This is a genomic window from Rhodoferax sp. GW821-FHT10B06, assembly GCF_059415605.1.
The window spans coordinates 57,672-112,212 of record NZ_JBWKNO010000012.1; the positions used below are offsets into that span (position 1 = coordinate 57,672).

58 protein-coding genes (2 of these 58 only partly in view) are annotated in these 54,541 nt (G+C 62.4%); 35 read left to right on the forward strand and 23 right to left on the reverse strand.

Annotated elements, in window-relative coordinates:
• Positions 1-165 carry the 5' portion of a DNA mismatch repair protein MutS gene (gene mutS, locus AC07O2_RS17925; RefSeq protein WP_495077103.1) on the reverse strand. 2,475 nt of this gene lie to the left of the window's left edge, so 165 of the gene's 2,640 nt are visible here — the first part of the coding sequence; it begins with the start codon at positions 163-165; the stop codon falls past the left edge of the window.
• Positions 166-340: 175 nt separating this feature from the next.
• Between mutS and AC07O2_RS17930 the strand changes: the two genes are divergently transcribed.
• Positions 341-799, forward strand: a complete 459-nt coding sequence (locus AC07O2_RS17930; RefSeq protein ID WP_495077104.1) for a hypothetical protein — start codon at positions 341-343, stop codon at positions 797-799.
• Positions 800-814: 15 nt separating this feature from the next.
• On the opposite strand, the gene AC07O2_RS17935 is transcribed toward AC07O2_RS17930, so the two are convergent.
• From AC07O2_RS17935 to AC07O2_RS17945, 3 genes are read right to left on the reverse strand one after another with little or no spacing between them, the layout of a single operon-like run.
• On the reverse strand, positions 815-1,228 hold the full coding sequence (locus tag AC07O2_RS17935; protein ID WP_495077105.1) for an RNA-binding S4 domain-containing protein: 414 nt from the start codon (positions 1,226-1,228) through the stop codon (positions 815-817).
• Positions 1,229-1,238: 10 nt separating this feature from the next.
• On the reverse strand, positions 1,239-2,639 hold the full coding sequence (locus AC07O2_RS17940; protein ID WP_495077106.1) for a sensor histidine kinase: 1,401 nt from the start codon (positions 2,637-2,639) through the stop codon (positions 1,239-1,241).
• On the reverse strand, positions 2,636-3,328 hold the full coding sequence (locus tag AC07O2_RS17945; RefSeq protein WP_495077107.1) for a response regulator: 693 nt from the start codon (positions 3,326-3,328) through the stop codon (positions 2,636-2,638). The genes AC07O2_RS17940 and AC07O2_RS17945 overlap by 4 nt, the downstream gene beginning before the upstream one ends.
• A gap of 116 nt (positions 3,329-3,444) precedes the next feature.
• On the opposite strand from AC07O2_RS17945, the gene AC07O2_RS17950 reads away from it, so the two are divergent.
• From AC07O2_RS17950 to AC07O2_RS17965, 4 genes are all read left to right on the forward strand, one after another.
• Positions 3,445-4,404: a tripartite tricarboxylate transporter substrate binding protein gene (locus AC07O2_RS17950; RefSeq protein ID WP_495077108.1), complete on the forward strand. Its 960-nt coding sequence runs from the start codon at positions 3,445-3,447 to the stop codon at positions 4,402-4,404.
• A gap of 4 nt (positions 4,405-4,408) precedes the next feature.
• Positions 4,409-4,915, forward strand: a complete 507-nt coding sequence (locus AC07O2_RS17955; RefSeq protein WP_495077109.1) for a tripartite tricarboxylate transporter TctB family protein — start codon at positions 4,409-4,411, stop codon at positions 4,913-4,915.
• Positions 4,915-6,417: a tripartite tricarboxylate transporter permease gene (locus AC07O2_RS17960; protein WP_495077110.1), complete on the forward strand. Its 1,503-nt coding sequence runs from the start codon at positions 4,915-4,917 to the stop codon at positions 6,415-6,417. The genes AC07O2_RS17955 and AC07O2_RS17960 overlap by 1 nt, the downstream gene beginning before the upstream one ends.
• Positions 6,418-6,498: 81 nt before the next feature.
• The gene (locus tag AC07O2_RS17965; RefSeq protein WP_495077111.1) at positions 6,499-7,437 is read left to right on the forward strand and encodes a patatin-like phospholipase family protein; all 939 of its coding nucleotides are present in this window, start codon (positions 6,499-6,501) and stop codon (positions 7,435-7,437) included.
• Positions 7,438-7,615: 178 nt separating this feature from the next.
• On the opposite strand, the gene AC07O2_RS17970 is transcribed toward AC07O2_RS17965, so the two are convergent.
• Entirely contained in the window at positions 7,616-8,170 is a 555-nt protein-coding gene (locus AC07O2_RS17970; protein ID WP_495077112.1) for a phasin family protein, read from the reverse strand.
• Between the two features lie 214 nt (positions 8,171-8,384).
• Between AC07O2_RS17970 and AC07O2_RS17975 the strand changes: the two genes are divergently transcribed.
• Positions 8,385-9,326 (forward strand): histone deacetylase family protein, encoded by a 942-nt coding sequence (locus AC07O2_RS17975; protein WP_495077113.1) that lies wholly within the window; start codon positions 8,385-8,387, stop codon positions 9,324-9,326.
• Positions 9,327-9,461: 135 nt separating this feature from the next.
• On the opposite strand, the gene AC07O2_RS17980 is transcribed toward AC07O2_RS17975, so the two are convergent.
• The 5 genes from AC07O2_RS17980 to AC07O2_RS18000 form a co-directional block, all read right to left on the reverse strand.
• Positions 9,462-10,670, reverse strand: a complete 1,209-nt coding sequence (locus tag AC07O2_RS17980) for an ROK family transcriptional regulator (RefSeq protein WP_495077114.1) — start codon at positions 10,668-10,670, stop codon at positions 9,462-9,464.
• On the reverse strand, positions 10,667-11,119 hold the full coding sequence (locus AC07O2_RS17985) for an RbsD/FucU family protein (RefSeq protein WP_495077115.1): 453 nt from the start codon (positions 11,117-11,119) through the stop codon (positions 10,667-10,669). The genes AC07O2_RS17980 and AC07O2_RS17985 overlap by 4 nt, the downstream gene beginning before the upstream one ends.
• Before the next feature lie 11 nt (positions 11,120-11,130).
• Complete coding sequence (locus AC07O2_RS17990; protein ID WP_495077116.1) at positions 11,131-11,925, reverse strand: ATP-binding cassette domain-containing protein; 795 nt, start codon at positions 11,923-11,925, stop codon at positions 11,131-11,133.
• Positions 11,926-11,927: 2 nt separating this feature from the next.
• Positions 11,928-12,887 (reverse strand): ABC transporter permease, encoded by a 960-nt coding sequence (locus AC07O2_RS17995; protein ID WP_495077117.1) that lies wholly within the window; start codon positions 12,885-12,887, stop codon positions 11,928-11,930.
• A gap of 75 nt (positions 12,888-12,962) precedes the next feature.
• Complete coding sequence (locus AC07O2_RS18000) at positions 12,963-13,961, reverse strand: sugar ABC transporter substrate-binding protein (RefSeq protein ID WP_495077118.1); 999 nt, start codon at positions 13,959-13,961, stop codon at positions 12,963-12,965.
• A gap of 436 nt (positions 13,962-14,397) precedes the next feature.
• On the opposite strand from AC07O2_RS18000, the gene AC07O2_RS18005 reads away from it, so the two are divergent.
• The 5 genes from AC07O2_RS18005 (at position 14,398) to AC07O2_RS18025 (ending at position 20,810) form a co-directional block, all read left to right on the forward strand.
• Positions 14,398-15,990, forward strand: coding sequence for a methyl-accepting chemotaxis protein (locus AC07O2_RS18005; RefSeq protein WP_495077119.1), 1,593 nt, complete (start codon positions 14,398-14,400; stop codon positions 15,988-15,990).
• A 127-nt stretch (positions 15,991-16,117) separates the two neighbouring features.
• On the forward strand, positions 16,118-17,314 hold the full coding sequence (pncB, locus tag AC07O2_RS18010) for a nicotinate phosphoribosyltransferase (protein WP_495077120.1): 1,197 nt from the start codon (positions 16,118-16,120) through the stop codon (positions 17,312-17,314).
• Entirely contained in the window at positions 17,311-18,297 is a 987-nt protein-coding gene (locus AC07O2_RS18015; protein ID WP_495077121.1) for a 2-hydroxyacid dehydrogenase, read from the forward strand. The genes pncB and AC07O2_RS18015 overlap by 4 nt, the downstream gene beginning before the upstream one ends.
• A 9-nt stretch (positions 18,298-18,306) precedes the next feature.
• Positions 18,307-19,635 (forward strand): DNA recombination protein RmuC, encoded by a 1,329-nt coding sequence (locus tag AC07O2_RS18020; protein WP_495077122.1) that lies wholly within the window; start codon positions 18,307-18,309, stop codon positions 19,633-19,635.
• Positions 19,632-20,810: an MFS transporter gene (locus AC07O2_RS18025; protein ID WP_495077123.1), complete on the forward strand. Its 1,179-nt coding sequence runs from the start codon at positions 19,632-19,634 to the stop codon at positions 20,808-20,810. The genes AC07O2_RS18020 and AC07O2_RS18025 overlap by 4 nt, the downstream gene beginning before the upstream one ends.
• Before the next feature lie 24 nt (positions 20,811-20,834).
• Here AC07O2_RS18025 and AC07O2_RS18030 read toward each other — a convergent pair whose 3' ends face one another.
• Positions 20,835-21,698 (reverse strand): LOG family protein, encoded by an 864-nt coding sequence (locus AC07O2_RS18030; RefSeq protein ID WP_495077124.1) that lies wholly within the window; start codon positions 21,696-21,698, stop codon positions 20,835-20,837.
• 184 nt (positions 21,699-21,882) lie between these two features.
• Here AC07O2_RS18030 and AC07O2_RS18035 point away from each other — a divergent pair, with 184 nt between their 5' ends.
• Both AC07O2_RS18035 and AC07O2_RS18040 read left to right on the forward strand, forming a co-directional pair.
• Positions 21,883-23,220 carry a dicarboxylate/amino acid:cation symporter gene (locus AC07O2_RS18035; RefSeq protein WP_495077125.1) on the forward strand — a complete coding sequence of 446 codons (1,338 nt, stop codon included), beginning with the start codon at positions 21,883-21,885 and terminating at the stop codon, positions 23,218-23,220.
• A 143-nt stretch (positions 23,221-23,363) separates the two neighbouring features.
• On the forward strand, positions 23,364-25,028 hold the full coding sequence (locus AC07O2_RS18040; protein ID WP_495077126.1) for an AMP-binding protein: 1,665 nt from the start codon (positions 23,364-23,366) through the stop codon (positions 25,026-25,028).
• Positions 25,029-25,109: 81 nt separating this feature from the next.
• Here the strand turns inward: AC07O2_RS18040 and AC07O2_RS18045 are convergent, their stop codons facing one another.
• The 3 genes from AC07O2_RS18045 to dinB all read right to left on the reverse strand — a co-directional run bounded on the left by AC07O2_RS18045 (position 25,110) and on the right by dinB (position 27,817).
• A complete protein-coding gene (locus AC07O2_RS18045) occupies positions 25,110-25,541 on the reverse strand; it encodes a group I truncated hemoglobin (RefSeq protein ID WP_495077127.1) in 432 nt (143 codons plus the stop codon).
• 11 nt (positions 25,542-25,552) lie between these two features.
• Positions 25,553-26,485, reverse strand: coding sequence for a DUF3034 family protein (locus AC07O2_RS18050; protein ID WP_495077128.1), 933 nt, complete (start codon positions 26,483-26,485; stop codon positions 25,553-25,555).
• A gap of 93 nt (positions 26,486-26,578) precedes the next feature.
• Positions 26,579-27,817 carry a DNA polymerase IV gene (dinB, locus tag AC07O2_RS18055; RefSeq protein WP_495077129.1) on the reverse strand — a complete coding sequence of 413 codons (1,239 nt, stop codon included), beginning with the start codon at positions 27,815-27,817 and terminating at the stop codon, positions 26,579-26,581.
• A gap of 392 nt (positions 27,818-28,209) precedes the next feature.
• Here dinB and AC07O2_RS18060 point away from each other — a divergent pair, with 392 nt between their 5' ends.
• The 5 genes from AC07O2_RS18060 (at position 28,210) to AC07O2_RS18080 (ending at position 31,381) form a co-directional block, all read left to right on the forward strand.
• Complete coding sequence (locus tag AC07O2_RS18060) at positions 28,210-28,686, forward strand: hypothetical protein (protein WP_495077130.1); 477 nt, start codon at positions 28,210-28,212, stop codon at positions 28,684-28,686.
• Positions 28,687-28,742: 56 nt separating this feature from the next.
• Entirely contained in the window at positions 28,743-28,991 is a 249-nt protein-coding gene (locus AC07O2_RS18065; RefSeq protein ID WP_495077131.1) for a hypothetical protein, read from the forward strand.
• Between the two features lie 265 nt (positions 28,992-29,256).
• Positions 29,257-29,829, forward strand: coding sequence for an Lcl domain-containing protein (locus tag AC07O2_RS18070; RefSeq protein WP_495077132.1), 573 nt, complete (start codon positions 29,257-29,259; stop codon positions 29,827-29,829).
• Positions 29,830-29,963: 134 nt separating this feature from the next.
• Complete coding sequence (locus tag AC07O2_RS18075) at positions 29,964-30,419, forward strand: hypothetical protein (protein ID WP_495077133.1); 456 nt, start codon at positions 29,964-29,966, stop codon at positions 30,417-30,419.
• 8 nt (positions 30,420-30,427) lie between these two features.
• Positions 30,428-31,381 (forward strand): alpha/beta hydrolase, encoded by a 954-nt coding sequence (locus AC07O2_RS18080; RefSeq protein WP_495077134.1) that lies wholly within the window; start codon positions 30,428-30,430, stop codon positions 31,379-31,381.
• Here the strand turns inward: AC07O2_RS18080 and AC07O2_RS18085 are convergent.
• Positions 31,364-32,272, reverse strand: a complete 909-nt coding sequence (locus tag AC07O2_RS18085) for a YihY/virulence factor BrkB family protein (RefSeq protein WP_495077135.1) — start codon at positions 32,270-32,272, stop codon at positions 31,364-31,366. The two genes, AC07O2_RS18080 and AC07O2_RS18085, sit on opposite strands and share 18 nt — an antisense overlap.
• 211 nt (positions 32,273-32,483) lie before the next feature.
• Between AC07O2_RS18085 and AC07O2_RS18090 the strand changes: the two genes are divergently transcribed.
• The 4 genes from AC07O2_RS18090 (at position 32,484) to AC07O2_RS18105 (ending at position 35,591) form a co-directional block, all read left to right on the forward strand.
• On the forward strand, positions 32,484-33,059 hold the full coding sequence (locus AC07O2_RS18090) for a BON domain-containing protein (RefSeq protein WP_495077136.1): 576 nt from the start codon (positions 32,484-32,486) through the stop codon (positions 33,057-33,059).
• A 292-nt stretch (positions 33,060-33,351) separates the two neighbouring features.
• A complete protein-coding gene (locus AC07O2_RS18095; RefSeq protein ID WP_495077137.1) occupies positions 33,352-34,263 on the forward strand; it encodes a transglutaminase-like domain-containing protein in 912 nt (303 codons plus the stop codon).
• Between the two features lie 26 nt (positions 34,264-34,289).
• Positions 34,290-34,661 carry a DUF4398 domain-containing protein gene (locus AC07O2_RS18100; RefSeq protein ID WP_495077138.1) on the forward strand — a complete coding sequence of 124 codons (372 nt, stop codon included), beginning with the start codon at positions 34,290-34,292 and terminating at the stop codon, positions 34,659-34,661.
• An 18-nt stretch (positions 34,662-34,679) separates the two neighbouring features.
• Positions 34,680-35,591, forward strand: coding sequence for an OmpA family protein (locus AC07O2_RS18105; protein ID WP_495077139.1), 912 nt, complete (start codon positions 34,680-34,682; stop codon positions 35,589-35,591).
• 70 nt (positions 35,592-35,661) lie between these two features.
• Here AC07O2_RS18105 and AC07O2_RS18110 read toward each other — a convergent pair whose 3' ends face one another.
• The 4 genes from AC07O2_RS18110 to AC07O2_RS18125 are packed head-to-tail and all read right to left on the reverse strand — an operon-like array spanning position 35,662 to position 38,918.
• On the reverse strand, positions 35,662-36,192 hold the full coding sequence (locus AC07O2_RS18110) for a dihydrofolate reductase (RefSeq protein ID WP_495077140.1): 531 nt from the start codon (positions 36,190-36,192) through the stop codon (positions 35,662-35,664).
• Entirely contained in the window at positions 36,156-36,995 is an 840-nt protein-coding gene (locus tag AC07O2_RS18115) for a thymidylate synthase (protein WP_495077141.1), read from the reverse strand. The genes AC07O2_RS18110 and AC07O2_RS18115 overlap by 37 nt, the downstream gene beginning before the upstream one ends.
• A gap of 32 nt (positions 36,996-37,027) precedes the next feature.
• Positions 37,028-38,524, reverse strand: coding sequence for an FAD-binding oxidoreductase (locus AC07O2_RS18120; protein WP_495077142.1), 1,497 nt, complete (start codon positions 38,522-38,524; stop codon positions 37,028-37,030).
• Positions 38,525-38,537: 13 nt separating this feature from the next.
• Complete coding sequence (locus tag AC07O2_RS18125; RefSeq protein WP_495077143.1) at positions 38,538-38,918, reverse strand: DUF2069 domain-containing protein; 381 nt, start codon at positions 38,916-38,918, stop codon at positions 38,538-38,540.
• Positions 38,919-38,939: 21 nt separating this feature from the next.
• On the opposite strand from AC07O2_RS18125, the gene AC07O2_RS18130 reads away from it, so the two are divergent.
• Positions 38,940-40,217, forward strand: a complete 1,278-nt coding sequence (locus tag AC07O2_RS18130; RefSeq protein WP_495077144.1) for a YihY family inner membrane protein — start codon at positions 38,940-38,942, stop codon at positions 40,215-40,217.
• A 251-nt stretch (positions 40,218-40,468) separates the two neighbouring features.
• On the opposite strand, the gene AC07O2_RS18135 is transcribed toward AC07O2_RS18130, so the two are convergent.
• On the reverse strand, positions 40,469-41,107 hold the full coding sequence (locus tag AC07O2_RS18135; protein ID WP_495077145.1) for a LysE family translocator: 639 nt from the start codon (positions 41,105-41,107) through the stop codon (positions 40,469-40,471).
• Positions 41,108-41,554: 447 nt separating this feature from the next.
• On the opposite strand from AC07O2_RS18135, the gene AC07O2_RS18140 reads away from it, so the two are divergent.
• Complete coding sequence (locus AC07O2_RS18140) at positions 41,555-41,971, forward strand: DUF3052 domain-containing protein (protein ID WP_495077146.1); 417 nt, start codon at positions 41,555-41,557, stop codon at positions 41,969-41,971.
• 320 nt (positions 41,972-42,291) lie between these two features.
• Here AC07O2_RS18140 and AC07O2_RS18145 read toward each other — a convergent pair whose 3' ends face one another.
• Complete coding sequence (locus tag AC07O2_RS18145) at positions 42,292-43,365, reverse strand: IS110 family RNA-guided transposase (protein WP_495077147.1); 1,074 nt, start codon at positions 43,363-43,365, stop codon at positions 42,292-42,294.
• A gap of 150 nt (positions 43,366-43,515) precedes the next feature.
• On the opposite strand from AC07O2_RS18145, the gene yidD reads away from it, so the two are divergent.
• From yidD to AC07O2_RS18160, 3 genes are all read left to right on the forward strand, one after another.
• Entirely contained in the window at positions 43,516-43,989 is a 474-nt protein-coding gene (gene yidD, locus AC07O2_RS18150) for a membrane protein insertion efficiency factor YidD (protein ID WP_495077148.1), read from the forward strand.
• 16 nt (positions 43,990-44,005) lie between these two features.
• A complete protein-coding gene (locus AC07O2_RS18155; protein ID WP_495077149.1) occupies positions 44,006-44,377 on the forward strand; it encodes a hypothetical protein in 372 nt (123 codons plus the stop codon).
• Between the two features lie 242 nt (positions 44,378-44,619).
• Positions 44,620-45,003: a transposase gene (locus AC07O2_RS18160; RefSeq protein ID WP_495077150.1), complete on the forward strand. Its 384-nt coding sequence runs from the start codon at positions 44,620-44,622 to the stop codon at positions 45,001-45,003.
• Positions 45,004-45,206: 203 nt separating this feature from the next.
• Here the strand turns inward: AC07O2_RS18160 and AC07O2_RS18165 are convergent, their stop codons facing one another.
• Positions 45,207-46,727, reverse strand: a complete 1,521-nt coding sequence (locus AC07O2_RS18165) for a CoA-acylating methylmalonate-semialdehyde dehydrogenase (protein WP_495077151.1) — start codon at positions 46,725-46,727, stop codon at positions 45,207-45,209.
• A 107-nt stretch (positions 46,728-46,834) separates the two neighbouring features.
• On the opposite strand from AC07O2_RS18165, the gene AC07O2_RS18170 reads away from it, so the two are divergent.
• Complete coding sequence (locus AC07O2_RS18170) at positions 46,835-47,773, forward strand: LysR substrate-binding domain-containing protein (RefSeq protein WP_315231119.1); 939 nt, start codon at positions 46,835-46,837, stop codon at positions 47,771-47,773.
• 101 nt (positions 47,774-47,874) lie between these two features.
• Here the strand turns inward: AC07O2_RS18170 and AC07O2_RS18175 are convergent, their stop codons facing one another.
• A complete protein-coding gene (locus AC07O2_RS18175) occupies positions 47,875-48,537 on the reverse strand; it encodes a GntR family transcriptional regulator (RefSeq protein ID WP_495077152.1) in 663 nt (220 codons plus the stop codon).
• A 166-nt stretch (positions 48,538-48,703) separates the two neighbouring features.
• Between AC07O2_RS18175 and AC07O2_RS18180 the strand changes: the two genes are divergently transcribed.
• From AC07O2_RS18180 to AC07O2_RS18210, 7 genes are all read left to right on the forward strand, one after another.
• Positions 48,704-49,618 carry a dihydrodipicolinate synthase family protein gene (locus tag AC07O2_RS18180; RefSeq protein WP_495077153.1) on the forward strand — a complete coding sequence of 305 codons (915 nt, stop codon included), beginning with the start codon at positions 48,704-48,706 and terminating at the stop codon, positions 49,616-49,618.
• A 31-nt stretch (positions 49,619-49,649) separates the two neighbouring features.
• Positions 49,650-50,411, forward strand: a complete 762-nt coding sequence (locus tag AC07O2_RS18185; protein WP_495077154.1) for an ABC transporter ATP-binding protein — start codon at positions 49,650-49,652, stop codon at positions 50,409-50,411.
• Positions 50,404-51,111, forward strand: coding sequence for an ABC transporter ATP-binding protein (locus AC07O2_RS18190; protein ID WP_495077155.1), 708 nt, complete (start codon positions 50,404-50,406; stop codon positions 51,109-51,111). Before AC07O2_RS18185 ends, AC07O2_RS18190 begins: the two co-directional genes overlap by 8 nt.
• Before the next feature lie 38 nt (positions 51,112-51,149).
• Complete coding sequence (locus AC07O2_RS18195) at positions 51,150-52,343, forward strand: ABC transporter substrate-binding protein (RefSeq protein ID WP_495077156.1); 1,194 nt, start codon at positions 51,150-51,152, stop codon at positions 52,341-52,343.
• A gap of 66 nt (positions 52,344-52,409) precedes the next feature.
• A complete protein-coding gene (locus tag AC07O2_RS18200; protein WP_116603797.1) occupies positions 52,410-53,312 on the forward strand; it encodes a branched-chain amino acid ABC transporter permease in 903 nt (300 codons plus the stop codon).
• Positions 53,313-53,315: 3 nt separating this feature from the next.
• Positions 53,316-54,281 (forward strand): branched-chain amino acid ABC transporter permease, encoded by a 966-nt coding sequence (locus AC07O2_RS18205; protein WP_495077157.1) that lies wholly within the window; start codon positions 53,316-53,318, stop codon positions 54,279-54,281.
• A gap of 23 nt (positions 54,282-54,304) precedes the next feature.
• Positions 54,305-54,541, forward strand: the beginning of a protein-coding gene (locus tag AC07O2_RS18210) for a 4-hydroxyproline epimerase (RefSeq protein WP_495077158.1). 726 nt of this gene lie beyond the right edge of the window; the window shows 237 of its 963 coding nt (coding positions 1-237); it begins with the start codon at positions 54,305-54,307; its stop codon lies off the right edge, out of view.

A 54,541-nucleotide genomic window follows, 5' to 3' on the forward strand; every position in this document is an offset into this window, starting at 1 on the left:
CTTCTCGGCATCGCCGAAGAACAGCTCATAGAAATCGCCCATGCGGTAGAACACCAGGGTCTCAGGATGCTCGTTTTTGATGGCCAGGTACTGCTGCATCATGGGCGTGTGGCCCGAGAGATCTACGGGGCTGGCCGCTGGCTGTGATTGGGTTTTGGTTCCCATGTGTTGGATGTGATGTGGGGGAAACAGGTAGTCGGGTAATCGATGGAATGCGCGTGCGGGTGGGCGGCTAGGCCCAGACCGTGCATTATCGTTGACGGCTTCCTGGGCCCGCGGCTGGTATCGCTGTGTAAACCTGCTTGAAAACCGGTGACCCGAGGCCGAGAATTAGCTCGTCATGGCCGCAATATCCACAATCAGCTCCAGCAGCAGTCTGGTCGCCCCCTACACGGCGGGCAACGGGCTGGTTGGGCTCAATCAGCTCACGGATCAGGCCATACAGCAGTCCAGTGACGCGTCCATCATTGCGTCGTTTGGCTCTGGCGCTGCCACCACCCCAACTTACACCGCGGCGGGCCTGCTGAATTCCTATCTGCAGGCCGGCACCAGTGCGGTTGCCGATACGGCGCAGTCCAATGCGGCGGATTTGCTGGGCTCCACCGAAACGGGCACGCCGGTCAGCAGCAGCGATCTGGCGATTGCGTCGGGCGAGTACGGCAGCGTGGCGGCCAGCCAAAGCGATGCCAATGCCACGAACTGGACGGCGGCTCTGAAAAGCAATCCCGCCCTGGCCTACCAGGTGGTGGCCGACAGCAAGAACCAGGGTTTGATCAGCGCGTTTTCCGCGTTCGCCTAGTTTTTCTAGTCTTTTTCAGTCATCCACCGAGGCACTCCACCGATCGCCCCAGGCCTGGCCTGCCTGGTCCAGGTCGCGGCGTTGGCGCTTGGTGGGGCGGCCGTGGTCCAGGCTGAGGGCCGGCTCCGGGGCCAGGCGGCGCTGCTCGGCGGCGGCGGTGCGGGTTTGCAGGCTTTCTGGTGTTTCGGCGTACAAGGCTTGGGCGACAGGGGCCGGGCCGCGCGCCTGGCTGATGCCGATTACCACCACGGTGCGCACCATGGGGCCCTGGCGCAGGGTGATGTGGTCGCCGGCCTTGATTTCACGCGCGGGTTTGACGTCCTGGCCGGCGACTTGCACCCGGCCCTTGTTGACCTCTTCGGTGGCCAGGCTGCGGGTCTTGTAGAAGCGGGCGGCCCATAGCCATTTGTCGATACGTAGTTTTTCCATCGTCCTCGGGTCAGGTTGTCAGGGGCAAGCGCACGCAGGCGTTCAGCCCGTCGTGCTGGCCCTGCCGGCTGCGGTTTTGCAGGCTGATGGTACCGCCCAGGGCGTGCACGATCTCCTGGCAGATCGATAAACCCATACCGGAGCCATGGTGCACGTCACCGGCCGAGAACGGCTGGTACAGGCGGCGCGCCAACTCGGGCGAGATGCCCGGGCCGTTGTCGGCAATGCGCAGCTGGGCGTGGCGGCCCTCCAGGCTGAGCTGGACTTCCAGCGTACCGCCATGGGGGCTGTATTTGATGGCGTTGTGCAGCAGGTTGCGCGTCAGCTCGCGCAGCATCCAGTCGTGGGCGCGCACCTGTGCGGGCTGGGTGTCCAGCGCGAAGTCCAGGTCTTTGTCGGCCAGCAGCGGTGACAGGTCCAGGGCCACGGCGCGTACGGCCTCGGCCCAATCCAGGGGCTGGGCGTCGTCCTGCTGGCGCAGTTGCTCCACCTTGGCCAGGGCCAGCATCTGGTTCGCCAGGGTGGTGGCGCGGTCTACCGTGGCGTTGATTTCATGCAGGGCCTGTAGCGGCTCGACGTCGCTGCGCAGGGCGGACTGGACCTGGGTTTTCAGCACTGCCAAGGGTGTGCGCAACTGGTGCGCCGCGTCGCGCACAAAGCGTTTCTGGTGGTCCAGCAAGTGCTGCAGGCGGTCCATGACCTGGTTGGTGGCGTCCAGCAGGGGGCGCAGTTCGCGCGGTGCGTCTGGGGCAGCCAGGCGAGTCAGGTCGCCCTCGGGGCGGTCTTGCAATGTGCGGCTGAGCTGGCGTACCGGGCCGGTGGCGTGCTGCACCACGGCGACTACCAGCACGGCGATGACCAGGATCAGCGCGGCCTGGCGCCACAGGGTGTCGATCAGGATCTGGCGCGCCAGGGTGTGGCGCAGCTCCAGGGTTTCGCCCACCTGGATCACAGCCATGGCGCGACCGGTCTGGGTGGCCACCGGTTGCAGCAGCACGGCCACGCGCACGGGCTCCTCCCCCACGCTGTCGTTGTAGAAGTCCACCAGCGCGGCATAGGGTGGGCGCTGGGGGATGCTGCCATGCCAGAAGGGCAACACGGTGTAGCCCGATACCAGCTGCCCGTCCAGGCTGGAGACGCGGTAGAACATCTTGCTTTTGTTGTCGGCCTCGAAGGCCTCCAGCGCAGCATAGGGCACGGTGGCGCGCAGCACGGCTTTGTCGTCGTAGCCGTCTACCTCCAGCTCTTCGCCGATCGACTTGGCCGACGCCAGCAGGCTGCGGTCATAGGCGGTGGTGACGGCTTCCAGCGCCTGCTCGTACAGGCTGTAGGTATTGATGCCCACCACCAACAGCACTGGCAGCAAAATCCCCAGTAGCAGGGTGCTGCGCAGGGAGCGGCTGGGTTTCAAGCGCTTTCCTTGAGCAGATAGCCCAGGCCGCGCAGTGTCATCAGGTGCACACCGGTGGCGCTGAGCTTTTTACGCAAGCGGTAGGCCACTACTTCGATGGCTTCGTACTGCACCTCTTGCGCACCAGGGAAGACGAGTTCAAACAGACGCTCTTTGCTGACCGCATGGCCGGGTTGGGCCATCAATGGGCGCAGCATGGCCAGCTCGCGCGGGCTAAGCTCCAGCGGCTGGTCCAGGTGGTAGAGGACGCCGCTCTCTTTTTCATAGCGCAGTGCGCCCAGATTGATTGCGCTGGAGGCCGATTTTTCTTCAAAACCAAATGCGGATTCGTTGCTGCGCCGGGCCAGGGCGCGCAGCCGGGCTTCGAGCTCTTCCAGGTCGAAGGGTTTGGGCAGGTAGTCGTCGGCACCGGTGTTCAGGCCCAGGATCTTGTCGCCCACGGTGCCGCGCGCTGTGAGTATCAGCACCGGCGTGCGCAGACCCTGTTTGCGGGCGGCAGCCAGCACCTGCAGGCCGTCCATGCTGGGCAGGGACAGGTCCAGCAGCACCACGTCGGGCGGTGCGGCCAGCCACAGGTCCAGCGCGGCGCGGCCGTCGCCACAGGCTTGCACCCGCATACCTTGCCGGCCCAGCGCGCGCAGCAGCGTGGTTTGCATGGCCGGGTCATCTTCCACCAGTAGTAATCGCATAGGCGAGACTGTAAGCGCCCGTGGGGCCTAGCATTTTCCCTAGTGCTTTTCGACAGCCAACTGACAGGCTGGCTTTGCATCATCGACCAATTCCAACAATCCACAAGGAGACCGCGATGCGTCGTGATGTTTTTCTGAAGTCCCTGGCGGCACTGGCCGCAGCCGGAACCCTGCCTCTGTCGGCCCGCGCCGCTCCCAACATCAAGATGATGATCCCCGCCAACCCGGGTGGCGGCTGGGACACCACGGGCCGTGCCCTGGGCAAGGCCATGACGGATGCCCAGGTGGCCGATACCGTGAGCTTTGACAACAAGGGCGGCGCTGCGGGCGCCTTGGGCCTGGCGCAGTTCGTCAACGGCAACAAGGGTGACCCGAACGCCGTGATGGTGATGGGTGCCGTGATGCTGGGCGGCATCATCACCGGCAAGCCACCGGTCAGCCTGTCGCAGGCGACTCCGCTTGCCCGGCTGACCACCGAGTACAACGTGTTCGTGCTGCCGGCCAACTCGCCCTACAAGTCCATGAAGGAAGTGGTGGAGCAGCTGAAGAAGGATCCGGGCAGCATCAAATGGGGCGGCGGCTCGCGCGGCTCCACCGAGCACATCGCCGCGGCCATGATTGCCCGCGACGTGGGCGTGGATCCGTCCAAGATCAACTACGTGGCCTTCCGGGGCGGCGGCGAGGCGACTGCGGCCATCCTGGGCGGCAACGTCACGGTGGGCGGCAGCGGCCTGAGCGAGTTCTCTGAATACATCAAGACCGGCAAGATGAAGGCGCTGGCCGTGACCTCGGGCACGCGCATGAAGGGCGTGGACATCCCGACCCTGAAGGAGATGGGCATCAATGTGGAGATCGGCAACTGGCGCGGCGTCTATGGCGCGGCCGGCATCACGCCAGAGCAGCGCAAGCAGTTGATTGACGTGCTGGTCAAGGCTACCAAGTCCAAGGCCTGGGCCGAGGCGGTGGAAAAGAACAACTGGACGCCCGCGCTGCTGACCGGGGCCGAGTTCGAGAAGTTCGTGGACGACGACTTCGCCAGCTTGCGCGCGACCATGGTCAAGTCGGGCATGGTGTAAGGCCATGGCGTTGGCTGTGCGATCTCCCCAGACCTGGATTGGTCTGGGTACGGTGGGCCTGGGTGCGGCCATGGCGCTGGGTGCGCTGGGCATCACCTCCGAGGCCGGCTATGCGGGCGTGGGCCCCAACTTTCTACCCTGGGTGGTGGCGCTGGTGCTGTGCGTGCTGGGTGCCTGGATGGTGTGGGAGGCCAGCACTGGCGGCTTCCGCGCCATGGACGAGGCCTCGGGTGCCGAGCGGGCCGATTGGGCGGCGTTTGCCTGGGTGTCGGTCGGCATTTTGGCGAATGCGGCACTGATCACCAGCCTGGGTTTCATTTTGAGCTGCACTCTGTGCTTTGCCTTGGCGGTGCGCGGTTTTACCTCGGCCGAAGGGCAACGCGGCCGGGGGCTGCGGGCCAGCCTGCGCGATGTGCTGGTGGGTCTTTTGATTTCCGCTCCGGTGTACTGGATGTTTACCAAACTATTGGCCATCAACTTGCCTGGCCTGACACAGACGGGGTGGCTGTAATGGATATCTGGAACAACTTGCTGCAGGGTTTCATCACTGCAGGCACACCCATCAACCTGCTGTGGGCTCTGCTGGGCTGCACCCTGGGCACGGCGATTGGCGTGCTGCCGGGCATTGGCCCCGCGACTGCGGTGGCGATGCTGCTGCCCATCACGGTAAAGGTCGAGGCCACGGCTTCGATGATCTTTTTTGCGGGCATCTACTACGGCGCGATGTACGGCGGCTCCACCACCTCCATCTTGCTGAATACGCCGGGTGAGACGGGCTCCATGGTCACGGCCATGGAGGGCAACAAGATGGCCAAGAGCGGCCGGGCTGGCGCGGCGCTGGCCACGGCGGCCATAGGCTCGTTCGTGGCGGGCACCATCGCCACGGTGCTGGTGACGCTGTTTGCACCCCTGGTGGCGACCTATGCGGTGCGGCTGGGGCCACCCGAGTACTTCCTGCTGATGTTGCTGGCCTTCACCACTGTGAGCGCGGTGCTGGGCAAGAGCACGCTGCGCGGGTTGACCTCGCTGTTCATCGGCCTGGCCATGGGTCTGGTGGGGCTGGACCAGTTGACCGGCGCGGCCCGCTACACCGGCGGTGTACCTGAGCTGATGGACGGACTGGAGGTGGTGCTGATTGCCGTGGGCCTGTTCGCCGTGAGCGAGGCTTTGTACAACGTGATGTTCGAAGGGCGCGTGGCCGAGTCGCGCAACCCGATGAGCAAGGTGCATATGACGGCGGCCGAGTGGAAGCGCTCCTGGCCGGCCTGGCTGCGGGCCACCTTCATCGGCTTTCCGTTCGGCACCATTCCGGCGGGTGGTAGCGAGATTCCTACCTTTCTGAGCTACGCAGTGGAGAAAAAGATCTCCAAGCACAAGGAGGAGTTTGGCACTACCGGCGCCATCGAGGGCGTGGCCGGGCCGGAGGCGGCGAACAACGCGGCCATCACCGCCACGCTGATTCCGTTGTTGACGCTGGGCATCCCGACCTCGAACACGGCGGCTATTTTGCTCGGCGCCTTTCAGAACTACGGCATACAGCCGGGTCCGCAGCTGTTTGACACCAACGCCTCACTGGTGTGGGCGCTGATTGCCTCGCTCTACATCGGCAATGTGATGTTGCTGGTGCTGAACCTGCCCATGGTGGGCCTGTGGGTCAAGCTGCTGAAGATTCCCAAGCCCCAGCTGTACGCCGGCATCCTGATTTTCGCCACGGTGGGTGTGTACGGCATGCGCCAGAGCGCGTTCGACCTGGTGCTGCTGTACGGTATAGGCCTGCTGGGCGTGGTGATGCGGCGCTTTGACTTCCCGACCGCACCGGTGGTGGTGGGCATGATCCTGGGCCCGCTGGCCGAGGCTCAGATGCGCAACGCGTTGTCGATAGGCGAGGGCAAGTGGACGGTGTTCCTGGAGCGGCCCATGTCTGTGACCTTGCTGGTGGTGGTGCTGTCCGTGTTGCTGCTGCCGCGTATCGTGAAGGCCGTGAGCGCCAAAAAAGCAGCTTTACCTGCCTAGCCTGGTTTGGGCATCAAAATAGCGGCTGGCGCACGTAGCATGTGCGCCAGCCGCTATTTTTTTGATAGAAGCAGGAACAAGATGGGCAGACAAGACGTGCAAGCGCAGCAGTTGGGGCCGAATGGGCGCCGTGGTTTGGTATTGGGTACGTTGCTGGGCGCTGCCCTGGGTTTGGCGGGCTGCGTGACGGCACCGGTGGAGGTGGCCCCGCCGGCACCGAATCCGCCTGCCGTGAAGCGTCCGCCGCGCATAGGCCTGGCCCTGGGCGGCGGCGCAGCGCGTGGTTTTGCCCATGTGGGGGTGATCCAGGTGCTGGAAGAGGCGGGTATACGCCCCGATCTGGTGGTGGGTACCTCGGCCGGCAGCCTGGTGGCTTCGCTGTATGCCAGCGGCAAGAACGGCGCGCAGTTGCAGCAGGTGGCCGAGACCATGGAGGAAGCCGCCTTCACCGACTGGACCTTGCCCATTTTCAGCCGCGGCATGTTGCGCGGCGACGCCTTGGCCCGATATGTAAACGCCCAGGTGGGCAGCCGGCCGATTGAAAGCATGCCCATGCCCCTGGGTGTGGTGGCGACGGACCTGAACAGCGGCGACGCAGTACTGTTCCAGCGCGGCGATACCGGCACCGCCGTGCGCGCTTCCAGTGCGGTGCCGGCGGTATTCCAGCCGGTCAAGATATCCGGGCACGAATATGTGGATGGCGGCCTGGTGTCACCCGTGCCTGTGCGCTATGCGCGGCAGATGGGGGCTGAGCTGGTGGTGGCGGTGGATATTTCCAGCGCCCCCGAAGGCAACCTGGCCAACGACACCATGCAGATATTGCTGCAAACCTTTGCCATCATGGGCAAGAGCATCAATGTCTACGAGCTGCGTGAAGCCGATGTGGTGGTACGCCCGTCTTTGCTGGGCGTGAAGAGTGCCGATTTCGGCGCGCGCCGCCGTGCCATCGAGGCCGGGCGTGCGGCCATGCTCCAGGCTCTGCCGCAGCTCAAGGCGGCCATGCTAGCCAAGAGCCATTGACGCAGGCCTGAAAGTAAACGGGCATAAAAAAAGGCCCCGTCTTGCGACGAGGCCTGTAAGGGATCCCTGAGCCTGATGGCGTCGAAAGGACCCGAGGAGACAACTGGTGGAAACCTAGGCTTCAAATCAGGACTGTCCGTTCGGGCCCTGGCATGCAGCCAGGAAAGCCCTTGGCGAATTAACGCTTCTTGGTAGCGGCAGCGGCGGTGGTGCCAGCGGCGCTCACAGCGGTAGCAGCAACAGCCTTGAAGTTGGCTTCAGCGGCGTCGGAAGCTTGCTTCACAGCCTTTTGAACGGATTCAAAAGCGTTGTTGGCAGCAGTCACGGCGCTTTTCAGCACAGCCACGGCGGACTCGGAGCCGGCTGGGGCGTTCTTGGCAGCGCTTTCGATCAGGCCAGCAACCTTCTTTTGGGCTTCAGCGGTTTGGCCTTCGATGGCTTTGCCGAATTCGGCGCTGGTGCCTTGGGCGATGTCATACAGGTGGCGGCTGTAAGCGGCGGTCTTTTCAGCCAGGGGCTGCAGCAGGCCAGCTTGCAGGGCCAGCAGTTCTTGGGCGTCTTTCACGCTCAGAACAGCTTGGGAGTGGGTAGCGGCTTCGGACAGGGCTGCCTTGGAAGCGGTCAGGTTCAGTTCCACCAGCTTTTCAACGCCTTCGAAAGCCTTGGTCGTCAGACCGAACAGGGTTTCAACGGTAGCTTTGTGGGAGGCCAGAACTTGTTCAGCAGTCATCATATAAAAATCTCCAGTTAATTAAGAAACGGTAAAAGATCCAACATCTGCGCTGAGACTGGCTATCCGCCGGTTTATGTTGCAGTGCAGCATGGATTAAATTATAGGCCGCCTGTTCTGGCATGCAAGGCTTTTATGCTGCGCTGCAGCACATTAGATATTCGACTCTATCCCCAGGTGGGGCCTGCACCTTAGTCACATTGCGATAGCGATTCCCATGCACGCGTACTACTCCGACCACTTTGTGCTGCCCCTGCCAGCGGGTCACCGTTTCCCCATGGCCAAGTACCGCATGTTGCGCGACCGCGTGGCCTCGGAGCTAGCCCAGGTCGTGCAGCGTGAGGCGCCGCGTGCCAGTGATGGAGAGCTGGCCCTGGCCCACCATCCCGCCTATATCCAGTCGCTGGAGGATGGGTCTATCGTGCAACTGCAGCCGCAGGTGATGCGGGACATTGGCTTTCCCTGGAGCCCGGCCATGGTGGAGCGCTCACGTCGCTCAGCGGGCGCTACGGTGGCGGCGGTGCGTGACGCCATGGCTGGGCAGGGTATTGCCGCGAATATGGCGGGGGGTACGCACCATGCGCGTGCCGACAAGGGGGCGGGCTTCTGTGTGTTCAACGATGCGGCCATTGCCGCTCGCGTAGCGCAGATGGAGTGGGGGCGTACGCACCGCAGGCCTTTGCAGGTGGCGGTGGTGGACCTGGACGTGCACCAGGGCGATGGCACGGCGAGCATCTTCCAAGGGGATGCCAGCGTGTTCACTCTGTCATTGCACGGAGAGAAGAACTTCCCATTTCTTAAACAGGCCAGTGACCTGGATGTGGGCTTGCCCGATGGCTGCGGCGACGTGGCTTATCTGGAGGCGCTGGAAAACGCGCTGGAGCAGTTGGGCCAGCGCTTTGAACCCGATCTTGTGATCTACCTGGCCGGTGCCGATCCGTTCGAGGGAGACCGTTTGGGGCGCCTGAAGCTCAGTTTTGATGGATTGCAGGCGCGCGATCGTCGTGTTTTTGACTGGGCCTGGCAGCGCCGTCTGCCCCTGGCGTTTGCCATGGCCGGCGGCTACGGCACGCAGCTGGAGCAGACGGTGCAGGTGCAGGTCAACACCTACACCGTGGCGCTGGAGTACTGGCGGCGTTGGCAGGCCTTGGGGCTTTAGGCATCTGTGCCTCGATCTCACCCACTGCGCTGACCGATGTTGCCGTCGCGCCGTGCATGGTGTTATCGGTACGGCGGTTCTTGGATTTTCTGGCGGAACAGTTCCACGGCGAGGTGTCGTTTTGGGGGGCGATGTTTACGCTTTGAGGAACAGATCCCGGTCGGGTGCAAAGTTGGAGTGCAGGGGCAGCAGGGCTCCGCCCAGGGCATGCGCGTCCGAGCCTATGCTGCCTGCCACGATGGGTGTGGGCCACAGACCCTCCCAGTTGTAGTCTTTCAGCGCCTGTTGGGTGCTGGCCAGCAGTTGCTGCAGCAGCGGGCGGCACATGGAACCATCGATCACCACGGCCTCCGGAGCCAGAAACGCCGTGCCACTGACCACGCAGTGCGCCAGGGCGTTGGCGGCACGGGTCACCCATTTCTGTGTTTCTGTGGCAAACGGGGCTTGCATTGCGCGTTCATCGTAGGCTGCGCTGGGGTCCAGGCCGTGGGCTTGCAGGCGTTGTTCCAGCTCCCACAGGGAGGCATTGACCAGCAATTGCTCGGGTGCGGCGCCGGTTGTTTGCGCCAGATACATGGGCAGTGAAGCCACGGCTCCGGCATTACCGCGCATGCCAGCGTGCAGATGCGAGTTGATGACCAGGCTGCCGCCCACGAAGGTATCGACAAACAGGTAGAGAAAGGTCTTCAGGTTGCGGCCTTGGCCCGCCACCAACTCGGCCACGCAGGCTGCGGTGGCATCCTTGGCAAAGCTGACCGGCAAGTCGGTCATGGCTTGCACCTCGGCACCCAGGTCGATCTGGTTCCAGGCACTGGACTGGGCTTCTGACAGACCCAGCATCTTGTGCCAACCGCCGAGCTGGAAGGGTGCGGCTACGCAGATGCCAACCAGGCGAGGGCTCAGCGGCCCCAGCGCATCGCACAGCGTGGCCAGGTGCTGGCCCAAGGCCGGTAGAAGCGTGGCAGCATCGGGAAAGGCATAGGGCAGGGTCAGGCGTTGGCGTACCTTGCCGGTGAAGTCCACCAGCAACCAATCGGTACCGCGCCGCCCGACCTTGATGCCTATGGAAAACGCGCCGTCTGGATTCAGCGCAAGAGGGACGGACGGCTGACCGATGCGCCCGCGTACGGGCTCGTGGCGCAGCAGCAGGTCGTCCTCTTCCAGGCGGGAGGTGATCAGCCCTATCGTTTGGGCCGTGAGGCTGGTAATGCGCGCCAGTTCGGCCTTGGGCAGGCTGCCGTGCTGGCGGATGGCCTGTAGCACCACACGTTCGTTGAACTGGCGCATGCCCACATGGTTGGAGCCGCGCGGGCGCAGCAGGGGCGAGGCTAGAGGGGGAGTCATGGGCGTAGATTTTCGCCGATCACTCCTTTGCGCAGAATGAAGTTGCCGAACGGCTGTAGTTCACCGGTCAACACGATGGCGTAGATGTTGCGCACCCGTTCGTAAAACGCAAAGCGTTCGATAGGCTCGGGGTTCTGGCCTGGCTGCAGGCTGGGCTGCAGCAATTCCAGCACCTCGCGTTGCAGGCCCGAGCGATAGGGCGCGGTGGTATCCGAGACCTGCATGAACGCCACCGGTGACTCCACATCTGTCGCCAGTGGCAGCACCGAGTTGACGGCCTGCACCGCCCGCAGCATGCTGACACCGGGTAAGCGCAGCACCGGTTTGCCAGCAGCCAGGCGCACTGCGGTGAAGTTGGCATCGGCCAACAAAACCGCGTCGTCGTGCCCCATTTCCGCCAAAACCTTCAACAGCTCGGGCGTGAGCAGTGGATCAATTCCTTTGAGCATGCGTCAGTCTTTCAATTCGCCAGGCAACCGGCGGGCAGCTCGTCGGGGCGAATGGCCCCGGTCATGACCGCAACGGTGTCGGCCATGCTGATGGCCTTGGGGTTCAACACGCAGCCGCGTTTGCCCAGGCGGGCCACGTGGATACGGTCGGCAATTTCAAATACATGCGGCATGTTGTGCGAGATCAGCACCACCGACAGGCCTTTGTCGCGCACCCGGCGGATCAGCTCCAGCACCATATTGCCTTCTTTGACGCCCAGGGCGGCCGTGGGTTCGTCCATGATCACTACGTGCTGGGCAAAAGCGGCAGCGCGGGCAACTGCCACGCACTGGCGTTGTCCACCCGATAGGGTTTCCACCGCCTGGGTCATAGACCGGATACCTACTTTCAGGTCGTTCATGCGGGCGATGCTTTGCTCCAGCATCTTCTTCTTGTCGAGCATGCGCAGCACATTGCCCATAAAGCCATCGCGGCGGATTTCGCGGCCCAGGAACAGGTTTTCCGAAATCGACATGGCAGCTGCCACAGCCAAATCCTGGTACACCGTTTCGATGCCGGCCTTGCGGGCATCCATGGGGCTCTTGAAATGGATGTTCTCGCCGTCGAGCTGGATTTCACCGGAGTCGGGAATCGTGGCGCCGGACAGGCATTTGATGAGAGACGATTTGCCCGCGCCGTTGTCACCAATCACGGCCAGAATTTCACCGGCACGCAGCTCGAAGTCGGCGCCGTCCAAGGCCGTTACCTGGCCGTAGCGCTTCACCAAGCCAGTGGCGCGCATCACAATTTTTGCGTCGTTAGCCATGATCAACGGGCTCCCTTGCGTGAAAGTTGGTCAATGGTGACGGCCAGGATCACCAGAATACCGGTGATCAAAACCTGGTAGACGGACTGCACACCCATGAGCGTCAGGCCGTTGCGTAGCACGCCCACGATGATGGCTCCGACCAGCGAACCCAGAATCATGCCGCGTCCACCAAACAGGCTGGTGCCGCCCAGCACCACAGCGGTGATGGCGTCCAGGTTCTCGGTCTGGCCGGCGTTGGGGTCGCCCACGCCAGTGCGGGCCACGGACAGCAGGGAGGCGATGCCGTAGAAGATACCTGCCAGCACATAGACGCCCAGCAGTACGCGTTCGGTCGGAATACCGGTTAGACGGGTAGCTTCAGGGTTGTTGCCTACGGCGTAGACGTGGCGGCCGGATGCGGTTTCACGCAGGTAGAACCACACACCTAAATACAGCAGCAGCATGACCACCGAGCCCCAGGCGACAGCCGTGCCGCCGATGCGGAAAGTAGTGCCGAGTGCTGTCATCAGGGGGGGCACATCGGTCATGGTTTGGGCGTTGGAATACAGCTGCGTAATCGCAAACGCGATGTTGAGTGTGCCCAGCGTCACGATGAACGGGGGCAGCTTGATGCGGGTTACCAGCAGGCCGTTGACCAGGCCAAAAAATGCCGTGACTGCGATACCGCAGAGTATGGCCAGCGGTGCAGGCAGGCCGAATTCAGCCGCCACCTTGGTCATCACGATGCCGCCCAGGGCCATCACCATGCCGCAGGATAAATCGATGCCGGCGGTCAGAATGATCAGTGTTTGGCCGATGGCGATAACACCCACCACCATCACCTGTTGCAGGATCAGTGAGAAATTGGTTGCAGAGAGAAAGCGTTCGTTTTGCGTTGCGAAAAATATGCACGCAATGAAAAGGGCGATAAATGGCCCCAGTGTGCCTATGGGGGGTAGTTTTTCTTTGAGGCTAGCCATGGTGGTCTTTGGGATGAAGGGAGGGAATAGGGCGCCCGCGCAAACAGGCGCCCCACGGTTCAGTTCAGAGCCAGATTACTTGTTGCCCCAGCACAAGTCCATACCAACTTTGGTGTCCTTGCTGTCCACGCCCTTTTGTGGCTTGTCGGTGATCAGCGTCACACCGGTGTCGGTGTAGCCGGAGGCCTTTTTGCCGTCCTTGGCGAATGCCACGCCAGCAGCCACGCCCATGCTGGCCATCTTCAGCGGGTACTGTTGCGAGGTGGCGGCAATCATGCCGGCCTTGACGTTCTTCACGCCTGCGCAGCCGCCGTCCACCGACACGATCAGCACGTCTTTTTCCTTGCCTGCGGCCTTCAGTGCCTGGTAGGCACCTGCAGCTGCGGGTTCGTTGATGGTGTAGACCACGTTCACGTCAGGATTCTTCTGCAGGCAGTTTTCCATGGCGGTCTGGCCCTTGGCCTGGTCGCCAAAGCTGTCGGCCATACAAACGATTTCAGCGGTCTTGGACAGCTCGTTGCTCTTGGCGTCAGCTGCGGCCAGGCCAAAGCCTTTCATGAAGCCGTTGTGGCGTTGTGCGCCCACAGGGTGGCCAGGGAACAGGTCCAGGGTCACAATCTTGGCGGGCTTGCTAGCCATGGCGCTCTTGGCGTATTCGCCAATCAGAACACCGGCTTTGTAGTTGTCGGTGGCGAACAGGGCGTCGGTGCCTTCCACGGGGTCAGTGGGGCTGTCCAGGGCGATGAACATCACGCCTTGGGCTTGGGCCTTCTTGATGCTGGGGACGATGGCCTTGGAGTCATTGGGGGTGATCATGATGGTCTTCGCGCCAGCTGCGATCATGTTTTCAATGGCCGTCACCTGCCCGGCGTTGTCACCGTCTGCCTTGCCGGCTGCGCTGAGCAGCTTGGCACCTAGCTTCTTGGCCTCGGCTTGCGCGCCTTCTTTCATTTTCACGAAGAAGGGATTGGTTTCGGTCTTGGTGATCAGGCCGATCACGGGCTCGGCAGCGCAGGCGCTGGTAGCAGCGAAAGCAATGGCGGAAAGTACCAGGGTAGCGGTGGACTTCTTCATGTTGTCTCCAGGATAGGAATGAACACAGGGTTCGGTTGGGGGCAGGTGCCGTTGAAATACAAGCTGAATTTCAGGCGGGCAGCGAACTATAGTTACTAAATCAATTTGTTTTACTTATCGAAAACCCTAGTGTCATCTGTGTGCGATTGCCGGATAGTCGGGACTCTTGGTGGTTTGCGTATCTGTTTTCTGTGGATACGTATTGGTGCCGCAGCAGGCGATGCTTCAATAAATCAATCGACTTGATTAATGGTAAACCAGTATGGGTGCGCTGCTGCTTCCAAGAGATAGTCAGTGCGTACAGCGGCTAGCTGAGCGGACGCGCGGGCATCGCAGATGCCAACAGGTATGGACACAAGGAACACAGCAGCATGTTTGAAACAACTGAATCGGGTTTGCGTGCCATGGGGCCGTCCCATGCATGGGAGGTACGGCCATGAATCTGAAGATTTCGCAGCGTTTGTATCTGGCCGTGGGCATGGCACTGGTGTTACCAGCCCTGGTGCTGGTGGCCACGTTCGTGCTGGATGCGCAGGGTCGGGTCCAGTTTGACAGTGCACTTAACAAGGCCAAGGAACGCAGGGAAGTTGCCGGTGCCATGCGCGATACGGTGTTCCGACAGGGGCTGCAGGCACGCAATATCGGCTTGCGCTCCGACGTGGACGAAATGAAAAAAGAAGTGGATGGCCTGCGCGCCCTGAAAGAGGTCTACAAGAAGAATCTCGCCCGCTTCACCCAGTTGGAACCCACCGCGGAGGAGGCTGCGGACCTGGCTAAAGCCGCCAAGCTGGAGCAGGACACGTTGGAGCCCTTGCAAAAGGCCGAAGAGTACGCCAGCAATTTCCGCCCGGATACCGCGGCCTCCATCCTGGTTACCAAGGTCAGCCCGGTGCAGGACCAATGGATAGATGCGATCAGCCATCTGGTGGCGATCCAGGACGCCAATGTGGCAGCGGCGCTGTCCAGCAGCGAGGTCCAGCACCGTAACCTGGTGCGCATTGCGGCGCTGGCGTTTGTGCTCACCTTTGTGTTGGCGGCAGCCGCTGCCTGGCACCTGGCGCGTGGCATTGTGCTGCCTCTGCATGACGCGATCGGTTTGGCACGCCGTGTGGCTGCTGGAGACCTGACTGCCCGCATCAACGGCCAGCGCACCGACGAAGTGGGCCAATTGCTGAGCAGCCTGGGTGAGATGCAGTCCAGCCTGGAGCGGGTGGTGACCAATGTGCGTTCCGGCTCTGAAAACGTGGCCACCGCCAGTGCCGAAATCGCCCAGGGCAACGATGACCTGAGCGCCCGTACCGAGAGCCAGGCCAGCGCGCTGGAGCAGACTGCGGCCTCCATGGAGGAGCTGAGCTCCAATGTGCGGCAAAACGCCGACAGTTCTCGCCTGGCGAACGAACTGGCGATGAAAGCATCCCAGGTGGCCGCCAAGGGTGGCGCGGCCGTGGGCCAGGTGGTCGAGACCATGAAGGGCATCAACGACAGCTCGAAGAAGATCAGCGACATCATCAGCGTGATCGACGGCATTGCCTTCCAAACGAATATCTTGGCCTTGAACGCCGCCGTGGAAGCTGCCCGTGCGGGCGAGCAAGGCCGTGGTTTTGCCGTGGTGGCCAGCGAGGTGCGCAGCCTGGCCGGGCGTAGCGCAGACGCGGCTAAAGAGATCAAGCACCTCATCAGTACCAGTGTGGAGCGCGTGGCCCAGGGCACGGCCCAGGTGGATCAGGCGGGCGCCACCATGGCCGAGGTGGTGAACTCCATCAAACAGGTGACTGACATCATGGGCGAGATCAGTACCGCCAGCAACGAGCAGTCCATGGGCGTGGCCCAGGTCGGCGAGGCCGTCACCCAGATGGACCAGGTGACGCAGCAGAACGCCGCCCTGGTGGAAGAAATGGCCGCCGCCGCCAACAGCCTGCGTGCCCAGTCCAATGAGCTGGTGCAGGTGGTGGCGGTATTCAAGCTGCGTGATGGCTACGGCCATGCGCCGGCGGCGCCGGTGGCCGGGGCATTGCGCTTGGGCGCATGAACCGGCCTTAAAGCCAGCCTGGCTGGAGGCCTATGGTTCTCCACCAGGTCGCGTTGGCGTGAATCCCCTACACTTTGCGGCACTTCTTTAGCTACCGCGTTGTGGGGCCTTTGCGGCCACGCTTTCTATGATCATCACCAGCCTGCTTGACACCGACCTTTACAAGTTCACGATGATGCAGGTGGTGCTGCACCAGTTCCCTGCGGCGCAGGTCCAGTACAAGTTCAAATGCCGCAACCCCGGCGTCCAGCTGGCCCCGTTTGTAGAAGAGATACGCGACGAAATCCGCTCGCTGTGCAGCCTGCGTTTCCAGGAGGCTGAGCTGGCCTACCTGCGCTCCATGCGCTTCATCAAGAGCGATTTTGTGGATTTTCTCGGCCTGTTTCGGCTGAACGAGAAATACATCCAGGTCACGCCCCTGCCCAGCGGCGAGATCGAGATTTCCATCCAGGGCCCCTGGTTGCACGTGATTCCCTTTGAAATCCCGGTGCTGGCCATCATCAACGAGGTCTATTTCCGCAACACCCAGCCGGTGCCCGACTTTATCGAGGGCCGCCGCCGCCTGGACGCCAAGATCCAGCAACTGCGCGCCGACGGCCTGCAGGAACTGAAGATTGCCGACTACGGCACCCGCCGACGCTTTAGCAAAGCCTGGCATGAGGAAGTGCTGCGGGTGCTGGTGGCCCGCCTGGGTGCGGGGGCAAAAGGCCAGTTCGCGGGCACCAGCAATGTGTTCTATGCTATGAAATTAGGATTAACACCGTTGGGCACCATGGCCCATGAGTACCTGCAGGCCTGCCAGGCACTGGGCCCGCGATTGCGCGACAGCCAGGTCTTCGGCTTTGAAATGTGGGCCAAGGAATACCGTGGAGACTTGGGCATTGCCCTCAGCGACGTCTACGGCATGGATGCGTTTTTACGCGACTTCGACATGTACTTCTGCAAGTTGTTCGACGGCGCGCGCCACGACAGCGGCGACCCCTTCCGCTGGGGTGAGCGCCTGCTGGCGCACTACAAGCAGAACCGCGTGGACCCGCTGACCAAGACCCTGATCTTCAGCGACGGCCTGACGGTGCCGCGCACCATCGAGCTGTACCAGCAGTTCCGCGGCCGTTGCCTGCTGGCCTTTGGTATCGGCACCAACCTGACCAACGACATGGGCGACCCGCCCAACCACGTGCCGCTGCAGATCGTCATCAAGCTCACCCGCTGCAATGGCCAGCCCGTGGCCAAGCTGTCCGACAGCCCGGGCAAGAATATGTGCGACGACGAGAAATACATCGCCTACCTGCGCCAGGTTTTTGAAATCGAGACCCCTACATGACCAAACCCGCCATCCTCGTCGCCCGCAAGATATTCCCGTCCATCATTGCCCAGTTGGAGCAGCACTTTGAAGTGGAGTCCAACCAGGACGATGCCAGCTGGACCAAGGCCGACCTGATCGCCCATTTGCAGGGCAAGGTGGGGGCATTCACCACCGGCAGCGAACGCATCGATGCCGAGGTGCTGGCCGCCTGCCCACAGCTGCGCGTTTGCGCCAACATGGCCGTGGGTTACAACAATTTCGACATCGACGCCATGAGCGCGGCCGGCGTGCTGGCCACGAATGCGCCCGATGTGCTGACCGAAACCACTGCCGACTTTGGCTTTGCGCTGTTGATGGCCACCGCCCGCCGCGTTTGCGAGAGCGAGCACTTCCTGCGCGCCGGTCTGTGGAAGAAGTGGAGCTACGACATGTTTGCCGGTGCCGAGATCCACGGCAGCACGCTGGGCATCATCGGCATGGGCCGTATAGGGCAGGGCATTGCCAGGCGTGGCGCCCACGGCTTTGGCATGAACGTGGTCTACCACAACCGTTCCCGCCTGGACGCGGCGACCGAGGCCGCATGCAAGGCCCGCTACGTGTCCAAGGAGGAGCTGCTGAAGACCGCCGACCACGTGGTGTTGGTGGTGCCGTATTCGGCCGCCTCGCACCACACCATAGGTGCTGCCGAGCTGGCGCTGATGCAGCCCACCGCCACCCTGGTCAATATCGCCCGTGGCGGCATCGTGGACGATGCGGCCCTGGCCGTGGCCCTGCGTGAGGGGCGCATTGCCGCCGCTGGCCTGGACGTGTTCGAGGGTGAGCCGAAAGTCCACCCTGATTTGCTGACCGTGCCGAACGTGGTGCTGACCCCGCACATCGCCAGCGCCACCGTCGCCACGCGCACCGCCATGGCCCAGCTGGCCACCGACAATCTCGTCGGTTTTCTTATAAAAAACAAGCCGCTCACGCCCATAAACCTTGCGCATCTAGCTACGAAATAAATAGCATACATGACTGGAATCGAATGGGGCCTGTTGTCTGGCCTGGGCGTGCTGAACCTGCTGTTGCTCGCCTTGCTGCTGTTGCGCAAGCCCGCCGCACCCGACCACACGGCGATGGACCGGCTGGCCCAGGAGCTGCGCCGCGAGATCGCCGATTCCGCCCGCACCGACCGGCAAGAGCTGGCTACCAGCTTCGCCACCTTCCAGCGCAGCCTGGTACAGCAAAGTGCCGAGGCCACCCGCACGCAGAACACGCAGATTGACGCCTTTGCCCAGCAGCTGGCATTGTTGCAAAAGACGCTGTCTGACACGCTCAGTACCCAGCTGCAGGCCTTGGGTGAGTCCAACGCCCGGCGCATCGGCGAGGTGCGCGCCACGCTGGAAAGCCAGTTGCAGCAGCTGCAGCAAAGCAATGCCGCCAAGCTGGATGAGATGCGCCAGACCGTAGACGAAAAGCTGCAAAACACCCTGGAAACCCGCCTGGGCGAAAGCTTCAAGCAAGTCGCTGACCGGCTGGAGCAGGTGCACAAAGGCCTGGGCGAGATGCAGTCGCTGGCCCAGGGCGTGGGTGACCTGCAGCGCGTGCTCACCAACGTCAAAACCCGTGGCATGTTTGGTGAAGTGCAACTGGAAAACCTGCTGGAGCAGGTGTTGACCAGCGAGCAATACGGCAAGCAGATTGAAACCAAGCCGCGTAGCAACCAGCGCGTGGATTTTGCGGTGCGCTTCCCGGGCCGCAGCGCCGACGGCGCGCCTGTATGGCTGCCGATAGACGCCAAGTTCCCGCGTGACGACTACGAGCGCCTGCTGGACGCGCACGAGCGCGCCGACGCTGTTGCTGCCGAGGCAGCCGCCAAGGCGCTGGAGGCGCGCATTCGCACCGAGGCCAAATCCATTGCCGAGAGCTACCTGGCGCCGCCGCATACCACCGACTTCGCCATTCTCTTTTTGCCAATCGAGAGCTTGTACGCTGAGGTGTTGCGCCGCCCCGGCCTGATGGACAGCCTGCAGCGCGACTACCGCGTGACCCTGGCCGGCCCAACCACCTTGCTGGCCATGCTGAACAGCCTGCACATGGGCTTCCGCACGCTGGCGCTGGAGCAACAGGCGTCTGAAGTCTGGAAGGTGCTGGGCGCGGTGAAGACCGAGTTCGAGCGCTACGGCGAATGGGTTGCGCGCATCCGCGAACAGGTGCAAAAAGCCTCCGACACCCTGGACAAGGCCGACACCCGTACACGCCAGATGCGCCGCGCGCTGAAAGTGGTCGAGGCTTTACCGGATGCTGAGGCTCAGGCTCTGTTGCCCGCGCAAGCCGATCTGGACGACGGGCCGGCATGACCCTGGCCCTGGCGCGTCTGATACTGGCCCAAATCTGCCTGCATGCTTGCATGACGGGGCTGCGTCTGGCCTCGCCCTTGCTGGCCCTGAAGGCCGGATATAGCGCTTTCTCTGTGGGCTTCCTGCTGGCCCTGTTTGCTCTGACCCAGGTGTTCCTGGCCTTGCCCGCCGGGCGTTTTGCGGATCGCAACGGCTTGCGCCTGCCGGTCACCGGCAGCGTGGTCATGGCGGTGCTGGGGGCTGGACTGGCGGCTGTGTTTCCGGTCTACCCAGTGCTGTGTCTCAGCGCCTTGCTGTCGGGCGGGGCTACCGGCGTAGCCGTGATTGCGTTGCAGCGCCATGTGGGCCGGGCGGTGGAGGGTTCGACCCAACTCAAGCAGGTGTTCAGCTGGCTGGCCATGGGGCCGGCGGTGTCCAACTTCATCGGGCCGTTCGGGGCAGGGCTGTTGATCGACTATGCGGGCGCCGCGCCGGGTGACACCTTTGGCTACCGCGCCGCGTTTGCCATGCTGGCGTTGTTGCCCGTGCTGACCTGGGCGCTGGTGCGTGGTGTGCAGGAGCTGCCGCCCATCCACCCGCCAGCCAACGCGGCCAAGGCCCGGGTGTGGGATTTGCTGCACGACCCCATGCTGCGCCGCTTGTTGCTGGTGAACTGGTTTCTGTCGTCCTGCTGGGACGTGCATACCTTTGTGGTGCCCATCCTGGGCCATGAGCGTGGCCTGAGTGCTTCCACCATAGGCACCATCCTGGGCGTGTTCGCCATTGCGGCGGCTGTGGTGCGCATGGTCATGCCCATGGTGGCCCAACATTTGCGCGAATGGGCGGTGATTACCGGTGCCATGGGTGCCACGGCGCTGTTGTTTGCGGCATACCCGCTGCTGCATGGCGCTGTGGCCATGGGAGCGTGCTCGGTTTTGCTGGGGTTGGTGCTGGGCTCGGTGCAACCCATGGTGATGAGTACCTTGCACCAGATCACGCCCGAGCACCGCCATGGCGAGGCGCTGGGTCTGCGCCTGATGACCATCAACGCATCCAGCGTGATGATGCCCATGCTGTTTGGCCTGGCCAGCGCCTACATCGGCGTGGCTGGCCTGTTCTGGGTGGTGGGCGTGGTGGTGGGCAGCGGCACCCGCACCGCCTGGCAGCTCAAGACCGCCGACTTCGGCGAGTCTTGAACGGCTTAGAGCGTCTTCAAGGTCTTATAGCTTGTAGAACGCCTGCATGGCGCTCCAGGCTTCCTCCGGCGTGTCCACGTAGGTGAACAGCTTCAGGTCGGCGGGGGAGATGGCGCCTTCTTCTATCAGCACATCGAAGTTCAGCAGGCCCTTCCAGTAGTCGGTGCCGAACAGGATGATGGGCACGGCCTTGGCCTTGCCGGTCTGCACCAGGGTGACCACCTCAAACAGTTCGTCCAGTGTGCCGAAGCCGCCGGGGAAGGCCACCAGGGCTTTGGCGCGCATCATGAAATGCATCTTGCGCAGCGCAAAGTAGTGGAACTTGAAGTTCAGGCTGGGCGACACATAGCGGTTGCCGCTTTGCTCATGCGGCAGGGCAATGCTCAGGCCCACGTTCAGCGCGCCCATTTCATGTGCGCCGCGGTTGGCTGCTTCCATGATGCCGGGGCCGCCACCGGTGCAGATGTAGAGGCGGTCTTCCGCGGGCTGGTCGGCGCTGTACTGGGCCACCAGGCGGGCAAACAGCCGGGCCTGGTCGTAGTAGTGGGCATTGCGCATGCGGCGCTCGGCTACCTTCAATGCGGTGGCGTCGTCGCCGGCTTGTGCTGCGGCCAGTTCACGTTGCGCATCGTCGGGCGCCGGGAAACGGGCGCTGCCAAACACCACTACCGTGTTCTCTATGCCTTGTTCCTGCTGCTCCAGGTCGGGCTTGAGCATTTCCAGTTGGAAGCGTATGCCTCGGGTTTCGCGGCGCAGCAAAAACTCCGGGTCGGCAAAGGCGAGGCGGTAAGCATCGGCCTCCAGAGGCTGGCCCGCACTGGCGTGGGCTTGCAGTTCCGCCCAGGCCAGGGCAACGTTGCGGTCGTTGAGTTTGTCTGTGTTTTCCATGGAGACATTGTGAGCGTAAATCGTGTCAGTTTGCCTGTGGAATAAAAGAAATACCGGGGTAAACCCTAGGCCCTGGGGCGGTATTTTCCACACTGTCGCGGCCGGTTTTCGGGCCTAAAGTTGCTTGCAATATGTGCGGTGATATGGCCGCGTATTTTTCTCCTACTCCTGAAAAGGCCGCCCTATGCAAGCGAACCCCTCCGTCCCCAAGAAGCCGTTTTACGCTTCCCTGTATGTGCAAGTGCTGTTCGCCGTGGCGATCGGCATTGCTCTCGGGCATTTCCGCCCCGAGCTGGGTGCCGAAATGAAGCCCCTGGGCGATGGCTTCATCAAGCTGATCAAGATGATCATTGCGCCCATCATTTTCTGTACCGTGGTGGTGGGCATTGCCGGCATGGAAGACATGAAGAAGGTCGGCAAGACTGGCGGCCTGGCCTTGCTGTACTTCGAGATCATGAGCACGGTGGCATTGATCGTGGGGCTGGTTACGGTGAACCTGATACAGCCCGGTAACGGCATGCATGTGGATGCCTCCACGCTGGACACCAAGGGCATCGCCGCTTATACCGGCCCGGGCAAGATGACCGGCACGGTGGACTTTCTATTGAACGTCATCCCCACCTCGGTGGTGGACGCGTTCGCCAAGGGCGAGATCCTGCAGGTGCTGTTGTTTGCCGTGCTGTTCGGCTTTTCGCTGCACAAGTTTGGTGGCCGTGGCACCCAGGTGTTTGACTTCATCGAGAAGTTCTCGCACGTGCTGTTCAGCATCGTCGGCGTGATCATGAAGCTGGCCCCCATTGGTGCGTTTGGCGCCATGGCCTTCACCATCGGCAAGTACGGCATCAGCTCGCTGTTCTCACTGGGCAAGCTGATGGGCACCTTCTACCTGACCTGCCTGATCTTTGTGCTGGTGGTGCTGGGCATCGTCACCCGTTTGCACGGCTTCAGCATCATCAAGTTCATCAAGTACATCAAGGAAGAGCTGTTGATCGTGCTGGGCACCTCGTCCAGCGAATCGGTGCTGCCACGCATGATGGAGAAGATGGAAAACCTGGGCGCCAAGAAGTCCGTGGTCGGCCTGGTGATCCCCACCGGTTATTCCTTCAACCTGGACGGCACCTCTATCTACCTGACCATGGCCGCGGTGTTCATCGCCCAGGCCACCGACACCCCGATGGACATCGGCCAGCAGATCACCCTGCTACTGGTGCTGCTGCTGACCTCCAAGGGTGCGGCCGGCGTGACCGGTAGCGGCTTCATCGTGCTGGCTGCCACCCTGTCTGCCGTGGGCCATGTGCCAGTGGCCGGCCTGGCGCTGATCCTGGGCATTGACCGCTTCATGTCCGAAGCCCGTGCGCTGACCAATCTGGTGGGCAACGGCGTGGCCACCCTGGTGGTCGCCAAATGGACCGGTGACCTCGATATGGACCGCCTGCACGCCGGCTTGAACCAGGAAACCTGGGTCGAGGCGAACGCGCCTGAAGTCCTGCTGGATGAAAAAACCGCCAAGATGGCCGCGTAGTTTTTTCGTCTATAAATGCTATCTTTAGGATAGCTGTAGGCCCTTTCTGTAATTGCGGGAAGGGCCTTTTTCATGGGGCTCTGAAAAGCACGTGAAGGAGGGCGCTATATTTGAGCGACTTGTCCCATCTACGGAGAAACACCATGCAACGCCCCTGGCACGCCCATTACCCGCCCGGCATGCCCACCACCCTCGACACTTCGGCCACTCCGGATGTCGTGGCCATGCTGGAGCAGAGCTTTGCCCAGCACGTTGACAGCGAAGCCTATGTGTCCATGGGCCATGCCCTGCGGTATGGCGATGTCGACGCCCTATCCCTGGCGCTGGCCGCCTGGCTGCAGGCCCAGGGGCTGCAGCCGGGTGACCGTGTGGCCACCATGCTGCCGAATCTGTTGAGCTTCCCGGTGGCGATGGCGGCCGTGCTGCGTGCCGGCTGCATTACCGTCAACGTGAACCCGCTGTACACCCCGCGCGAGCTGCTGCACCAGTTGCAGGACTCGGGCGCCAAAGCCATCATCGTGCTGGAGCCGTTTCTGCCCACGCTGGACGCCGTCCTGGCCCAAACCGATGTCAAGACAGTGCTGGTGGTGGGCGGTGCGGACCTGCTGGGTCTGCCCGCAGGCCAGGCCTTGTCCGCGCTGGTGGCGGCACCGGCCGCCGCACCGCGTGAAGACGGCCACAGCCGCCTGGTCGATGCAATCCGCCTGGGCCATGGCCTGCCGTTCCAGCGGCCGCAGATCCAGCCCAGCGACCCGGCGGTGCTGCAGTACACCGGCGGCACCACGGGCGTGAGCAAGGGCGCCACCCTGTTGCACAGCACCCTGGCCGCCAGCCTGCTGGCCTGTGAGGCCTGGATGCGCCCGGGCCTGGCGCGCCGTGTGCGCACAACGCAGTTCACCATCGTCTGCGCGCTGCCGCTGTACCACGTGTTCTCTTTTGTGGTGTGCAGCCTGCTGGGCATGCGGGCCGGCGGGCGCAACATCCTGATCGCCAACCCGCGTGACCAGTCCGCCATGCTGCAACAGCTCAAGCCCTACAAGCTGCACATGTTCCCCGCAGTCAACACCCTATACAACGCGCTGCTGCAGCACCCCGATTTCGGCCAGCTGGACTTCAGCGAGCTGTGTATTTCCAACGGTGGCGGCAGCGCGGTGCAGGCCGCCGTGGCCAGCCAGTGGCTGGCGGCCACCGGCTGCCCCATCACCGAGGGCTATGGCCTGTCGGAAACCGCCTCGGCCGTCACCTCCAACCACACCGATCTCCAGGCCTTCACCGGCCATATCGGCCTGCCGCTGCCGGGGGTGGACCTGCGCATCGTGGACGATGCCGGCCAGGAAGTGGCCCCCGGCGTGGCTGGCGAGATCGCCATCAAGGGCGCGCAGCTGATGGCCGGCTACTGGCAGCGCCCCGAGGACACCGCCGCCGCCATGACGGCCGATGGCTACTTCCTCTCGGGCGATGTGGGCGTGATGGACGCGCAGGGCCATGTGCGCATCGTGGACCGCAAGAAGGACATGATCCTGGTCAACGGCTTCAACGTCTACCCGAACGAGATCGAAGCCGTGGCGGCCTTCCACCCCCTGGTGCTGGAATGCGCGGCCGTGGGCGTGCCCGATGCGGCGACGGGCGAGGCGGTGAAGCTGTTTGTGGTGAAAAAAGACGCCAGCCTGAGCGAGGCCGTGCTGCTGGACTTCTGCGCCCAGCAGCTCACCGGCTACAAGCGCCCGCGCAGCGTGGAGTTCCGCGACGCCCTGCCCAAGTCCACCGTGGGCAAGATGCTGCGGCGCGAGCTGCGTACAACGCCTTAACTGGACTGCTATTAAATAAAGAGCTGCCAGCGCAGGTGCTATCTGCGCTGGCAGCTCTTTTTGTTTAAAGCGCGTGGGGGCTCAGTGCACTGTGATGATTTCACGGTGCATAGGTGCGAGCTTGGCCAGCAACTGGTTTTGCGCGGTGAACGGAATGCCGCGCGCGTCCATGGCGCGCTGCAGTATTTCCACCAGCAGATTGAACTGGGCCTTGTCTATGCCCAGCTTCTCGTGCGACTTCTTCATCTCCTCGCCCTCGTACTTGCAAGGGCCGCCGCTGATTTCGCAGACCTGGTCGGTCAGCTGTTCCTTCAGGTAGGCGGGTTTGATGTCGTCGAACATCCTGCCGATGCGCGGGTCGGCCTTGAGCCGGTTCACAAAGTCGTCCATCAGGAGGGTGATGCCGGACTTTTCACCCAGCGACTGGTACAGCGCGGCGGTACTGGTTTGGGCCTGGGTGCAACAGGCAATGCACAGCGCAGCGGCGGCGGTCCATAGGCGGATGGCGGGCATGGTGTGGCTCCTCAGAATGCGATCTGGGCCGACAGATAGGCCCCGGTCTGTTTGCGGTCGGACGTGACGCCCGGCACGATGCGCCCCAGATCCACATAGGCCAGGGTCAACGACAGGTTCTTGCTGGGCGCCCAGGCGACGAACACATCGGCCCAGTTGTCCTCGCGCAGCGCCGAGCCCAGGCCGGCGGCCGCGCCCAGCGCTTCCAGGTTGTTCGGTTTGAAGCGGTACTCGGCACCCAGGGCCAGGTTTTTGCTCAACAGATAGGCCACCGACACTTCAGGCTGCAGGCTGCGCTGGTTTTTGCCTGGCGCGGCCGAGCCAAAGCCCAGCAGGCCGTTCTGGTTGGCATTGGTGCTGCGCAGTGTGGTGTTGACCAACAGGCCCTGCGCCAGGAAGAGCTTGGTGGCGCTGACATACAGGTCGGTGCCGCTGCGTTGGGTGCCCAGAAAGTCCAGCACCGAGCCCAGCGAGCCGGGGTGCACGGTCTTGTGCTCCAGGCCCACGGCGATCTGCGGCATCCAGCTGTCGCTGTCCAGCACCGCGTCGCCCGCCAAGCGGACCTTGGCGCCCAGAATGTCCATCTTGATGTGCTGGCCCGGCGTGACGCCAAAGGCGGCAATGCTGTTCAGCGCCAACGCTGGCGATGCGTCAAAGTCCTGCTGCGCGATCGACAGCTCCACCCGGTCATGGATGCCGACGGCCGCGCTGGCGACGGTCAGGCCGTAGTCCTGGGTGTGCAGGCGGGTGATGGCCGCGCTGGCGCCGATTTCGCGCTCGGTCGCATTGCTGCCAATCACGGCCCAAGGCCCCAGGCCGCCGCCGGCTGTACCGTCGATGCTGCTGACTCCGCCGGTCAGTAGCAGCTTGCCGGTATCGGCCAGCGCCCACGGGCTGCACAGAGCTAGTGCAGCCAGGACCAGCGTGGGGTATTTTTGTCTCATAAAAGCTTCCGAAGCTGCAGGCGACACAGAATAACGTAAAGCTACATTCGGATACAGAAGCAATAACGCAAGGCCCGGTGCTTCGGCCCATGCCTAAAACAGCCAGCCTGTCTGTGCTTCCAAATGGATAGCTGCTCGTGCAGGTACTACCTGCGCTGGAGGCATATTTTTATCTGAACTATCCGGGGCGGCATCGCGCTTGCTCAGTGACCCCACCCGCACGCCCAGCAGCCGCAGCCGTTTGTCCAGCGGCGCACGCTTCAGACATTGGCCTGCGGCCTGGCGTATGCGCACGGCATCGTCCGTGGGCAGGCTCAGCGTGTGGTCGCGCGTGGCGATCTTGAAGTCGTCATAGCGCAGCTTGATGCCGATCGTCTTGCCCACATAGCCCTTGCGCTGCAGGTCAGCGGCCACCTGTTCGCACAGCCGGGTGAACACCGCGCCCAGCTCGGCCCGGTCTTTGACGGCGTGCAGGTCACGGTCAAAGGTGGTTTCGCGGCTCATGGACACGGGTTCGCTCTCGGTCACCACCGGACGCGTATCGCGACCATGGGCGGCCTCATGCATCCAGGCACCATAGGCCTTGCCGAAATGGCCCACCAGCCACTGCGGTTCGGCCGCGGCCAGCTCGCCAATCGTCTGTATGCCCAGGCCCGCCAGCTTCTCGCCGGCCTTGGGGCCTATGCCGTTGATCTTGCGGCAACTCAGCGGCCAGATCAGGGTCTGCACATCGCTTTCATGGACCACGGAGATGCCGTTGGGCTTGTTGAATTCGCTGGCCATCTTGGCGATCAGCTTGTTGGGCGCCACGCCTACCGAGCAGGTCAGGCCGGTGGCGTCTTGTATGGCCTTCTGGATCAGCCGGGCCAGCACCCGCCCGCCCTCGCGCTGGCCGCCAGGCACCTCGGTGAAGTCTAGGTAGATCTCGTCCACCCCGCGGTCTTCCATCACCGGCACGATGCTGGTGGCAATTGATTTGAACTGGCGCGAATAGCGGCGGATTTCCTCAAAGTCCACCGGCAGCAAGATCGCCTGCGGACACAGCTTGGCTGCCTTCATCAGGCCCATGGCCGAGCCCACGCCAAACTGCCGCGCCGCGTAGGTGGCGGTGGTGATCACGCCGCGCCCCACATAATCCTTTAGTAGCGGAAACGCCGCCACCGGAATGTCTGCCAAGGCGCCGCCATGCGCCAGCCGCAAAGCCTCGTCCTCCTTGCGCCGCCCGCCGCCAATCACCACCGGCAAGCCCTTGAGCTGCGGGTAGCGCAGCAGCTCCACGGAGGCGTAGAACGCGTCCATGTCGAGGTGGGCGATGCGGCGAGGGCTGTGCATTTAAACAGTATAAAGATGTTGTGGATTGTTTCTGTGGCGCTTGCAACCCGTCAAGGGAAGTCACCTGGTATTTGTGGGCGTTGGTTTGCGGCTGCTAGGGCCCGTGTCACATGGCCTGGCGTGGGCCGGGCTTGTTGGGTTCACGCGGCACATACCGAAGATGGCTGCGATGCGTAGCACCGGGACATAATTTGGATATGTTGGCTGGGTGGGATCAGAGAGCCCCTAATGCATCCCTTGATCCAACGCCGTTTCTGGGCGTGGAGTCAGTCCAACAAGGCGAAAGCGCCATGCATAAAAATCACCTTTTTCTTGCATCGTTGCTGGGCCGATAAGCGCTATTTTTAGGCTTCATTAATCTATTCGTTACCACCTCTACCGGGAGCATCTTCTTGAGCATTCAAAATAACGTTGGCATAGTGGTCGCATCTGTTGCCATTCTTGTTTCTGGTTGTGCCAGCACGTCCCCAACAACTACAAACACAAACGCAGGTACTGGCGTTGGCGCGCAGCCAACTCCTTTAGTGGCTGAAGTGCCAGCGCTGCAGGTCACAATTGACTGCGGTACTTGTGCGGTTAAGTCCACCATTCCGAGTCTCATTGTTGAGGGCTACAACGAGGCTGCGAGTAAGGCAGGGCGCAAAGTTTCTAAGGTGAATTACGCCAACCTCACCATCAAAGAGTACGTAGCCCGGGGAGATGCAGCCAGATTCCTGGCCGGCGCTTTTGCAGGCAAAGATGAGATCAAGGCAGTCATTGCCTATCAAGGCAAAAACTACGCCGTTGAAGACTACTATCGAAATGCATGGCTTGGTATTGATACGCTGGCAAAGAAGATCGGTGAGATGAGTTATGCGGAGCTGAAGTAGGCGTACCTGAGATCTTGCATAACACCACTACGTTGAGGCATTGAAAGGAACTTGCATTGCGCAAAATCTCGGTGGTCGTTGGAGGGCTCGCTGCCGCAGTGCTCGGTTGGGCCATGTGGCTGCTGCTCATATCACTGCACTTCTACTTCAGCGCCGAATACGCACCAAACTCCGCGGCAATGCCAAGCCACACTGCTGGCGGCGTGGAGGCAGATGGCTCGGGTATCCTGCTGCCCGCCATGCTGCTAGGCGCCGTCGGGGTGTTTCTGATGAAATTCGCAATCAATTTGTGGCGTAAGCCTTAAGCCCTTGAACTGATTCTTAGGGTGAACAGTCTTTTTCGTGCATAGGGGCACAGGGATGCGGCAATTGGTTTATTAAACAAAACCTGACTCAGCGCAAGGAAAACATGGGTAAGAGGCTACGAAAATAAGAGCAAATTGGGTGCGGAATATTCTGCGCAAAAAATGCCCGCGCCATAGTGCCCATCGCTTGGATGCGGGGTTTCCAGAAACTTTGTTGCTCTGCGTGTGCAGGATTTTGTGAAGCAGCTCCAACCAGACAATGCGTATGCACTATTACTCCCACGTCGCTGCCTCGTTGCTGTGCTTCGTCGCCATGCAGTCCGCCCAGGCAGCCAGCCCGGAGGAATCGCCCAGCCTGGTGGTGTCCAAGGACGGCAGCTTTGTGTTTGACATGCAAAGCAGGCTGGCGTGGGCGCGCTGTGTGGAGGGTATGCAGTGGAGCGGTCAAACCTGTGTGGGCGATCCCAAGCTCGTCAGCTATGCCGAAGCGCGCGTGCTGGCGAGCGCGCGTGCCAAGGCAGACGACGCATGTTGGCGTGTACCGGGTGTCAAGGAGCTGCAGCACTTGATCGGCAAAGGCGAGGCTGCGGCACAGGGGGCCAAGGCCTTGTTTCCCTCGGCGCCGCCGGAGTGGTACTGGACGGCCTCGGCCAGCATCGATAGCAGGTCGGTCAACCCCTACGACTACAAGAACATCCAGAAGGGCGTGACGGAGCAGAACGCCAACCGCCTGGCGTTCTTGCATGGCTGGGTGGTGAATGTGCAAACCGGGGTGGTGCGCGGCGACGTGGCGCGTAGCACGAAGCTGCCCGTCCGCTTGGTGTGCACGGTGAAGTGACTCCTGTGGTTGGGCTTTCATGGCACACTGTTCGGCCGATTGCTGCATCGTTAACAGGCGCAACTGCCGTGGGGTGGATGCGTTTCGTTAGGCAAGCTGCAGCGTAATCCTGACACCCCTTCTGGGAGCGTCGTATGAACCACGCCCTTGATCAACTCGCAAAAGAAGTCGCTCTGCATGAGCCTGCCAACGAGCGTTTGCGGCTCGCGTTTGGGTATGCCTGCGCGATGCGGATCAAGCACCTGCTCGAAGAGCCAGATGTGGAGAAATGCCTGCGCGGGCTCGGTGCCTATTTGTCCGGGTCTGTCGATCGCGACGGTTGGTGTGAGCTTGTCGTCGAAGCCGCGCGTTTGGCAAACCACCATCAAGGCTCCAAGTCAATCGACGGTTGTGGCCATGCCGCAGTTTCTGCCACCTACGCTGTAGCCAAGGCAATCGAAGGTAAGGCATTGGAGGCAGCCAGCTATGCTGCATACGCTGCGGTTTACGCTCAGGGTGGCTATGCGGCGGTGGCCGAACGCGGGTCTTTTGAGCCCGAGTTCCAGTGGCAACTTGGCATGCTTGCTGCATTGGTGAGCCAAACCGTATGAGGCCGTTTATGAACCCACCATCTTTGCTTTGGCTGGTACTGCGAACCGGTGTTTGTCTGCTGGCATTTTGCGCCGCCGCCCAGGCCGGCCTGCTGCGCGACCGCCTGCTGGAGCGGCGCGCGGTGCAGCAGGAGCAGGGCCTGGAGGACGACGGCCCAGTGGGCACGGTGACGCTGCCTGCCGGCGTCCGCGTGCTGCGCGATGTGGCCTATGGCCCGGATGCACTGCAGCGCATGGATGTCTACCTGCCGGCCCAGCCGGTGGGGGCACCGGTGCTGTTCATGGTGCACGGTGGGGCCTGGCGGGTGGGGGACAAGGGCGCGGCGACGGTGGTGCAGAACAAGCTGGCGCGCTGGGTGGGCCAGGGCTTTATCTTCGTGTCGGTGAACTACCGCATGCTGCCGCAGGCCGATGTGCGGGTGCAGGCCCAGGACGTGGCGCACGCCCTGGCCGTGGCCCAGCAGCAGGCGGCGGGCTGGGGTGGCGACGCTGGCAAGTTCATCTTGCTTGGGCATTCGGCCGGGGCGCATTTGGTGGCCTTATTGGACGCCGCGCCGACCCTGGCGCCGGGCGTGCGCCCCTGGCTGGGTACGGTGGCCTTGGACAGTGCGGCACTGGACGTGGTGCAGATCATGCAGGCGCGGCATATGCGCCTGTACGACACGGCTTTTGGCAGCGACCCTGTGTTTTGGCGTCAGGTGTCGCCAGCAGATGTGCTGCAGACGTCCGCGGCTCCGCTGCTGGCCGTATGTTCCACCCGGCGCAGCGACTCATGCGCGCAGGCACGGCAGTTTGTGGGCCGGGCCACCGCGCTGGGTGTACGCGCCAGCGTGCTGGGCCAAGATCTGTCACACCGTGATATCAACCAGCAATTGGGGTTGGAGAGTGGCTATACCCGCGCGGTGGAGTCCTTCATGGGCGGGCTGGACGTGGGTGTGCAGCGCCTATTGGCTGCGCGTTGATGCAATGGCCGTGGCTGCTCGCGAGCCGAAGGTATTGGCATAGCCCCAGGTGAATTCGGCGCCCAGCAGAAAGATCTGCGCCGAGTAGTACACCCACAGCAAGATCACCACCAGCGAGCCCGCCGCACCGTAGGCCGATGTCACACCGCTGCGACCCACATACAGGCCGATCAGCGACTTGCCCACGGTGAACAGCAAGGCTGTGAAGATAGCGCCAATCCATACGTCCTTCCATTCTACGCGGGCGTTGGGCATGAGCTTGTAAATCAGGGCGAACATGGCGGCTACCAGGGCAAAGCCACCCACCGCATTGGCCACGGCGGCCACCAGGAACCAGCCGCCGAATACCGGCTCCAGCCAGCGCTCGGTGGCGGTCAGCCCGGCGCTGACTACCAGGGACACCATCAGCAAGAAGCCAATGGCCAGGATCATGCCGAAGGACAGCAGGCGCGCCCGCACCAGCGCGATCCAGCCACGCGTGGTGCCCTGCGCAGGCACGCGCCAGATGCGGTTCAGCGCGTTTTGCAGTTCGCCGAATACCGAGGTGGCGCCGATGAACAGCAGGGCCAGGCCCAGCAGCGTGGCCAGCGTGCCCTCTGTCGGTTTGTGCACGCTGACCAGCAGGCTCTGCACGGCGGCAGCGCCTTGGTCGCCCATGAAGGACTGCAGCTGCGCCGCGATCTCACCGCGCGCAGCGGTCTCGCCAAACACCAGACCGGCCACCGAGATGGCGATCAGCAACATGGGTGCCAGTGAAAACAGCGTGTAGTAGGCCAGGGCCGCACCCATGCTGGACGCGTAGTCATTCACCCAGGATTGCGCCACCTGGGTGATCAGTTTCCAGCTGCTGCGGGCCGTCAAGGGAGTGGTGGCAGGGGGCGCGGTATTCATCTGGCTGCATCGTCGCGTAAATGGTCGCCATAGCCTACCAGCCACGGGCGCTCGGCGCTGTCAGACGTTGCCTACAGAGCAGCGTGTGTAGGAGTCGGCTTACAGGCAGGCCGCCCCTGAACTGATACAAATTTGCCAGCTGCCGGCCAACAATCATTGCATAGCTCGCCGTGACCAGAACGGCATTTATCCGAGATCAGAAAGAGACCTTATGCAGACCCAATTAGAACGTTACGCCTCCAAAGTCTTGTTGACCACAGCCATCTCCATGTCCCTCATGGCCTGCAGCAAACCGGTAGACACGGCTGCCAGCACATCCAACACCACCGTGGGCACCGAGATCGACGACACCGTGGTCACAGCCAGCGTGCGTTCTGCCTTGCTGGCCGACCCCGAAGTGAAGAGCCTGGACGTCAAAGTGGAAACCCGCAAGGGCGAGGTGCAGCTCAGCGGCTTTGTGGACAACCTGGCCCAGGTCGAACGCATCAGCGCCATCGTCAAGGGGGTTCAGGGCGTCAAGACCATAGACAACAAAATGACGATGAAGGCCAGCGACACTACGGTGGGCAACAAGGTGGACGACGCCATCGTCACCACCCGCGTCAAGGCCGCACTGCTGGCCGACGAAAGCGTGAAGAGTTTCGACATTGCTGTGGTGACCCGTAAGGGCGAGGTCCAGCTCAGCGGCTTTGTGGACAACCAGGGCCAGATCGACCGCGCATTGCAGGTGGCCCGCGCCGTGGAAGATGTGCACAGCGTCAACAACCAGATGACCCTGAAGAAGTAGCGCCTTCGCGCGCGCGGATAGGACCATCTGACCGCGCCGCGTTACCCGCCACCCCTTGGTACAGCCAGCGGGTGGTTTTTTTGCGTTTGGAACCTGTTCAAGGTCTTTGGTCGCGCCTTGCGTTGCATATATGGCAAGCCCTGGATGCTATAGAAAATGAAGCAAAAAAGCTAAACCATGTAGGCGCTTGGCTATGGTCGCTTGTTGTGCTTGTCCTACCGTAGGCCGCGTTGGTGTCCGCTTCTGGGCCTGGGGGCTTCTGCCTAGACTGGCCGCATACCAACGCACCACCATGACCACCACCCAGATTCCTTCCAAGCCTCCTGCCGTACGGCTCCAGTTTTCAATCAGCTTGGACTACGCCATCACGGCGCCTGCGTGCGATTTCATCTTCAATATCCATGCGGCCCAGACCTCGCACCAGACGGTAGTGGCGGAGGTACTGAAGATCAGCCAGCCCGTACCCCATAAGCTGTATACCGACCCCGTGACGCAAAACCGCTATCTGCGGCTGACCGCCACCACCGGCGCGCTGAACGTGCACTACGAGGCGACGGTGGAGCTGGCCCATTTCACCGCGCTGCCAGAGAACATCCCTGAGGTCGGTGTGGCCGATATTCCGGGCGAGGTGCTGCAGTACCTATACCCCAGCCGCTACTGCCCATCCGACCGCCTGCACCGCCTGGCCATCAATGAATTTGGCGAGTTGCCGCCTGGCTACAGCCGGGTTGAGGCCATCCACAATTGGGTCACCAGCCGTATCAACTTCCGTTCCAACTCGTCCGATGGCAACACCACGGCTATCGACACCCTGGTGGACCGGGTTGGCGTGTGCCGCGACTTCGCGCATCTGATGGTCGCGCTGTGCCGCGCCGTCAGCATTCCGGCGCGCTTCACCACCGGCATCGACTACGGTGCCGACCCTACCCTGGGCCCGACCGATTTCCACGCCTATGTGGAGGTCTTTCTGGGTGACCGTTGGTACATCTTTGACGCCTCTGGCGTAGCCGTTCCCATGGGCTTTGTGCGCCTGGGTATAGGCCGCGACGCCGCCGATTCGGCCTTTGCCACCATGTTTGGCGCGGTCACCGGCAGCGCCCCCGTGGTGCATATCGAGGCCATTCCCAATGCGCTAGGCAAGCTGGTTTTGCCAAGGCACGTAACGCATGGTCTGTCTACCGACGGCCAGGCGCAGGCTTTCTGAATTCCCTTTTTCCACTGGAGATCTCTATGACAAAAATGAACTGGCCCTTGGCCGCGAGTGCTGTTGCCCTGGCACTGCTGTTTGGTTGCAGCAGCATGAAAACCCCGGCCACCGCCGATGTCGCGGTATCCAAAGCCGCGGTAGACAACGCAGCCGGTGCCGGCGGGGCAGAGTTCGCTCCGCTGGAGATGGCCTCGGCCCGCGAAAAAATGACCGCCGCCCAAAAGGCCATGGACAACAAGGACTACAAGCTGGCCGCGGTGCTGGCGAACCAGGCCCAGGCCGATGCCAAGCTGGCCCAGGGTAAAGCCAACTCAGCCAAGTCGCAGGCGGCCGCTGATGCGATGCAAGACAGCGTGCGCGTTCTGCGTGAAGAACTCGACCGCGCCAGCAAGTAAATCCCAAGAAAGAACACCATGAAAAAACTCTACGCCACCCCCGTCGCCCTGGCCCTTGCTGTATTGCTCGGCGCTTGCAGTTCCCTGCCCACCAGCACCAGCCTGCTGGAGCAAACCCGCAGCGACTACCAGTCGGCCCAAGCCAATTCCGATGTCAACCGCTATGCCCCGCTGGAACTGAAGCAGGCCGGCGATGCGCTGGCCCAGGCCAATGCCTCGGCCGACCACAAGGACAAGCCGGAAAAGGTGGATCAGCTGGCCTACCTGGCCAAGCAGAAGATCGCGCTGGCACGTGAAGCCGCTGTCCAGAAGGCGGCCGAAACCGATGTCGTGAAGGCCGGTAAGGAAAGCGACGCACTGCGCCTGCAGCAACGCTCGAACGAAGCCGACCAGGCCAAGGCCAATGCGCTTGCAGCCCAGCAAAATGCACTGGTCGCCCAAGGCGATGCCGCCGATGCCCAGCGCAAGACCGACGAAGCCCGCCGCATCGCCACCGAAGCCCAGGCCCGCAACGCCCAGCTCGAAGCCCAGCTCGCCGACCTGGCCGCCAAGAAAACCGAGCGCGGTATGGTCATCACCCTGGGCGACGTGCTGTTTGGCACCGACCAGGCAAGGCTGACGCCGGACGGCATGCGCACCGCGCAAAAGCTGGCCGACGTGCTGCAGCAGAACCCGCAGCGCAAGGTGCTGGTCGAGGGCTTTACCGACAGCACCGGTGGATCGGCGCACAACCAGGAGTTGTCGGAACGCCGGGCCAATGCGGTACGTGGCGCCTTGCAAGGTATGGGGGTGGCCAATGAGCGTGTGGCCATCCGTGGCTATGGCGAAGCCTATCCGGTGGCGGCCAATGACACGGCGCAGAACCGCCAGATGAACCGCCGCGTGGAAATCGTGCTGTCGGACGACAGTGGCAAGACCCAGCAGCGCTAAAAAACTCTAAGCTTTTTAGGCCGCTAGCGCACATTCCACCTGCGCTAGCTGCTATCAAAAATTTAGTTTTTTAAGCGCCGTGCTGCAGGCGCACAAAGCTGAACGGCAGGCCCGTGCTGCTGGTGTGCGCTTCGCGGCTGGTCTCGGTCCATTCGGGGCCGAAGCTTGGGGCGAATGCATCGCCGTCAAACGCCACACCGATCTCGGTGACCACGGCGGTCTGTGCCAGCGGCAAGGCCTGCGCATAGATCTCGGCGCCGCCTATCACCCAGGCATCGGCATCCGCTGGACACAGGGCCGCGGCGTCCGCGATGGAGCCAGCCCGCAGTGCACCTTCGGCCTGCCAATTGGCTTGCCGCGTCACCACGATATTCACGCGCCCCGGCAGCGGCCGGAAGCGTGGCGGCAGCGAATCCCAGGTCTTGCGGCCCATGATCACCGGGCAGCCCAGCGTGGTGCGCTTGAAGTGCGCCATGTCCTCCGGCAGATGCCAGGGCAGGGCGCCGTTTACGCCGATCACGCCATTCGCGGCGCGCGCAAAAATCAGGTGCAGCTTGGCCATGCTTACACCGCCACCGGCGCCTTGATGGCCGGGTGGCATTGGTAGTCCAGCACCTCGAAGTCTTCAAACTCGTAGCTGAAGATGTCGGCCGGCTTGCGCTTGATATGCAGCGTCGGGTAGGGGTAGGGCGTGCGGCTCAGCTGCTCGTTCACCTGGTCTACATGGTTGCTGTAGATGTGGCAGTCGCCACCGGTCCAGATGAAGTCGCCCACCGCCAGGTCGCACTGCTGCGCCACCATGTGCGTCAGCAGCGCATAGCTGGCGATGTTGAAGGGCACACCCAAAAAGATATCGGCACTGCGCTGGTACAGCTGGCAGCTGAGCTTGGCCTGTCCTGAGCCTGTCGAAGGGGCCACGTAGAACTGGAAGAATGCATGGCAGGGCATGAGCGCCATCTTGTCCAAGTCGGCCACGTTCCAGGCGCTGACGATGATGCGGCGGCTGTCGGGGTTGGTCTTCAGGGTCTTGATGACTTCGGCGATCTGGTCGATATGCCCGCCCGGATTTTCAGGGGTAGGCTTGGGCCAGCTGCGCCATTGCACACCATACACCGGGCCCAGGCTGCCGTCAGGGCGGGCCCATTCGTCCCAGATGCTGACGCCGCGTTCCTTCAGCCAGTTGTTGTCGCTGCTGCCCTGCAGAAACCACAGCAGCTCCTGGATGATGGAGCGCAGGTGCACCTTCTTGGTGGTGACCAGGGGGAAGCCTTCGTTCAGGTCAAAGCGCATCTGGTGGCCGAACACGCTGCGCGTGCCGGTGCCGGTGCGGTCGGTCTTGGCCACGCCGGTGGTATGCACCAGGCGCATGAAATCTTCGTATTGGGAGCGGATGGGGCGGGTCATAAGACCGCGATTTTAAGTCCCCCGCCAAGACCTTATGGGACCACCACCCGGCCTGGGTTCATGATGTTCTGCGGGTCCAGCGCCTGTTTGATGCCGCGCATCAGCTGCAGCGCCACCGGCGATTTGTAGTGCTCCAGCTGGCCCACCTTCAGGCTGCCCACGCCATGTTCGGCCGAGATTGAGCCGCCGTGCGCGACCACTGCGTCAAAGACGATGGTGTTGACCTCGCCTTCCTTCTCGCGCAGGAACTGGGCCGGGTCACCCTCGGCCGGGGCCTGCACGTTGTAGTGCAGATTGCCGTCGCCCAGGTGGCCGAAGTTGACCAGGCGTACACCCGGTATGCGCTCTTGCAGCAGCAGGTCTGTGCTGCGCACGAATGCGGGGATGCGCGACACCGGGATGGAGATGTCGTGCTTGATGTTCAACCCCTCTTCGGCCTGGGCCATGGAGATGCTTTCGCGCACATGCCACAGGGCATGCGCCTGGGCCAGGTTCTCGGCCACCACAGCATCGGTCACGCAACCTTGCTCCAGCGCCAGTTCCAGCAGGCTTTCGAACTGGGTGCGGGCATGGGTTTCGGACTCGTTGTCCGAGTTCTCCAGCAGCACGCAGTAGGGTACCCCCACGCTCCCCACTTCGTGTGGTTCGCTGCCCCCCGAGGGGGCTGCGCCTGGCTTGGGGCGGCCCGGCGCGGCGGCGGGCGTGTCCAGGTACAGCGGCACGCGTTGCTGCGGGTAGTGTTTGGCCACCAGGCTCAGGGCGAATTGGCCCATCACCTCAAAGCCGGTCAGGCCTGCACCCAGGTGCTGCTGCGCCAGGCCCAGCAGCGTGACGGCTGCGTCCAGGCTGGGCACGGCGGCCCAGGCGGTGAGCTGGGCGGCGGGCTGGGGGTACAGCTTCATGGTGGCGGCGGTGATGATGCCCAGCGTGCCTTCGCTGCCGACGAACAGGTTGCGCAGGTCGTAGCCGGTGTTGTCCTTGCGCAGGCCACTCAGGCCGTCCCATATTTCGCCCTGGGCGGTGACCACTTCCAGGCCCAGGCACAGCTCGCGCGCATTGCCGTAGCGCAGCACCTGGGTGCCACCGGCGTTGGTCGCCAGGTTGCCGCCTATGGTGCAGCTGCCCTCGGCGGCCAGACTCAGCGGAAACAGAAAGCCGGCTTTGTCTGCCGCCTCCTGCAGGCTTTGCAGAATGCAGCCGGCCTCTACCGTCATGGTCAGGTTGGCGCCGTCGATGGCGCGCACCGCGTGCATGCGCTGCAGGCTCAGTACCACTTGCTTGCCCGAGGTGTCGGGCGTGCTGCCGACCACCAGGCCGGTATTGCCGCCTTGGGGCACGATGCTGACACCAGCGGCCGCGCAGGCCTTGACCACGGCAGCCACCTCGGCCGTGCTGCCCGGGCGTACCACGGCTAGCGACTTGCCGCGGCTACGTTTGCGCCAGTCGTTCTCATAGGCGCTGAGGTCGCCTTCGGTCAGTACATATTGCGCGCCAACGGCCTGGCGCAGGCTTTCAAGCAGGTTTTGCATAGGAAGTGAAAAATTAAGTTGCCGGGACCGCGGCCTTGGCATGTTTGAAGCGCAGGCGTACGTGCAGCGCGCAGGCGGCAAACAGACAGACGCACAGCAGTGCCTCGGCCAGCGCGTACCAGCGGCTGGGTGCGGCGTCGCTATAGGCGCGCACCACGCCTTCGGTGAAGTACAGCCATACCATCAGGCTGACCCAGCGGTAGGTGTACATGCGGTTCTTCAGCAGGCCGATCAGCGGCACGCACAGGGGCAGGGCTTTCAGGGCCAGCACCACGCTGCCCGGGCGTAGCGGCGCCAGCACCAGCTCCCATGCCAGGCTGAGCACAATCAGGCCCAGCAGGCTACTTACCGCGACGGCGCGGCTCCATTGCACAGATTGGATGTTCGTAGGCATAGCGATGGCATCATAGCGGCCATGCCTACCCGCCTTATTTCCCGCCTAGCTCCCCGCTTGATCCCCCGCCTTGTCCGCCTGTCCCAGCGTTTTGACCAGTTTCTCAAAGATCTGTCGCAATTCCCCTGGAAAACCACCGCCCATACCTTGCGTGAGCGCTTCCGTGAGGACCGCCTGGGCCTGACGGCCAGCAGCCTGACCTTCACCACCTCGCTGGCCCTGGTGCCATTCTTTACCGTGGCGCTGGCCATCTTTACCGCCTTTCCCATGTTCGGCACGGTGCAAAGCGTGCTGCAGCGCTGGCTGGTGCAAAGCCTGATCCCGGACAGCATTGCGCGCCAGGTGCTCGGCTATATGACCCAGTTCGCCAGCAAGGCCAGCAAGCTGGGTAGCGTAGGTCTGGCAGCGGTGCTGTTCACCGCCCTGGCCTTGATACTGACCATAGACCGCACGCTGAACGCCATCTGGCGCGTGCGTCGCGCCCGGCCACTGGGCCAGCGGGTGCTGATCTACTGGGCCGCCATCACCCTGGGGCCGCTGCTATTGGGCGCCAGCCTGGCGTTGACTTCCTATGTTCTGTCGGCCTCGCGCGACCTGGCCGACAACCTGCCCGGTGGCGTGCGCTTTTTGTTCAGCCTGTTGCAGATGGGCCTGCTGGCCGCCGGCATGGCGGCGCTGTACCGCTTTGTGCCGAACACCCGCGTTAAATGGGGCCACGCCTGGGTGGGCGGCATCTTTGTGTCCCTGGGCATCGAGGTGGCCAAGCGCCTGCTAACCCTGTACCTGGCCTTTGTGCCCACCTATTCTGTGGTGTACGGCGCGTTTGCCACCTTACCCATCATGCTGATCTGGATCTACCTGGCCTGGGTGATCGTGCTGCTGGGGGCGGTGATTACTGCCTACCTGCCCAGCCTGTTGCAGGGTGTGGCCCGCCGAGCGACCACCCATGGCTGGCATTTTTTGCTGGCCATTGAGGCTCTGCAGCAACTCAGCCGCGCCCAGTCTCGGGGCGAAAAAGGCCTGACCATGGCCCAACTGGGCCAGGCCTTGCAGGTGGACACACTGCACCTGGAGCCTGTGCTGAACACCTTGAGCAGCCTCGATTGGGTGGGCCGGCTCGACGAGGTGGTGGAGCAGGGCGCTCCGCTGCGCGAGCCGCGCCTGCTGCTGCTGGTCAACCCCGACACCACGGCCTTGCTGCCCCTGGTAGAGCAGCTGCTGCTGACGCCCGCGCCCGCTCTGGAAAATTTATGGAAAAAGAGCGACCGACGCAGCATGTGCCTGCGTGATGTGCTCTGAATTCAATAGCATCTAGGTTTCTGTGATGCCTCCGGTTCTCGTGGCATTTGCAGCATTGGCGACAACAAACAAGGTTCGGTGGGACGGCTTAAATGTGCCTCACGAAGGCATGTTCTTGCACCATGGAGAAAGGCTGGCAAGCGCCCTACATGGGGGCGTTCCGGCGGCCGTTACGATTGCGCCAGGACTGTTTGCGTGTTTTCACACAGTCTTGGGCGGCAGTGGCCGTTCGGCGCGGATGAGCGTGAGCGTCAGCGCGCGGGGCGCGTGCCCATGGCCGTGAGCACGCCCAAACCGATAAATGATGTTCCCGCGAGCCGGTTACCCCAGCGGCCGCTCCATGCAGCCCGTTTCAGGCGCGGAGCGACGAGACTTGCCGTTAGTACATAGATGACGTCAGTGCAGCAAGCGAGACCAACGAAAACACCACCGAGCACAACGGTCTGCATCAGCGGGTTGCCATGAGCGTCCATGAACTGCGGCAGGAAGGCGGCGAAGAACAAGGTGGTTTTTGGGTTCAGCAGCGCGACCATGAAGCCATCTCGAAAGACGCGCCGCAAGGGCTGCGCCAGCGCCTGCGGCGTTGCATCGGCGACTGGCGACGCAGTCCTCCACATCCGAATACCGAGATACACGAGGTAGGCGGCGCCGGTCCATTTCACTGCGGTGAAAGCGGCCGATGACACGGCGAACAAGGCGGCCAGGCCGAGCGCAGCTCCCAACGCATTGGAGAGATTGCCAAGCGCGACGCCCAGTACGGATGCAAGACCGCATGCGCGACCCTGCGCCAAAGTACGGGCCACGATGTAGACGACGGCGGGTCCGGGGGTGATAGCCAACACCAGGCTGGCACCAACAAAAGCGAGGAGCAAAGGCGTGTTGGGAAGCATATGAACTCCAAATGTTGAGGTGGCAAGTATCGCTACACCACCGCTATTTATAAGGAACCGCCCTACAGGATACTTGCATAAAGGATGCCTTGCACCTCGTCTTGCAGGCGCGAGTTGCAAGGTCAGCTTCGGAGCAGTGGCAAAGTCGGCCACGGGTCCTAAGCCAACGGTGGGCCTCGCTCTCCACAGTTGTCTGCGATTGTGCTACCTGGCGTTCCCGCGGTCACAACCGCGCCCTGCGAGCGCCCCGATTTCATGTCTTCGTAAGCTATAGTTTCACGAGTACAAGCCTGCCGGGTTTCACGGAATTTTTATACTTGGCTGCTTGTGCAGCAACGTCGTTAAAAATGTAGGCTGCAAGCCACTTTCAGAAGGAAACCGTGTTCAGAATATCCCGCATCGCCCGGTATATCCCGCAGGTTCGGTCTATAAGACGTTAGGTCGCATATGAGCGCGACACCCACCGGCTATTCCGGAACCCCTCTCGCTAAGAAGCTCGGTATCGCGGCGAACAGCCGCGTCGTCGCGAAACACGCGCCTAGCGACTACGGCCAATTGCTTGAGCCAGTCCCCGCCGGGGCCATATTCGAGTCGGTTGTCTCTCAAGCCACTGACATCGTGCACATCTTCTCCGAGCGAAAGGTCGTTTTGATGGCCGAGCTTGCGTCGCTGCGAAGTTCGATCAAACCCAATGGGGTTGTCTGGGTGTCTTGGCCGAAGAAGGCGTCGAAGATGACGACCGACATTACAGAAGACACAATTCGCGAGTTAGCGTTGCCGCTTGGCTTTGTCGATGTGAAGGTCTGCGCTGTGAGCGAAATCTGGTCGGGCTTGAAGCTGGTCATTCGCAAGGAGCTTAGGTGAGAATGCGGCCTAGCCCTTCCTATATGGACTCCCCTACAAGCGCAAGAAACTGACCGATGTTTTGGCTGTTTGGGAAGCGCCTGCTGCTCAAATATCCGGCATCTAGAGTGGGACCGTATGTGTTCCGTGCCGACATGGAATCTGCGTCACCGATGCGCCAGTCGTTACAAGCGGCAGGCAAGCTGCCGGAAGAGTGATCGGCATCTGTCGGTGTGGGGTGAACTCGGTTGGCCATGATGGTCGATCAATCTCGTCGCAACGCGTGATGGGTGTTCAGTTTTTCTTGATAGCGGCTGTTTGGATACTTGCTCAGACCGGCATCACAAAGCTCTCCCTGCTGACCTTTTTGGATAAGCGCACGGTTTGTTCGCCAAACGGCTTCTTGTCCCTGAGCGTGGCATAGAAATCCGAGCCAGCTTGTTGGCCAGCGCACAGGCTGCCTTGTTGTGGTTGCCCCTGGCCTGCACATCTAACGCCCAGCGGCGTACACCACACACCTCCCGCCCGGCGTCTTGTGCCACTTTGGAGGAGCGCAGCACACTGCGTGCGCCATGCGTGAGTAACATACGCAGGTAACGATCTCCACGTTTGGAGATGTGCCCCAGGTAACGGCTGTTGCCGGAGCTGTACTCCTTGGGCGTCAAGCCAAACCAACTGGAAAAATGCCGTGCATCCTTGAAGTGGCTCACATCTCCCGAAGTGGCTGCCACCAGCGCAGTAGCCGTGAGCAAGCCAATACCCGGTATCGACAGCAGCGTGGTGCATGCCGGGCTGAGCCGGGCCAGTGCCGCCAGTTCCCGTTCCAACTGTGCAATGCGGGCTTCGAGCAGGCGTATCTCTTCCATCAGCAATTTGGCCGTGCCCCGCATCAGATCGGGCACCGCCGTGTTGGGATCAGCCAGCACACGGCTGATGGCTTCCACCCCGGTACGTGCACCCACAGGAATTGCAATGCCAAACTCCCGGCAGAAGCCACGCAAGGCATTGATTCTGCTGGTGCGCGTGCCCATCCACAGGCTGCGGATGCGGTGCGTGCCTTGCAGCGCCTGTTGCTCCACGGACTTCACGCGCACAGGGCGAATGTCGGCGCAACGCGCCGCCTCCAGTAACGCCGCAGCATCGGTGGCATCGGTCTTGTTGCGTTTGACGTAAGCACGGATGTATTGGGCCGGCAGTAGCCGAACTTCAATGCCCAAGCCATTGAGCCAGCGCGCCCAGTGGTGGGCCGAGCCACAGGCTTCCATCACCACCAGACCCACTTCACGGTTGGCAAACCAGCGTTCGAACTGGGTGCGTGTCAGGCGCTGGGTTTCGACCACGCACCAGTGTTCATCAGCAATCGCGAGCTGAAAAACGGACTTTGCAAGATCAACGGCAACGGTAGTAGCATGCATGTCGGACTCCTTACGTTGAAAGAACTGTTCCCCACGCCAATGAAGATCAGTACGCAACTCTTGCGCAAAACAACGGGGGAGTCCATCCCATCATTCATGCGGACTGACCTTCGGCCGGCCGCCTAAGTCAAAAGTTAGGCATCTTCGTACATGCGCCGTGTGCTACTAGCCTCCATTCGTGCCTATCAGAAGTACGTCTCTCCGTACAAAGGCTTCTGCTGCGCATACGGTAAGCACACAGGTCGCGCCAGTTGCTCTGCATTTGGCTATCGAGCGGTGCGCCTCCACGGCGTTTTCGGCGGCCTGGTACTCATCCGGCAAAGAACTTATTTGTGCGGTGTTGCTTGTCGTCGGCATCGTCAGGCTGGCGGTCGACCAAGCCGTACGCAAGGTGGCTTTTGCGATGTAGGCTGCGACGTACCATGCGATGCAAGTTGTCACTTGCCTGGTGGCGACTTCTTAAAGGACGCCTGTGATCTCGCTAGCTGGTGCGATTGCAGCGGGTGCGATTGGCCGCAGCGGCGGGATAAATCCGGGGAGCAAGAAAAGTATGTCTACATCCCACCAAAGGCGCGGAGTCGCGTTGAACCGAACTCGCGTCATGGCACGCACAGCGATGCCTAATTTTTCTACACCAGCTATGCAGATCGCCCGCCACCTGCTTTTCGCTTCGGTTGCGCTTCTTGCTGTGAGCGCGAAAGCTCAAAAGGCCATCGAGCCACACACTGCCAACGAGAGGGTTTTCGTTGAATCAGTGCAGAAGCGGCTATCTGCGTGCTTCACTATGGTGGGCGTTGACCGCACCATTCCAGTGGCTGCGAAGCTGCCTCCAGACAAGGAGCTTCTTGCCGCTGTTCAACTTCGCGCAAGCGGTCCGCTGGTACACGACGGCTACAACTACATGCTCTTCATTCATAGCCCCTCAAACTCAGCGTTCGTTTTGCAGCTCGGCGGTTTCGCCGGTTCGCAAACTGTCTTCGGTCCTATCCCGCTTACAACCACGTGCCGATGATGGGCAGCAGAAGGCCGCATTCGCCGCAACGTGGCGCGCGACCCTGGGCATGCTGTGGGCCTGCGTCTGTGCGGACGAAGCCGAGACTTGTAGGCTTCTTGCACTGTTGCGATGTGCTGTGGGCAGGCGCTCGGCCATAGGGCTCCCGTACTTCACATCCGTATTCTCAAATTAAAAAGCTGCTCTAGCGCAGGGCGGACTCAAATCTGAAGTGCAACACCTTATTCGACTAAGGTGCAGAAATGACAAAACCCCGCCAGTACCAGCAACTGCAGCCAGACGAACGCATCGCGCTGGCGCAGTACCGAGAGCAAGGCTTTAGCATCCGCGCCATTGCCCGCATGCTGCACCGTTCGCCCTCTACCGTCAGCCGCGAGATTGAGCGCAATGCACCTGTAGCCGCTTACAGTGGCACCTTTGCCCAGCAGCGCTGCACCCGCAGGCGCAAGCGCTCGCGTCCAGCACCTAAACTTGTCCACACTGGGGCTTTGTTTATTCAGGTCTGCTCACTCCTCAAACGCAAATGGTCTCCTGAACAGATATCCCTTTACTTGGCCCGTCAATTCCCTCTGGATGGGACGCAACGCGTGTCCTCTGAAATCATCTACAACGCCATCTACGCCTAGCCCCGAGGCGACTTCGGCTCGCCCTTTCTTTGGTGACTTTCTTTCGGCGACGCGAAAGAAAGTCACTGCGCCGCTGGGCGCACATCCCGGCCGGGGGTGCCCATAAACACCCACTCCACAAACAAAAATAGCTGCCAGTGCAGATAAAACCTGCACTGGCAGCTATATTTACGATAGCGGAGCTGAGGACTCCGCCGTGGCGCTTACTTCGCCGTAGGCATCACAAACTCAGCGCCCTTGGCGATGCTTTCCGGCCAGCGTTGCATGATGGACTTTTGCTTGGTGTAGAAGCGCACGCCTTCTTCGCCGTAGGCGTGCATATCGCCGAACAGGCTCTTCTTCCAGCCGCCGAAGCCGTGCCAGGCCATGGGTACGGGGATGGGCACGTTGATGCCGACCATGCCGACCTGGATGCGGCGGGCGAACTCGCGGGCCACGTTGCCGTCGCGGGTGAAGCAGGCCACGCCGTTGCCGAACTCGTGGTCGTTGATCAGTTGCACGGCGGTGCCGAAGTCGGGCACGCGCATGCAGCCCAGCACCGGGCCGAAGATTTCTTCCTTGTAGATCTTCATGTCGGGCGTGACGTTGTCGAACAGCGTGCCGCCCAGCCAGAAGCCTTCGCCACAGCCGTCGCCGGCCTTGCTGCCGTCAAAACCACGGCCGTCGGCTAGCAGCGTCGCGCCTTCCTTGATGCCTTGCTCGATGTAGCCGCTGATGCGGGCATGGGCGGCGGCGGTGACGATAGGGCCCATTTCGGCGGCCAGATTGGTGCCGTTCAGCACCTTCAACGTCTTAGTGCGTTCCAGCAGCTTGGGGATGACCTTGTCGGCCACGTCGCCCACCAGCACGGCGACCGAGATGGCCATGCAGCGTTCGCCGGCCGAGCCGTAGCCTGCGCCGATCAGCGCGTCGACCACCTGGTCCACGTCGGCGTCGGGCATGACCACCATGTGGTTCTTGGCGCCGCCCAGAGCCTGCACGCGCTTGCCATGGTGGGCGCCGGTTTCATAGATGTAGTTGGCGATGGGGGTGGAGCCGACGAAGCTCACGGCCTTCACATCGGGGTGCACCAGCAGGGCGTCCACGGCTTCCTTGTCGCCCTGCACCACGTTGAACACGCCGTCAGGCAGGCCGGCTTGCTTCAGCAGGTCGGCGATGAACAGGCTGGGGCTGGGATCGGTGGGGCTGGGCTTCAGCACAAAGGTGTTGCCGGCGGCGATGGCCACGGGGAACATCCACATCGGCACCATCACGGGGAAGTTGAACGGCGTGATGCCGGCCACCACGCCCAGGGGTTGGCGCAGCGTCCAGTTGTCGATGCCGGTAGAGACCTGGTCGGTGAAGTCACCCTTCAGCAGCTGGGGGATGCCGCAGGAAAATTCGACGATGTCGATGCCGCGGGCCACTTCGCCCTGGGCGTCGGTGAACACCTTGCCGTGTTCGGCGGTGATCATGTGGGCCAGCTCGTCCTTGTGCAGGTTCAGCAGCTCCAGGAACTTGAACATTACGCGGGCACGGCGGATCGGCGGCGTATCGGACCACTTGGGGAAGGCAGCCTTGGCGGACGCCACGGCAGCGTCCACGTCCTGCACATTGCCCAGGCGCACCTGGCGCGCCACGGCGCCAGTGGCGGGGTTGTACACGGGCTGAGTGCGGGTGCCCGTGCCGGTGCTGCGTTGGCCCTGGATGTACTGGGCGACTTCGGTGTTATCGGTGTAGGACATGGTAGGTGTCTCGTTGTGTAGTGCGGACTTGCAGTTTATGGACTCGCCTCCTGTGCTACAAGGCCGAAAATTTGAATTGATTGTTCAGAATGGTGAACAATAGGGCCATGAACGAGCAAAAGATCAACGAGCTGTGGAGCCATTTGCACTGGCTCACCGTGCTGGCCCAGCAGGGCAGCTACACCGCGGCGGCGGCGCGGCTGGGCGTCAGCAAGGCGGCGATGAGCCAGCGCATGGCCGACCTGGAGCAGATGGCCGGCGTGCCCCTGGTGCGCCGCACCACCCGCAGTGTGCGCCTGACCGAGGCCGGCCAGCGCCTGGTGGACGACACCCGGGCCTCGTTCGAGCAGATCGCCCAGAGCTTTGCCCAGGTGCGCGACCTGGCCGATGCGCCGCACGGCCTGCTGCGCGTGACGGCACCGGTGGCGTTTGCGCGTCAGCAACTGGTGCCCAGGTTGGCTGACTTTTTGCGCGAATACCCGGATGTGCGCCTCGAATTGGAACTGTCCGACCGCCTGTCCAGCCTGGCCACCGAAGGTTTCGACCTGGCGATCCGCCACACCGCCGCGCCGCCCGATACCCATGTGGCCTGGACCTTGTGCGCCACCCGCTCGGTGCTGGTGGCCAGCCGCGGCTATCTGCGCAAGCGTGGCACCCCGCTGCGGCCCGAAGACCTGCGCAACCACAGCTGCCTGCACTACCCGCGCGCGCAGGACACGCCGGCCTGGACCTTTGCGCAGGGTGATGCGCGGGTGACGGTGCCGGTGTCGGGCGTCTTGTCGGCCAATAACAGCGAGGCGCTGCGCGATGCGGCCGTGACCGGCTTGGGCATTGCACTGTTGCCGGACTTCAGCCTGCCCGCCAGCCTGCGTGCCAGCAAGCTGGTGCCGGTGCTGCCGGATTGGCAACTGGTCGGCGGCTATGCGGACCAGCTGTACGCCATCCGTCCCTACACCGCCCATGTGCCGCGCGCCGTGACGGCGTTTGTGAACTATCTGCGGCAGGCCCTGGCGCAGGGATTTGCCCAGGGGTTGGACGAGGTTTAAATCGCCAATTTAAGGCTTATTTTTAGGCATGAAATAGGCCGCTAGCGCAGGTTTTATCTGCGCAGGCCGCTCCTGTTTTTGATGTTAAAAATAGGAGCAATTTAGTTGTCTATGACCCGCCGCGCAAAGCCCTGCAGATAGTCCATCAGCCGGGTGGCGCCGCCCACGGCTGCGGCTTCGTCGCCTGTGGCGATACCCTGGGCCAGATCCATGTGTGCCTGCGCAGCTTCCATGATGTCGCCCTCGTGCTGGTAGGCGACCCAGAAGCGCCGGCACTGCACGATCAGCGGCACCACGGCCTTGACGGCCGAATGGTTGTGGCTGGCCTGGTGGTTCACCTGGTCCAGCGCCAGGTCGGCGGCCATGTAATCCACCAGATTCCCGCGCGTGGCGGCCTGCACCATTTTGTCGGCGCAGCGCAGGATGTCCTTGCGCTGCAAGGCCGTGGCCCGGCGGGCCGAGCAGGCGGCAATCAGGCACTCCAGCACCCGCCGGGTTTGCACCACGTCCAGGTGGTCGGCCAGGTCGATGTGCGACACCAGCAGGCCGCGCCGCGGCTGCTGCACGATCAAACCAATCGACACCATGCGCAGCAGCGCCTCGCGCACCGGCGTGCGACCCAGCTGCGTCAGCTCGACGATATCGGCTTCCACCACCGGGCTGCCGGGGGCCAACTGCAGGGTGGAGATCAGCGTCTCTATCGCGTCGTAGGCCATGTCGGCTGCACGGCGCTTGGGCAAAGGAGGGGCAGGGAGTTTGGGCATGGTGGTGTGGGCAAGCCATTAATTGCATTGCATTGGTGCATTGGACCAAAAAAAGCTGGCACGCAAGCTGCTTAAAACCCTAACAAGATATTTTAAATATGTCATTAATATATTAAGACTGCTACAGTTCAGCTCTCCAACCACCCATTTACCAAGGACACACACCATGACGCTCCCCCGCTGGAAAGGCATCTTCCCCGCCATCACCACCAAGTTCCACGCCGATGAAAGCATCGATGCCGAAGGCACGGCCAAGCACATCGAGTTCCAGATCGCCAACGGCATCCACGGCCTGGTCACCTGCGGTTCGCTGGGCGAAGCCAGCACCCTGACGCTGGAAGAAAAGCTGCAGGTCGCAGACATTGCTTTGAAGGCAGCCAAAGGCCGCATCCCGGTGCTGGCCAATGTGTCCGAAACCAGCACCCGCGAAGCCCTGCGCTACATCGAGGGCGCCAACAAGCTGGGCGTAGACGGCTTCATGGTCATGCCGTCCGTCATCTACGTGGCCGATGCCCGTGAAGCCATGCTCAACGTGCGCACCATGGCCAACGCCGCGCAAAAGCCCATCATGGTCTACAACAACCCGGTGGCCTACCGCGTGGACCTGAAGCCCGAGCACATGGCCGAGTTGGTCGACTGCCAATGGATCGTCGCCATCAAGGAAAGCACCGACAACATCCGCCGCATCACTGATCTGCGCAACACCGTGGGCACGCGCTACCAGCTGTTCCTGGGCGTGGACGACCTGGCCTATGAAGGCCTGGCGCTGGGCTGCGATGGCTTGCTGGCCGGCGTGGGCTGCGCCTTCCCGCGCGAAACCGTGGCGCTGTACGACCTGATGAAGGCGGGTGAGTGGGCCGAAGCGCTGGCGCTGTACCAGTGGATGACGCCCATGCTGCACCTGGACGTATCCACCAAGCTGGTGCAAAACCTCAAGCTCATCGACGCATTGGTCGGTGTGGGTACCGAGCACATGCGCCGTCCGCGCCTGCCGCTGGTTGGCGAAGAGCGGGCCGTGATTGAGCGCATCGTGACCAGGGCGCTGGAGACCCGTCCGGCCAAGTACCAGTCCGTGCTCTAAGAGTCCACCCACCGAGCGGCCGAAGACACGCATGGACACCAACATCATTCTTGAGACGCAGGGGCTCACCAAGGAGTTTCGCGGCTTCGTCGCCGTACGCAATGTCAACCTGCGGGTGCGGCGCGGCACCATCCATGCGTTGATCGGCCCTAACGGTGCGGGCAAGACGACGGTATTCAATCTGCTGACCAAGTTCCACATTCCCACCGCGGGCCGGATCCTGTTCAACGGCAGCGACATCACGGCCGAAAAGCCGGCGCAGATCGCGCGCCGGGGCATCGTGCGTTCGTTCCAGATATCGGCGGTGTTCCCGCAGATGACGGTGCTGGAAAACGTCAAGGTGGCGCTGCAGCGCAAGCTGGGCCTGGACCACCGTTTCTGGCAGCCCGTGTCCACCCTGCGCACGCTGGACCCAGTGGCCATGGACTTGCTGGAACAGGTAGGGCTGGACGACGCTGTCCACCTGCTGGCGGCCGACCTGCCCTATGGCCGCAAGCGCACGCTGGAGATCGCCACCACGCTGGCTCTGGACCCCGAGCTCTTGTTGCTGGACGAGCCCACGCAGGGCATGGGCCACGAGGACGTGGACCGCATCAAGGATTTGATCAAGAAAGTCTCGGCCCAGCGCACCGTGCTGATGGTCGAACACAACATGAAGGTGGTGGCCGACATCTGCGACACCATCACCGTTTTGCAGCGCGGCGAAGTGTTGGCCGAAGGCCCGTACGCCAGCGTGTCGGTCAACCCGGCGGTGCGCGAAGCCTATATGGGCACGGAGGAAGAACATGTCTGAGCCCACCATGCTGCGCATCCGCGATCTGCACGCCTGGTATGGCGAGTCGCATGTCTTGCAAGGCATCGACATCGATGTCAAGGCCGGCGAATGCGTGACCCTGCTGGGCCGCAACGGCGCAGGCCGCACCTCCACGCTGCGGGCCATTCTGGGCCTGGTGGGCAAGCGCACCGGCTCGATCCAGGTGGCAGGCAAGGAGACGATTGCCATGCCCACCCACCGCATCGCCCAGCTGGGCCTGGGCTATTGCCCGGAAGAGCGCGGCATCTACGCCTCGTTGACCGCGGAGGAAAACCTGCTGCTGCTGCCCAAGGTGGGCGAGGGCGGTATGTCGCTGGACCAGATCTACGGCATGTTCCCCAATTTGAAAGAGCGCGCCTCCAGCCCCGGCACCCGCCTGTCGGGTGGCGAGCAGCAGATGCTGGCCATGGCCCGCATTCTGCGCACCGGCGCCAAGCTCTTGCTGCTGGACGAGATCACCGAAGGCCTGGCCCCGGTGATAGTGCAAAAGCTCAGCCAGGTAATACGCGAACTCAAGGCGCGTGGCTTCACCCTGGTGCTGGTGGAACAGAACTTCCGCTTCGCCAAGCATCTGGCCGACCGCCACTACGTGATCGAGCACGGCCGGGTGGTGGAGGTGATCGCTAGCAGCGAAGTGGCGGCCAAGCAAGACCGGCTGGACGCGCTGCTCGGCATTTGAATTCCCCGTTCCTCTTTTCCTTAACTTTGGAGTACCCCATGCAATTCAAGAAACTCGCGGTATGTGCGGCGGCCTGTGCCGCGCTGGTAGCCCAGGCCCAGGTCAGCGACGACGTGGTGAAGATCGGCGTGCTGAACGATCTGTCGGGTATTTATTCCGACCTGTCGGGCCAGGGCTCGGTCACGGCCGCCCGGCTGGCGATTGAGGAAATGGGTGGCAAGGTGCTGGGCAAACCGATCGAGCTGGTGTTTGCCGACCACCAGAACAAACCCGACGTGGCCGCCAACCTGGCGCGTGGCTGGTTCGACCAGGGCAAGGTCGATATGGTGACGGACTTTCCCACCGCCTCCACCGCGCTGGCAGTGATGGAAATCGCCAAGCAAAAGAACCGGGTAGTGATGCCGTCTTCCGGCCTGGCCACGGCCATCCTGGGCGAGAAATGCAATGCCTTGACCGCGCAGTGGACCACCAATACCTATGCACTGGCCGCAGGCACCGCGCGGGCTTTGGTGAAGGACGGCAAGAAGAAGTGGTACTTCATCACCGCCGACTACACCTTCGGCCATTCGCTGGAAAAAGACGCATCCGAAGTTATCAAGGCCGACGGCGGCACCGTGGTGGGCAGCTCGCGCCATCCGTTTCCTGGTGGCGATTTCTCGTCCTTCCTGCTGAAGGCCCAGGCCTCGGGCGCCGACGTGATTGCGCTCGCCAATGCGGGTAACGACACCGTCAACGCCATCAAGCAGGCCAATGAATACGGCATCACACGCAAGCAGGTGGTAGCCCCGTTACTGACCTATATCTCGGACGTGCACAGCATCGGCCTGGAAAAAGCCCAGGGCATGTATTTGAGCGAGGCTTTCTACTGGGACTTTGACGAGCGTTCGCGCGCCTGGTCCAAGAAGTTTTTCGAGAAGCAAAAGCGCATGCCCACCTCGGCCCAGGCCGGCGTGTATTCCGCCACCCTGAGCTACCTCAAGGCCATACAGGCCGCGGGTACCGACGATGCCAAAGCCGTGATGGCCCAGCTGCGCAAGATGACGATTGACGACGCCGTGATCCGCCACGGCAAGCTGCGCGAGGATGGTGCGCTGGTGCACGACATGCTGCTGCTGCAGGTCAAGAGCCCGTCTGAGTCCAAAGTGCCATGGGACTACTACAAGGTGAAGTCTGTACTCAAGGGCGCGGACGTGTACCCGGCCATCAACCCGGCTTGCCAGGTCGCCGGCTAAAACCGCTTTGTGCACTGCGCCCGCACACCACGTGGGCGCAGTGCACGCACCGCAGGACTTCCACACATGTTTGATATTTCGAGCCAGGCTCTGCTGGCCCAACTACTGGTTGGCCTGATCAATGGCTGCTTCTATGCGGTGCTGAGCATGGGGCTGGCGATTATTTTTGGCCTGCTGAACATCATCAACTTCGCCCACGGCGCGCAGTTCATGGTGGCGGCTTTTCTGGCCTGGATCGGCTTTGCGCACCTGCCGCAGTGGCTGGGTACTGATTTCAGAATCAATTTCTGGGCTGCGCTGCTGCTGGCGCCGCTGGTCGTAGGCGGGCTTGGGATCTTGCTGGAGAAAACCCTGCTTAAACGGCTCTACCACCTCGACCATTTGTACGGCTTGCTGCTGACTTTTGGCGTGGCCTTGGTGCTGGAGGGCTTGTTCCGCCACTTCTACGGCATCTCGGGTGCCAGCTACGACCCACCGGCGCTGCTGCAAGGGGGCATGGACCTGGGCTTCATGTTCCTGCCGGTATACCGTGCTTTCGTGGTGGTGGCATCGCTGCTGATCTGTGCCGTCACCTGGTTTTTGTTTGAACGCACCAAGCTGGGGGCGCTGCTGCGGGCGGGCACCGAGAACCCTAAGCTGCTACAGGCTTTCGGGGTCAATATCCCGTTGATGATCACGCTGACCTATGGCTTTGGCGTGGCGTTGGCCGGCATTGCCGGTGTGCTGGCCGCACCCATCATGCAGATCAACCCGCTGATGGGGGCGAATCTGCTGAACATCGTGTTTGCCGTGGTGGTGATTGGTGGCCTGGGCTCCATCATGGGGGCCATCCTGACCGGCCTGGCGCTGGGCCTGCTCGAAGGCCTGACCAAGGTGTTTTACCCCGAGGCCTCGACGGTGGTGGTGTTTGTGGTCATGGCCGTCGTGCTATTGGCGCGCCCGGCAGGCATGTTTGGTAAAGAGGCCTGAGCCATGAAAAACATTCCAACCCCTATCCGCATCCTGCTGGTCTTGCTGCTACCGGCGCTGCTGGTGCCGGTGTTTCCCGAAATCGCCTACCCGGTCTTCGTCATGAAGGTGCTGTGTTATGCGCTGTTTGCCCTGGCTTTCAACCTGCTGATTGGCTTTACCGGGCTGGTGTCTTTTGGCCATGCTGCCTTCTTCGGCTGGGCGGGTTACACCACGGGCATTTTGATGATCAAGCTGTCGGGCAATGGTTTCCCGGTCGAACTGGCTATTCTGGCCGGGGTGCTGGTGGCCACCGCCATCGGCTGGTTGATTGGTACCCTGGCGATCCGGCGCACCGGCATTTACTTTTCGATGATTACCTTGGCGCTGTCGCAGATCGCCTACTTTCTTGCGGTGCAAATCAAGTGGACCGGCGGCGAGGATGGCATGCAGGGCATTCCGCGCGGCAAGCTGCTGGGCCTGGTCGACCTGTCGGTGGACGCGCACATGTACTACTTCACGCTGGCGGTGTTTGTGGCGGGCGTTCTGGCCATCCACCGCATCGTGCACTCACCGTTTGGCCAGGCGCTGAAGGCGCTGCGCGACAACGCACCCCGTGCGGTGTCTCTGGGCTATGACATCGACCGCTGCAAGCTCCACGCCTTCATGCTGTCGGCGGCATTTGCTGGCCTGGCAGGTTCGCTCAAGGCGCTGGTGCTGCAGCTGTCGGCATTGAACGACGTGATGCTGAGCACCTCGACCGAGGTTTTGCTGATGACGCTGCTGGGCGGTTTGGGCACGGGCTGGGGCCCGGTGGTCGGGGCCACATTGGTGGTCAGCCTGCAAAACTACCTGGCCGAGCTGGGCGGCGTGGTCACCATCATCATCGGCCTGACCTTTATTGTCTGCGTGTCCTTCTTCCGGCGCGGCATGGTCGGGGAGGGCCAGGCCTGGCTACTGCGCCGACAAGCAAAACGACAAAATACCTGATCCAAGCTCCACGAGACTTTGCCATGCAGCGCATCCACATCATCGACTCCCACACCGGTGGCGAACCCACCCGCCTGGTCATCGGCGGCTTCCCTGACCTCGGCCCTGGCAGCATGGCCGAGCGCCGCGCCTTGCTGGCCGCCCAGCACGACCAGTGGCGGGCCGCCACCGTGCTGGAGCCGCGCGGCAACGACGTCATCGTCGGCGCTTTGCTGTGCGAACCCGTGGCCGCCGATGCGGCCGCTGGTGTGATCTTCTTC

Bases quoted from the DNA above. Each gene is read 5' to 3' on its own strand.
- AC07O2_RS17930 (WP_495077104.1), top strand. From the start codon at position 341: ATGGCCGCAATATCCACAATCAGCTCCAGCAGCAGTCTGGTCGCCCCC.
- AC07O2_RS17935 (WP_495077105.1), bottom strand. From the start codon at position 1,228: ATGGAAAAACTACGTATCGACAAATGGCTATGGGCCGCCCGCTTCTAC.
- AC07O2_RS17945 (WP_495077107.1), bottom strand. From the start codon at position 3,328: ATGCGATTACTACTGGTGGAAGATGACCCGGCCATGCAAACCACGCTG.
- AC07O2_RS17950 (WP_495077108.1), top strand. From the start codon at position 3,445: ATGCGTCGTGATGTTTTTCTGAAGTCCCTGGCGGCACTGGCCGCAGCC.
- AC07O2_RS17955 (WP_495077109.1), top strand. From the start codon at position 4,409: ATGGCGTTGGCTGTGCGATCTCCCCAGACCTGGATTGGTCTGGGTACG.
- AC07O2_RS17960 (WP_495077110.1), top strand. From the start codon at position 4,915: ATGGATATCTGGAACAACTTGCTGCAGGGTTTCATCACTGCAGGCACA.
- AC07O2_RS17965 (WP_495077111.1), top strand. From the start codon at position 6,499: ATGGGCAGACAAGACGTGCAAGCGCAGCAGTTGGGGCCGAATGGGCGC.
- AC07O2_RS17970 (WP_495077112.1), bottom strand. From the start codon at position 8,170: ATGATGACTGCTGAACAAGTTCTGGCCTCCCACAAAGCTACCGTTGAA.
- AC07O2_RS17975 (WP_495077113.1), top strand. From the start codon at position 8,385: ATGCACGCGTACTACTCCGACCACTTTGTGCTGCCCCTGCCAGCGGGT.
- AC07O2_RS17980 (WP_495077114.1), bottom strand. From the start codon at position 10,670: ATGACTCCCCCTCTAGCCTCGCCCCTGCTGCGCCCGCGCGGCTCCAAC.
- AC07O2_RS17985 (WP_495077115.1), bottom strand. From the start codon at position 11,119: ATGCTCAAAGGAATTGATCCACTGCTCACGCCCGAGCTGTTGAAGGTT.
- AC07O2_RS17990 (WP_495077116.1), bottom strand. From the start codon at position 11,925: ATGGCTAACGACGCAAAAATTGTGATGCGCGCCACTGGCTTGGTGAAG.
- AC07O2_RS17995 (WP_495077117.1), bottom strand. From the start codon at position 12,887: ATGGCTAGCCTCAAAGAAAAACTACCCCCCATAGGCACACTGGGGCCA.
- AC07O2_RS18000 (WP_495077118.1), bottom strand. From the start codon at position 13,961: ATGAAGAAGTCCACCGCTACCCTGGTACTTTCCGCCATTGCTTTCGCT.
- AC07O2_RS18005 (WP_495077119.1), top strand. From the start codon at position 14,398: ATGAATCTGAAGATTTCGCAGCGTTTGTATCTGGCCGTGGGCATGGCA.
- pncB (WP_495077120.1), top strand. From the start codon at position 16,118: ATGATCATCACCAGCCTGCTTGACACCGACCTTTACAAGTTCACGATG.
- AC07O2_RS18015 (WP_495077121.1), top strand. From the start codon at position 17,311: ATGACCAAACCCGCCATCCTCGTCGCCCGCAAGATATTCCCGTCCATC.
- AC07O2_RS18020 (WP_495077122.1), top strand. From the start codon at position 18,307: ATGACTGGAATCGAATGGGGCCTGTTGTCTGGCCTGGGCGTGCTGAAC.
- AC07O2_RS18025 (WP_495077123.1), top strand. From the start codon at position 19,632: ATGACCCTGGCCCTGGCGCGTCTGATACTGGCCCAAATCTGCCTGCAT.
- AC07O2_RS18030 (WP_495077124.1), bottom strand. From the start codon at position 21,698: ATGGAAAACACAGACAAACTCAACGACCGCAACGTTGCCCTGGCCTGG.
- AC07O2_RS18035 (WP_495077125.1), top strand. From the start codon at position 21,883: ATGCAAGCGAACCCCTCCGTCCCCAAGAAGCCGTTTTACGCTTCCCTG.
- AC07O2_RS18040 (WP_495077126.1), top strand. From the start codon at position 23,364: ATGCAACGCCCCTGGCACGCCCATTACCCGCCCGGCATGCCCACCACC.
- AC07O2_RS18045 (WP_495077127.1), bottom strand. From the start codon at position 25,541: ATGCCCGCCATCCGCCTATGGACCGCCGCCGCTGCGCTGTGCATTGCC.
- AC07O2_RS18050 (WP_495077128.1), bottom strand. From the start codon at position 26,485: ATGAGACAAAAATACCCCACGCTGGTCCTGGCTGCACTAGCTCTGTGC.
- dinB (WP_495077129.1), bottom strand. From the start codon at position 27,817: ATGCACAGCCCTCGCCGCATCGCCCACCTCGACATGGACGCGTTCTAC.
- AC07O2_RS18070 (WP_495077132.1), top strand. From the start codon at position 29,257: ATGCACTATTACTCCCACGTCGCTGCCTCGTTGCTGTGCTTCGTCGCC.
- AC07O2_RS18075 (WP_495077133.1), top strand. From the start codon at position 29,964: ATGAACCACGCCCTTGATCAACTCGCAAAAGAAGTCGCTCTGCATGAG.
- AC07O2_RS18080 (WP_495077134.1), top strand. From the start codon at position 30,428: ATGAACCCACCATCTTTGCTTTGGCTGGTACTGCGAACCGGTGTTTGT.
- AC07O2_RS18085 (WP_495077135.1), bottom strand. From the start codon at position 32,272: ATGAATACCGCGCCCCCTGCCACCACTCCCTTGACGGCCCGCAGCAGC.
- AC07O2_RS18090 (WP_495077136.1), top strand. From the start codon at position 32,484: ATGCAGACCCAATTAGAACGTTACGCCTCCAAAGTCTTGTTGACCACA.
- AC07O2_RS18095 (WP_495077137.1), top strand. From the start codon at position 33,352: ATGACCACCACCCAGATTCCTTCCAAGCCTCCTGCCGTACGGCTCCAG.
- AC07O2_RS18100 (WP_495077138.1), top strand. From the start codon at position 34,290: ATGACAAAAATGAACTGGCCCTTGGCCGCGAGTGCTGTTGCCCTGGCA.
- AC07O2_RS18105 (WP_495077139.1), top strand. From the start codon at position 34,680: ATGAAAAAACTCTACGCCACCCCCGTCGCCCTGGCCCTTGCTGTATTG.
- AC07O2_RS18110 (WP_495077140.1), bottom strand. From the start codon at position 36,192: ATGCCACCCGGCCATCAAGGCGCCGGTGGCGGTGTAAGCATGGCCAAG.
- AC07O2_RS18115 (WP_495077141.1), bottom strand. From the start codon at position 36,995: ATGACCCGCCCCATCCGCTCCCAATACGAAGATTTCATGCGCCTGGTG.
- AC07O2_RS18120 (WP_495077142.1), bottom strand. From the start codon at position 38,524: ATGCAAAACCTGCTTGAAAGCCTGCGCCAGGCCGTTGGCGCGCAATAT.
- AC07O2_RS18125 (WP_495077143.1), bottom strand. From the start codon at position 38,918: ATGCCTACGAACATCCAATCTGTGCAATGGAGCCGCGCCGTCGCGGTA.
- AC07O2_RS18130 (WP_495077144.1), top strand. From the start codon at position 38,940: ATGCCTACCCGCCTTATTTCCCGCCTAGCTCCCCGCTTGATCCCCCGC.
- AC07O2_RS18135 (WP_495077145.1), bottom strand. From the start codon at position 41,107: ATGCTTCCCAACACGCCTTTGCTCCTCGCTTTTGTTGGTGCCAGCCTG.
- AC07O2_RS18140 (WP_495077146.1), top strand. From the start codon at position 41,555: ATGAGCGCGACACCCACCGGCTATTCCGGAACCCCTCTCGCTAAGAAG.
- AC07O2_RS18145 (WP_495077147.1), bottom strand. From the start codon at position 43,365: ATGCATGCTACTACCGTTGCCGTTGATCTTGCAAAGTCCGTTTTTCAG.
- yidD (WP_495077148.1), top strand. From the start codon at position 43,516: ATGCGCCGTGTGCTACTAGCCTCCATTCGTGCCTATCAGAAGTACGTC.
- AC07O2_RS18155 (WP_495077149.1), top strand. From the start codon at position 44,006: ATGCAGATCGCCCGCCACCTGCTTTTCGCTTCGGTTGCGCTTCTTGCT.
- AC07O2_RS18160 (WP_495077150.1), top strand. From the start codon at position 44,620: ATGACAAAACCCCGCCAGTACCAGCAACTGCAGCCAGACGAACGCATC.
- AC07O2_RS18165 (WP_495077151.1), bottom strand. From the start codon at position 46,727: ATGTCCTACACCGATAACACCGAAGTCGCCCAGTACATCCAGGGCCAA.
- AC07O2_RS18170 (WP_315231119.1), top strand. From the start codon at position 46,835: ATGAACGAGCAAAAGATCAACGAGCTGTGGAGCCATTTGCACTGGCTC.
- AC07O2_RS18175 (WP_495077152.1), bottom strand. From the start codon at position 48,537: ATGCCCAAACTCCCTGCCCCTCCTTTGCCCAAGCGCCGTGCAGCCGAC.
- AC07O2_RS18180 (WP_495077153.1), top strand. From the start codon at position 48,704: ATGACGCTCCCCCGCTGGAAAGGCATCTTCCCCGCCATCACCACCAAG.
- AC07O2_RS18185 (WP_495077154.1), top strand. From the start codon at position 49,650: ATGGACACCAACATCATTCTTGAGACGCAGGGGCTCACCAAGGAGTTT.
- AC07O2_RS18190 (WP_495077155.1), top strand. From the start codon at position 50,404: ATGTCTGAGCCCACCATGCTGCGCATCCGCGATCTGCACGCCTGGTAT.
- AC07O2_RS18195 (WP_495077156.1), top strand. From the start codon at position 51,150: ATGCAATTCAAGAAACTCGCGGTATGTGCGGCGGCCTGTGCCGCGCTG.
- AC07O2_RS18200 (WP_116603797.1), top strand. From the start codon at position 52,410: ATGTTTGATATTTCGAGCCAGGCTCTGCTGGCCCAACTACTGGTTGGC.
- AC07O2_RS18205 (WP_495077157.1), top strand. From the start codon at position 53,316: ATGAAAAACATTCCAACCCCTATCCGCATCCTGCTGGTCTTGCTGCTA.